The following is a 55921-nucleotide window of genomic DNA, read 5'->3' on the forward strand; positions in this document are numbered from 1 at the left end:
CCCGGTGGACTTCCAGCGCCCGGCCGATCCGTTGCGGGTCGGTGGCGTGGATGCGGGCAGCGGCCTCGGGGTCGACCTTGGCGAGCTCGGCGTGCATCGCCGGCCAGCCGACTCGCCCGGCCTCTTCGCGGACGGCCTCGCGCACGGCCGGCTCGGTCGGAGGCAGGCGCGAAAGACCGCGCAGCAACGCCTGGAAATACATCATCGTCCCACCAACGAGCAGCGGCACCCGACCGGCCGAGCGCGCCGCGCCGATCGCCTCGAGCACGTCGCGAGAAAATCGCTCGACGCTGTAGGCCTCGGCCGGGTCGCAGATGTCGACCAGCGCATGCGGGTAACGGGCCAGGAGCTCGGGCGACGGCTTGGCCGAACCGATGTCCATGCCGCGGTAGATCATCACCGAGTCGACCGAGATGATCGACACCGGCAGCCGGTCGGCCAGCCGCATGGCGAGCGCCGTCTTGCCGGATGCCGTCGGGCCGGCGATGGCGACGATCGGCAGTCGCTGCGAGGCGGCGTCCGTCATCACTGCCCCCGCATGAACCAGCGGTCGAGCTCGTCGATCGACAGCGTCCGCCAGGTGGGGCGGCCGTGGTTGCACTGGTCCGAACGCTCGGTGCGCTCCATGTCCCGCAACAGCGCGTTCATCTCGGCGATCGTCAGACGGCGGTTGGCGCGCACCGAGCCATGACAGGCCATGGTCGACAGGATCTCGTCGATACGCTCGTCGACGATGGCCCGCGGCACGGTGTCCTCGGCCATCGGCACCCGGCGCAGCTCGGCGAGCATCTCGCGCACCAGCGTCTCGATATCCGCCTCGCGCAGCATGGCCGGGACCTCGCGCACCCGCACCCGTTCCGGCCCGACCCGGTCGACCATCACGCCGGCCGCACTGAACGCCTCCTGCCAGGTTTCGAAGGCCTCGGCCTCGGCCGGCGACACGGCGAAGTCGACCGGGAGCAGCAGCGGCGCACCGGACAGCCCCTGCTGACGGTAGGCGCTCTTGAGGCGTTCGTAGGTGACCCGCTCGGCGGCGGCATGCGCATCGACGATCACCAACCCGTCGCGATTGCGCGCCAGGATGTATATCTCGCCCAGGTGCTCGACGGCGTAACCCAGCGGCGGGATCTCATCGTCGGCCGGCAGGGGCTCGGCCACGCTCGGCGCGCCTTCCTGACCCTGCTGGCCGTGGGCGAGCAATGAGAGGTAGCCCTGCGACGCCCGGCCCGAGGAAGCGGCCGGCGCGCTCGGGGCACTGAGGGTCGGCCCCGACGACGAACCGGCGCCCGCGGACGAAGCGAAGCCGGAACTCTGGACCGGCATCGCCACACCCTCCGGCGCGATGCCGCCCGGGGCGGCCAGCGCCCGGTGCACCGTCTGGAACAGGAAATCGTGCACGCTGCGCGCGTCACGGAAACGCACCTCGGCCTTGGTCGGGTGGACGTTGACGTCCACCGCCGCCGGGTCGAGCGTGAGCGAGAGCACGTAGGCGGGATGCCGGCCGTGATGCAGCACGTCGCTGTAGGCACGTCGCACGGCATGGGCAATCAGGCGGTCGCGGACCACCCGGCCGTTGACGAAGAACAGCTGCTGGTCGGTGGAAGCCCGGGCGTACTGCGGACTGGCCACCCAGCCGGTCAGGGCGAAGCCCGACGCGGCCGAGTCGATCTCGCGGGCCTGATCGAGAAAGCCGCGCCCGAGCACCTTGGCAATCCGCGCCTCGATGGCATCGTCATCCGCCGCCGGCAGGTCGAGCACGGCCTTGTCGTTATGGCTCAGGCGGAAGGCGACGCCCGGGTTGGCCAGGGCAAGCTTGCGCAGCAGCTGGTCGACATGGCCGAACTCGGTGCGCTCGGTCCGCAGGAACTTGCGGCGTGCGGGGACATTGAAGAACAGGTCGCGCACGTCGACCAACGTGCCCGGCTTCGCCGGCGTGGGACGCGGCTCGTCGAACACGCCCGGCGCCAGTTCCCAGCCGTGGTCGATGTCGGTAGTGCGGGAAACGAGACGCAGCCGGGAGATGGACTGGATGCTCGCCAGCGCCTCGCCGCGGAAGCCGAAACTGGCAACGGCCTCGAGATCGTCGAGATCGCGGATCTTGGAGGTTGCGTGCGGGGCGATCGCCAGCGGCATCTCCTCGGGCGTCATGCCGTGACCGTTGTCCCGCACCGAGAGCTGCTTGACCCCGCCGGCGACCACCTGCACCTCGATGTGATCGGCACCGGCGTCCAGTGCGTTCTCCACCAGCTCCTTGATCACGCTCGCCGGCCGCTCCACCACCTCGCCGGCGGCGATCTGGTTGACCAGGGATTGGGGCAGTTGGCGGATTGCGGGCATGGGACTCCGACGGGGAAAACCGTCATTGTCTCCCGCCCGCCACTACCGAGACAAGCGGGACATCGGTCAGCGACCGATCGGATCAGAGCATCGCGTAGCGGGTACCTTGCGGTGCGTGCGCCGTGTAGTAGCTGTTCACGCCCTCGAGGATCGATTCGGCGATCTTGCGCTGGTACCAGGCGCTGCGCAGGCGCTTTTCTTCCTGCGGATTGCTGATAAAGGCGCTCTCGACGAGGATCGAGGGAATGTCCGGCGACTTGAGCACGGCGAAGCCGGCCTGCTGCACCGTTTCCTTGTGCAGCTCGGCGACGCCGTCGATGTTGCGAAGCACCCGGTCACCGAAGTCGAGGCTGGACTCGAGCGTCTTGGTCTGCGCCAGGTCGAGCAGCACCGAGGCGACGTCCTTGTCGTGATCCGCCAGCGACGCGCCGCCGACGAAGTCCGCGCTGTTTTCCTTGGCCGCCAGCCAGCGTGCCGCCTCGGAACTGGCGCCATTCTGGCTCAGGCAGTAGACCGACGCGCCCTTGGCCGAGGCGAGGCGGAAGGCATCCGCATGCACCGAGATGAACAGGTCCGCCTCGTGCCGCCGGGCGATCTCCGTGCGCTGACGCAGGGGAATGAAGCGATCGTCGTCACGCGTCATCACCGGCGTGAGACCGGGCGTCGCGGCGATCAGGTCACGCAATTGCAGACCGATGTTGAGGACGATGTCCTTCTCGCGGGTACCGCGGCGACCGATCGCGCCGGGGTCCTTGCCGCCGTGACCGGGATCGATGGCCACCACCAGGTCACGGAACGCCCCGGAACCCGACTGGGCCGCGGACTCCTGGCGCGGCACGTCGGGCCGCTCGGCGATCACGGTTTCCTCGCCGGCGCCATGCGGCAGGTCGACCACGAGCCGATAGTCACCGCCGTCGGTCGGCGGCAGGATGATGATCTGGGGACGGGCCCGCTTCTTGAGGTCGAACACCAGTCGCAAGTCATGACCATTGCGCACGCCGACCCGCAAGCCCTTGACCACCGGCGAATCCGGGGCCGATGGCAGCGAGGCGTTGGTCAGGCGCGCGGAACGCACGTCGATCACGGCCCGAGCCGGGTTGTCGAGCAGCAGGGTGTCGAAGTCGACCGGCGAGGAGATGGCGAACACGTAGCGAGTGAAACGCTCGTGGCGCCCGGCCTCGACACGGGAAACCGCTACCGAACGGGCGGCCAGCGCCGATCCGGCAAATGGCAGACCGAAGGCGGCGACACCACTGCCGATCGCCGAGCGCAGGAAGCGGCGGCGCTCGGCGTCCAGCAAGGCAATCGCTTCACGGGCAGACTGGGTTGGCTTGTTCATGTTCCACCTCTGGCAACACAGCCCCAAGATCGTGTTTCATCACACGGCCACTACAGTGTGCGCCAAAAGGGAGTTTTTTCAACAAATGCAAGAGGATAGCGCGCTTTCCTAAACCCGATACACGAACTGATTTCACCAAATATGGCGCCACCAAAGGCAGGAAAGCACTAGATGATGTGGTTTGCGCGGTGTTGAAAAAACACCACACCCCGCGCAGAAATCGCCTCAAAGACCGCCCAGGCGCGCCAGCCAGGCCTCGCCAAGCGGCGATTCGGCCCGCAGGATGACATCGCGGCGCTCGGGGCGCTCGATCCCGCCGGCCAGTGACAGCTCGAGATCGGCGGAAAACTCACCCCGGGCCTGCTCGAGCCACTCGATCAGCAGCAGCGCCTCGTCGAGCTCGTCGCGCAGACCGAGGTAGTCGAGCTCCTCCGGGTCGGCCAGGCGGTAGAGGTCCAGATGCAGTAGTCGCCCCGGACCATCGGCTGCGGCCTCGACGTCGTAGGGTTCGATCAGGGTATAGGTGGGACTGCGGATGGTGCCGGTGACACCGAGCGAGCGCAGGAAGGCGCGGGCGAAGGTCGACTTGCCCGCACCGAGTTCGCCGCGCAGCGACAGGATACCGGCGGGCGGCGCCGCGGCCGCCAGACGGGCGGCCAGCGACTCGACCGCCGCCTGGTCGAGATCACTGCCCTCGAGACACCGGTCAGTCATCGCCACCCTCCCGCGACGAAGGCTCGGCGAGTCGCCAACCGCCCGATACGGTGCCTCCGTTGACGACGGCACGGATGGAATCGCACAGCTCGGCGGCGGCCATGCCCCATTCACCATGACGGTCGGCCTCGATCTCGCCGGCTTCGGCATGCACGCAGACGGCCGCCTCCATCGCCGTGAAGCGTGACAGTCCCATGCCGAGAAAGGCGCCCAGCACGCCGGCCAGCACGTCACCACTGCCGGCGGTCGCCAGAGCGGCGGTACCACGCTGGCATACGGCCAGACGCTCACCGTCGGTCAGCACGCTACCGGCTCCCTTGAGCACCACCGCGCAGCCGAATCGCTCGGCAAGCGTGCGTGCCGAATCCAGGCGGTCGGTGTTGATCTCGGCCGTGGCGCACTCGAGCATCGCCGCCGCCTCGCCCGGGTGCGGGGTGACAACCGCATCCCGCTCCTCGAGAGACTGCGGCCCCAGCAGCCGCAGGGCATCAGCGTCCACCACCAGCGGCAGCGGGCAGTCGCGCAGCGCGCGCCAGGCCTCGACGGCCCAGCCATCACACCCCAGGCCGGGGCCGACCACCACGCTGGTCGCCTCGCCCGCCAGCCGCAGCAGATCGCGGGCGTTCTCGATGCCGTGGACGATCAGTTCGGGGCGACCGACATTGAGAGTCGCGGCGTGTGCCGGATGGGTGGCCACGATCACCTTGCCGGCCCCGGCACGCAGCGCGGCCTCTGCCGACAGCCGGGCCGCCCCCGGCATGCCGCGATTGCCGGCGACCACCAGCACCGTACCGAAACTCCCCTTGTGGCTGTCCCGGGAGCGCGCGCCAAGATGCAGCCCACCGGGCAGCAGTGCCACCCCGCCCGATTGATGCACCAGGGGATGGCCCAGCTCGGCGAGCACCCGCTCCCCGCAGGCCGCCAGCGCCGGGCCGGTGACAAGCCCCCGCTTGATGCCGAGGAAGGTCACGGTCACGTCCGCGGACAGTGTCAGCGGATCGCGGGCACCGGTATCGGCATTCACGCCCGAAGGCAGATCCACCGCCAGCACGCCCGGGCCTTCGGCCATGCCGTCAAGCGCCTGCCCCACCCGCTCGAGAAACTCGGCCGCATTGCCGCCGATCGGTCGCGACAGGCCGATACCGAACAGGGCATCGACGACGACATCCGCCGAGGCCAGCGCACCGGTCACGACTCCGGCATCGCTGGCTACCTCGACCGATGGCATGACGTCGCGCAGCGCCGCCCAGGCATGCGCCGCACTGCCGTGGAACTCGGGCTGCTGCCAACCGAGCAGGGTCACCTCGAGCCCGGCGCGATGCGCCAGCCGGGCGATCACCAGACCATCACCACCGTTCTGTCCCGGCCCGACCAGCACCGCCAAGCGCCTGGCCTCGGGCCAGCGACGACGCAGCTCGTCGAAGGCCGCCTCGCCGGCGCGCTCCATCAGGCCGTAGGCATCCACCCCGCCGGCGAACAGCTCGCTTTCGTGGGCCTGGACCGCCTCGACCGACCAAGCCCGCGTCAGGCCGGGCGCGACCGGCGTGCGGATCAGCTGTGGCGCGCGGGCCGGCATCGACTCAGCCCAGGATGTCCGGACGCGGCAGGAAACCGAGCGCGTCGAAGGCGCGCTGCAGCGTCGGCCGGGCGCGGGCCGCGGCGCGCTCGGCGCCCTGGGCGAGGATCGCGTCCAGGCCCGCCTCGTCGGCGCGGATCTCGCGGTAGCGCGCCGTGATCGGCTCGAGATGCGCGATCACCGCCTCGCCGGTCTCGACCTTGAGCTTGCCGTAGCCCTCGCCCGACAGGCGGCTCTCGATCGACTCGATCGACTCGTCGCCGAAGATCGACAGCAACGTCATCAGGTTGGAGACGCCCGGCTTGTTCTCCGGGTCGAAGCGGATATCCATGTCCGAGTCGGTCACCGCCTTCTTGAACTTCTTGAGGATTTTCTTCGGCTCGTCGAGCAGGGCCACGTAGCTGGCCTCGCTGGGATCGGACTTCGACATCTTCGCGGTCGGGTCCTGCAGCGACATCACGCGGGCGCCCGCCTTGGGGATGAACGGCTCGGGCACCGTGAAGATGTCGCCGTAGAGCTTGTTGAAGCGCATGGCGAGATCGCGGGTCAGCTCGAGGTGCTGCTTCTGGTCGGCGCCGACCGGCACGTGGGTGGCCTGGTAGAGCAGGATGTCGGCGGCCATCAGCACGGGGTAGTCGAACAGGCCGGCGTTGATGTTGGCCTGATGGCGCTGCGACTTGTCCTTGAACTGGGTCATGCGCTCGAGCTCGCCCATGTAGGTGTAGCAGTTGAGCACCCAGCCGAGCTCGGCGTGCGCCGGGACGTGCGACTGGACGAACAGCGTGCTCTTGTCCGGGTCTAGCCCGCAGGCGAGATACAGGGCCAGGAAGTCGTAGCAGCGCGAGCGGAACTCGGCCGGATCCTGACGCACGGTGATGGCGTGCAGGTCGACCAGCATGAACAGCGCGTCATGCGTGTCCTGCATGTTGACCCAATTGCGGATCGCGCCGACGTAGTGGCTGATCAGCAGTTGCCCGGAAGGCTGGATGCCGGAGAGCACCACCGGCGGCTTGTCGTTCTTGGACATAAGGTGATTTCTTGTAAGGGGTGATTCGGCGTATTCGACGCCGGCCGGGGCGCTGCCGCCACCCGGCCGGGCAAGGCGGGTCATCATAGCAAAGGCCGCGTGCCGGTCGTCATGGCCCGGCCCTGCTATACAAAAAGGGACCCCGACCGAAAGGCAACCGCTGGATCGTCACTCATGAAAGCCATCCTCTTCGACATGGACGGCGTGCTCTACGTCGGCGACCGACTCATCGAGGGCGCCATCGAGACCCTCGACTGGGCGCGCCGCGAGGGCATCCCGTTCCGGTTCGTCACCAACACCACCTCGAAGCCGCGCGATGCGCTGGTGGAGAAACTCGCCGGGATGGGCATCGAGGCGACAGCCGACGAGATCCTCACCCCGCCGGTGGCCGCCCGCCAGTGGCTTTCGGCACACGAAGGCGAACCGGCAGCCCTGTTCGTCCCCGATGCCACGGCCGCCGAGTTCGCCGAGCTGGCCGCGGCCGACTCGGTCGACGACTCCATCGGCGCCCTGGTCATGGGCGATCTCGGCGAGGGCTGGGACTTCGCCACCTACAACCGCGCCTTCCGTTGGCTCAAGGCCAACCCCGAGGCAGCGCTGGTGGCATTGGGCATGACGCGCTTCTGGCAGGCCGAGGACGGCCCGAGACTGGACGTCGGGCCATTCGTCCGTGGGCTGGAATACGCCCTCGACCGCGACGCGGTGGTGTTGGGCAAGCCCAGTAGGGACTTTTTCCACTCCGCGCTGGAAACCCTCGGCGTGGATGCGGCCGAGACAGTCATGATCGGTGACGACATCGTCGGTGACATCGGCGGTGCCCAGCAGGCCGGGCTGGTCGGGCTACAGGTGCGCAGCGGCAAGTTTCACCCCAACGATCTCAAACGGGGCATAACGCCCGACGGCGTGCTCGACGGGATTGCACAATTGCCGACATGGTGGCAACGACACGCTGACGACCAATCCAGCTAGCACCGGCTGCCCGGCATGCACGCCGAACAGGATGGGGCAGCGCCAATCATGCCGTGCCCACCGCGCGACGCACGGCCTCGATACACGGCCCGGGACGCTCGCACTGAACTGCCCGCAAACCCTCGCCGCGCGCCCGCTCCACGTGACTCTCGCTGTCATCGACGAACAGCGTGGCGGAGGCCGGATACCCCAGTTCGTCCAGCACGTCACGGAAGATGCTGGGATCACGCTTGCCCTTGCCGAGGTAGTAGCTGTTGAACACGCGATCGAAGTGGCGGTAAATGCCGTCGCGCCGGTCGAGCTCGTCCAGCCAGTGGGTCTGGTCGGACAGGATGGCGACGGTCAAACCGGCTAATCGCAGGTCATCGACAAGGGCCAGCATGTCGGGACGCAGGACGAAGCCGCGCATCACCTCGGCACGAAAGGCGTCAAACGTTTCCGGGAAAGGCATCTTCTCCTGCAACGCCTGCCAGAAATCGGCCTCCCCACCCTTTCCGAGCACGAACCCGGATTCGTAGACCGCGTCCATGGCGTGCTGTGAGAGCGCCTCCGGGTCCAGGCCATGGCGATGCGCCGCTGCCACCAGGGCGCGACGAAACCCTTCCTCGGCGATCACGCCGCCGAAATCGAACAACACACATCGGACTCCGGTTTTCCCCATGGCTCGGCTCGCCCTCCCATCGTTCCGCTTGACGCGGCCTCCGTGATACTCGGAGGATATCAGTCAGTTACCGCCCCATCCGGCCGCACGCGACCCTCAACCTGCGCTCCCGGGCGAGGACTCATGCCCCGAGACTGATCCACCATCTTCGCCGGTCGAGCAACGATCGACACCGGCATCCCGATGACTGCCACCGGGACGGGCCACCCGATGGGCCGCTCCGTTTGAGCGTCGGCCTTACGGACGGTGCTTGCCAAGCCGCCGAGGTTCTTTTATCCTACGCGGCCTTTGAATTGACCCGCCCGCGTGCCGGCCGCCTGGACAGGCACCGATACCTCGGTACGCGCGCAAACAAGACGAGTCGCTCAGGAGACAATCATGGCCCGAGTTTGCCAAGTAACCGGGAAGCGCCCGGCGGTCGGTAACAACGTATCGCACGCGAACAACAAGACCCGGCGTCGGTTTCTGCCCAACCTGCACAAGAAGCGGTTCTGGGTAGAGAGCGAGCAGCGGTTTGTCAGCCTGCGTGTTTCCAGCCACGGCCTGCGCACGATCGACAAGGTCGGCATCGACACGGTCATCGCCGAGATGCGTGCGCGCGGCGAGAAGGTCTAAACACCGCTCACCATAACGTCTAACAGGTAATACGATATGCGCGACAAGATCCGACTGGTATCCAGCGCCGGCACCGGCCACTTCTATACCACCGACAAGAACAAGCGGAACATGCCGGAGAAGATGCAGATCAAGAAGTACGATCCGGTAGTACGCAAGCACGTCATCTACAAGGAAGCCAAGATCAAGTAAGACACGTGCCGGCCGCTCAGGCGGCCGCCGTCTTGTCCTGATCGGCACCCGGACCCCGCGAGGATACTTCCCGCGGGGTTTCTTCGTGGCGATCTTCAGACCGAGCGGACCATGCCCGAACTCCCCGAAGTCGAAACCACCCGCCGCGGCATCGAGCCTCACCTTGCCGGGCGACGCATCGAGGCGGTGACCGTGCGCGACCCGCGCCTGCGCTGGCCGGTGCGCGAGGATCTGGCCGAGTTTCTCGTCGGCCGGCCGATCGAGTCGGTCGAGCGGCGCGCCAAGTACCTGCTGCTGGTGCTCGACCGCGGCGACCGCGTACTGATCCACCTGGGCATGTCGGGCAGCCTGCGCCTCGACGACCCGGCCAGCCCGTTGCGCAAGCACGACCACGTCGAGTGGCTGATCGACAGCGGCCGTGTGCTGCGCCTGCACGACCCGCGCCGCTTCGGCGCCGTACTGACCGATCGCGTCGATGCCCCGCACGTGCGGCTGGCCACCCTCGGCCCCGAACCGCTCGACCCGGCCTTCGACGGCGACTACCTCGCCGGCCGCCTGGCCGGACGGCGCGTGGCGATCAAGCAGGCGATCATGAACGCGGCGATCGTGGTGGGCGTCGGCAACATCTACGCCTCCGAAGCGCTGTTCCTCGCCGGCATCCATCCGAAACGGCCGGCCGGGAGCCTCGGCCGGGACGATTGCACCGCACTGGCCGCCGCGATCCGTCAGGTGCTGACCGCGGCCATCGAGCAGGGCGGCACCACCCTGCGTGACTTCCTCTCGCCCTCGGGCGACCCCGGCTACTTCCGACAGACCCTCAACGTCTACGAGCGTACCGGCAAGCCCTGTCGGCGCTGCGGCTCGCCCGTCGAGCGCACCGTGCTCGGCCAGCGCTCGACCTGGTTCTGCCCGACCTGCCAGCCGACGGACGACTAACGGCCCGCTCAGTCCGGCTCGATGGCCAGCAGTTCGCGCACGATCGCGTCGACTTCGGGCGTGTCCCAGATGATCCCGGCATTGACCGCATAGTGGATCCGACCGTCCGGGGCGACCAGGAACGAGGTCGGGAAGGCGAAGGCGCCGTAGCGCTCGGCCACCTCGCCGTCAGGATCGACGGGAATGGGGAAGGACAACTCGAACCCGTGCTCGCGGACGAACTCGCGTAGATGCTCAGGCGACTGCTTGAAGGCGATCGCGTAGATCTTCAGCCGGTCCGGGTAACGGCCGGCCAGACGCTCCATCGACGGAATCTCCTCGACACAGGCCGGGCACCAGGTGGCCCAGAAGTTCACGATCTGCACCCCGTCGAACTCCTCGTCCAGCCCCTGTGCACGACCCGCCAGGTCCGTCAGCTCGAAGTCGGGCGCGCGCTGCGGCGTCACCCGGGTCAGGCCGGTCTGCTTCTCCAGCGGCTCGCTGCGCGAGTCGTCCAGCGCGAGCGCATCAGCCGGATGCGGCGCTGCGGCCAGCAACGGGATCGACTCCAGAATCTGCCCGGGCAGCGCCTGAACGGCCGGGGCCGCCTTCGGACTCTCCAGCACCTCGGCCACGCGTTCGAGCGAATCGGTGTGCGGCTCGGCCATCTCGATGAAGTAGTAGTCCTTGACCTTGGGAACGACGCGCACGAACGTGGCGCTGCCCCCCTGGAGCAGGCGCTGCCAGAGATTGCCGAGGCGGTTCATGTACACACCCCGCTCGGGCTGGAAGATCATGACCGGCAGGTTGGTCGCATCGACGATGCCGAAGAACTCGGGCTCGGTCCCCGCCACCGGCGTGCCGCGATAGAGGTTGGGAAACAGCAGCACCGCGCCGGCCAGCGTCGAGGTGTCCTCGACACCCCCCTGCCAGAGCCGCATGCCACGCAGGATGGGCACTGCCATGCGATCACTGCCGATGATGGCGATCTCGCGTTGCCCGCCGGCCTGCTCGACGGCATGCCGGATCAACGCCTCGACCGCGGCCCCATCGCGCTCGCGGACCACGGTATCGGAGCGGGTAAGGAACAGCGAGTCGAGCACGTCGACCATCCATACGGTGGCCCCGCGACGGGCCAGGGCGTGGGCAACGCTCCTGGGGCCGGCCATGTCGCCATACTGGTTGGCGACCCACAGTAGCAGCGGCCCATCGGCAGCCGTCCCGCCCTCGGGCTCGATCACTGTCACCTCCAGCCGGTCGCCGCCCTCGCCTACCGGCACGCTCAGGTCGGCCGCCGTGGCACCCGCGCTCGCGAGCAACAGACCGACGGCCGACAGCAGGCCGCACCACCAGCGGCGACTACCCCCTTCCCTGCCGACTTTGCCCTCGTTCTCTGCATGCATCGCGTCACGCCTCGCGCTTTCGTACAATAGCCACCCGCCCGGGCCGCCACGGCCGGCCGGTCAAATTCCTTAGCATGCTAGCAGTTGAGCGCCCAATGACACACTCGGCCCCCGCCGTCTTCGAGACGCAGATCGACGACCTGGAACTGATCCATCGCGGCAAGGTACGCGACCTGTACCGCATCGACGACGAGCGCATGCTGATCGTCACCACCGACCGGGTCTCGGCCTTCGACGTGATCCTGCCCACGCCCATCCCCGACAAGGGCCGGGTGCTGACCGAGGTCTCGCGTTTCTGGTTCGAGAAGAGCCGCGATCTGGTGCCCAACCACCTCTGCGAGGACCAGGACCTCTCCCGCATTGTGGCCGACGCGGAGCAGCGCGCCCAGCTCGAGGGACGCAGCGTGATCGTGCGCAACCTCAAGGCCCTGCCGATCGAGGCGGTGGTGCGCGGTTACCTGATCGGTTCGGGCTACAAGGACTACCAGGCCACCGGCGCGGTCTGCGGCATCACCCTGCCCGCCGGCCTGCAACTGGCCGACAAGCTGCCCGAGGCGATCTACACGCCGGCGACCAAGGCCGACGTCGGTGATCACGACGAGAACATCGACTTCGCCGAGACCGAGCGGCTGATCGGCCCGGAGATGGCCGCCCAGGTGCGCGACACCGCCATGCGCCTGTATCGCATGGCCGCCGACTATGCGGCCGAGCGCGGCATCATCATCGCCGATACCAAGTTCGAGTTCGGCCTCGACGAGCAGGGCACGCTGCACCTGATCGACGAGGCGCTAACACCGGACTCCTCGCGCTTCTGGCCGGCCGACGAGTACCGCCCGGGCATGAGCCCGCCCTCGTTCGACAAGCAGTTCATCCGCGACTGGCTGGAAACGCTCGACTGGGACAAGACCGCCCCGGGACCGGCAATCCCCGACGAGATCGTCGCCCAGACCCGCGAACGCTACCTGACCGCCTACCGCCGGCTGACCGGCGAGGACCTGCCGGGCATCGCATGACGGCACCCGCCCTCGATTCACGCGGCTGGGTGGTGCTGGCCACCGACACCGGCGTCGGCAAGACGGTGGTTTCCTGCGCGCTCGCCAGACTGCTCCGCGAAAACGGCATCGTGCCGCGGGTACGAAAGCCGGTGGAAACCGGCTGCGAGGTGCGCGACGGCGAACGCCAGCCGGCCGACGGCATCGCCCTGCACGAGGCGGCCGGTGGACGCGAGCTGCTCGCGACCGTCTGCCCGATCCGCTACCTCACCCCGGTCGCCGCCCCCGAGGCCGCCTGGCGCGAGGGTGAGGAACTGCAGTTCGAGCGCGACCTTGCCCCGATCCTCGACCAGTCGCTCGCCGGCCTGGCCGAGGACGAACGCGTGATCATCGAGAGTGCCGGCGGGCTGCTCTCGCCGCTGGCCGAGGACGCGCTCAACACCCGCCTGGCGGAACACACCGGCCTGCCGGCGCTGTTGGTCACACCCGACCGGCTCGGCACCCTGTCGAGCACGCTGTCGGCGGTCGAATCCCTGCAACGCCGTGGTATCAGCGTGGCCGCAATCATCCTCAACCGCCGGCCGCAGGACCCCAGCGACGCCGATACGCCGGACAACCACCGCTCGCTTACCGAGTGGCTGCCGCGGCTGGTCGACGAACCGCCACCGGTCCTCCGCTTCGAAACCGATCCACGGCACCTCACGCCGCTCCTCGACCAGAACGGTTGAGCGATCCAAAGAAAAGGCCGCGTCTGCAGACGCGGCCTTTTCGTTTCGGACGAGACCATTATCCGGCTCAGCGCACCACCAGCAGCGGCACGTTGGCCTTCATGATCATCTTGGTGGTGGTACTGCCCAGGACGAGATAACGGATCGGGCTGTGGCCGTAGGCGCCCATCGCAAGCAGGTCGATGCCCTTCTCGTCGATGTAGTCGGAAACCGCCTGGTCGACCTTGCCCTGACGAATCGCCACCTGCGTGTCGAAGCCGGCCTTCTGCAGACGCGTGTTGGCCACCTGAAGCTTGTCCCAATGGGCCTGCTTTTCCTCGCCGACCATCAGGATGTGCACCGGCAGACCCTGCAGCAGCGGCGTACGCGCTGCCATCTCGACCAGCTTGTAGGCCGTTGGGCTGCCGTCGTAGGCGATCAGGAAGCTCTCGGGGCGCTTGAACTCGAGCGGGGTGACCAGTGTCGGCTTGTGGATCATCGACAGAATGCCGGCCAGGTGGCTACCCACATGCATGGCCACGGCATCGCCTTCCTTGCCCTGCTTGCCGAGCACCAGCATCTCCATGCTTTCCTCGAGGTCGAGGATCACCTGGGTGATGTCGCCGTTGCGCAGCAGTTCGTCGGGCGATTCGAAGCCGCGATCACGCGCCCGGGAGAGCACATCGGCCAGCAGTGCCCGGCCGCGCTCGCGCTCGAGGCGACCGCGCTTTTCCTCGAGCTCGACCATTTCCTGGAGCAGCTTCTCGCGGCCGCCGAGGGTCATGTTGCCGGAGAGGTCGGTCTTGCTCGGGGCGTGCGGGTTGCTGATCGCGTGGAGAAAGGTCAGCGGAGCGGACAGCGCACCGGCTGCCCAGACGGCATAGTCAGTGACCGCCTCGGACGAGCGCGAGCCGTCGACGCAGGCCAGTACCGGTTCCTTCTTCTCGGTCATGTTCTCGTTTCCCATGTCATTGGCCCATCAGCTTTTCGGCGGCGTCCGGCTTGTCGTGGACCCCGTGCTTGTCGACGATCGTGGCGGTGGCCTGGTTCATGCCGATCACCTCGACCTCGATACCCTCGCGGCGGAAGTCGACCACGACCTTGTCCAGCGCCCGCACGGCAGTGATGTCCCAGAAGTGCGCGCGGGTCAGGTCGATAGTCACCTTATCCACGTCGTCCTTGAAATCAAACGTGTCGAGGAACTTCTCGCTGGAGGCGAAGAATACCTGACCGACCACGGCATAGATGCGGTGGCGCGGGTTGTCCGGATCCTCGGACAGCGTCGAGGAGACATGCATGTACTGGCCGACCTTGTTGGCGAAGAACATCGCCGCCAGCAGCACGCCGGTCAACACGCCGTAGGCCAGGTTGTGCGTGGCGATGGTCACGATCACCGTCATCACCATCACGATGTTGGTGCTCAGCGGCAGCTGCTTGAGATCCCGGATCGACCCCCAGCTGAACGTGCCGATCGAGACCATGATCATCACCGCCACCAGTGCGGCCATCGGAATGAGCGTCAGCACCGGGGCGAGGAATACCACCAGGATCAGCAGGAACACACCGGCAACCAGCGAGGACAGACGCGTCCGACCACCCGACTTGATGTTGATCACCGACTGGCCAATCATCGCGCAGCCAGCCATGCCGCCCATCGAGCCGGAGACGATGTTGGCAATGCCTTGGCCCTTGCACTCGCGCGCCTTGTTGGTGCGGGTGTCGGTCAGGCCGTCGATGACGTTCTGCGTCATCAGCGATTCGAGCAGGCCGACCACGGCGATCGCCACCGAGTACGGCAGGATGATCATCAGCGTCTCGAGGTTGAGCGGAATGTCCGGCAGGAAGAACACCGGCAGGGTATCCGGCATTTCGCCCATGTCGCCGACGGTGCGTACGTCGAGGTTCATGAACCAGGCAACCAGCGTGAGCACCACGATGGTCACCAGCGGCGACGGAACCACGTTGGTGAGTTTCGGCAGACCGTAGATGATCGCGAGACCCGCCGCGGTCAGCGCGTAGACGTGCCAGGTGACGTTGGTCAGCTCGGGCAACTGCGCCATGAAGATCAGGATGGCCAGCGCGTTGACGAAGCCGGTCATCACCGAATTCGAGATGAATCGCATCAACCGGTCGAGGCGCACGTAACCGGCGGCGATCTGCAATACGCCGGCGAGTATCGAGGCGGCAAGCAGGTACTCGAGACCATGGTCCTTGACCAGGGTGATCATCAGCAGTGCCGTCGAGGCGGTCGCCGCCGAGATCATGCCCGGCCGACCGCCGGTGAAGGCGATCACCACCGCGATGGCGAACGAGGCGTACAGACCGACTTTGGGGTCGACCCCGGCGATGATCGAGAAGGCAATTGCCTCCGGGATCAGGGCCAGGGCCACCACCAGCCCGGAGAGCACGTCCCCGCGCATGTTGGAAAACCATTCCTGCTTGATGCGATACCAGTTCATCGTGTGTCTCTGTCGGGAGATTGCTTGTTGCCGGGGATCGGAATGCAGGCGTCACGCGCCTCGATCTTGGCCGCAGCGCCACGCGCACGAACCCCGCCGCCGGGCACGGCGCGCGACGACGCTCCGTGAGCGAACGCATTTGGGTGACGGATACGGCCGACCGCGTCGGGTAATGGCCCGCGAGGTGACCAGAACGCGAACGCGGCCCGGCAAACCGGGCCGCGACTCTACCAGATCAGCATGTTGCCTTCACCCGCCGGTCGACGGGCGCTCATCAGAATCGGCGCACCAACGACCAGTTGATCGCATAGGCGTCGTAGCGGCCGGTCGTCTGTGAGCGGTCGCTGTACGACAGGCTCAGGCGGCTGTACCAGTCACGGTAGATGCCGTTGACCAGTTCCAGGGAAACATCGGTGCCGAACTTGTAGTCCGGGAGCGATTCGTCCGTGTGCCAGCCGGGACTGACACTGAGGCTCAGGCCGTCGTCATCGGAAAACTTCCAGTAGCCCACCGCGGTGAGGGCAAAGCGACGATAGTTCTCCGGGTCGTAGTAACCGTTGGCCAGATCCTCGTCGTAGTCCTGCCAGTGGGCCGAAACGCCGAGATCCAGATTGAACCGTTCGGTTCGGAGCATCGCCCGGTAGGGATTGACGTAGAGCTCGTTGCGGCGGTTTCCGTCACTCAAGCGGCCATGAGCCAGCTCGGCATTGACGAAGTGTCGCAGCGTCGGCTGCCAATGAATGCGGGCGCGATGATCGCGCATCGTGATGCCAAGCGAGGCGGACCGCGGCGAGATATCCCAGACGCGACGGGTGGCCAACAGGTTCACCCAGAGATTGTCGAGCGGCCGCAGATCGGCATACAGGCCGTAGAGGCTGTGATCGCCCCCACCGCCGTCAATGCTTGCCGCACCGACCTCACCACCGATCTCGAGCAGCGGGTTGAAACGGTGGCGCGCACCGACCCAGCCCTGCTCGATGTCGATCGACGTGTCGCCCTCGACGCCGACATAGGGACTGCCGGCCTTGGCACGCAGGTCGCGATGTTCGAGCCGGCCGTAGAGATAGGTTTCGGGAGTCAGCGACCAGCGACCCTTGACCGCGAAGCGGCGCAGACTGATGTCGTCGGCGTCGTCGCGCCAACCGGCCTCGATACCGACGTTCGAGCGCAGGAAGGCATGCGTGGCTCGGATCGCATCCAGCGTGTCCTTCGATTCCGGTCGCAGGCGCTTCAATGGCTCGAGCGAGGCGATCGCCTCGCTGTGACGTTTCTCGCCACGCAGGATCAGCATGCGGGTGTAAAGGTGTTCGTAGTTGTCCCGCTCCGCCGCGAGCAACTCGTCGTTGAGCGGCCGGGCCTGACTGGGCCGATGCGCCCAGGCGAGCAGCCGCGCACTGCGGGCTGCCCACTCCTCATCCTCGCCATGGACTTCGCGATAATGGGCCAGCGCGTCGGCACCACCAGCATAGTCGCCGCGCCATGTCTGAATGGTGGCGTAGTCCAGCAGTGCCTCGGCATCATCGGGATGCGCCTCAAGATAGTCCCGATACAGGGCGACGGACTCGTCGAGTTCGCCAGCCCCACCCAGTGCCCGGGCATAGGCCTTGAGGTCGCCCGACTCGCCGGTGATCTGGTGAATGCGCTCGCGCATGGACACCACGAGCAGACTGTCGCCCGCCCAGTTGGCCTGCTGGGCACAGGTGCGCAGCACCGAGACATCATCCGGTCGAATTTCTGCGGCAGCCTGACAATGGACTAGCGCACGATTCGGCTTGCCGGCCTCGGCCCAGGCAGCGCTGGCCGCCAGGTGCAGATCGGCATCGTTCGGCTCGGTCTCGACCGCCCGGTCAAGCGCCTCCGCAGCGGCAACCGGCTGACCGTCACTCGCCAGCACGTCAGCCAGGCGCCGCCACAGATCCGTGCGTTCGGGGTCGGCCTCGAGAGCCTCCCGATAGACCCTTGCGGCGGTCTTCCAGTCCTGCTGCATTTCCGCGGCCACGGCCGCTTCGGGAACCGCCTGGGCAAAGGCCGGCGGGACGAAGGCAGTCGCGGCCATCAGTGCCAGGGCACTGGCCGACATGCCGCGAAGGGGAAAACGTGTCATTTGCGCCATTTTCTGTTCCCCGTAATCCAGAGATCCGTGGCAAAGCGTCCGATGGTCACCAGGTCGTACAGCAGACTCGCGTAGCGGATCGGAGTCATCAGGATGCCCTGCACCAAGGCCTTGAAGCGCCGCCCCTCGGACACGGCGGTGAGAATACCCACCGAGATCAGCATCTCCGCGATCAGGGTAACGACCAAGGGTTCCCACAACTGCAGGATGATCATGACCAACAGGGCCGTCGGGAAGGCGATCTTCTCGAAGGCTGCCATGAACGGGATCCAGCCGGCTGGGCGACCCTCCCGCTGGGTATGGCCAACACCGAACGGCTGCCGGTAGGCTTCCCGAACCTTGCGCCGGGCGGTCACTTCCTTGATCGCCGGATCGTGCTTTTCCCGGTAGCGGTGCCGCATCCGTCGCAGCACCTTGAAGGGGCTGCCGAGCAAACCGTCGAAGTAGTAGCAGCTCTGCAGGAACGACGAGGACCACATGTAGATCTGCCGCGGCAGGTTGCGCATTTCGGGTTCCATCGAATGCGCGGTGACATCCTGCAGCTGGATGTTGCGGTAGCCCTCGTTCATCAGGGCGAAACCGATGAAGATGTCCTCGGAATTGGTCAGGTCGTCACCCATCACCGGCTCGTACTTGTCGAACAGGTCCTTGATGTACTTACGGCGATAGGCGACCGCGCAGCCCACCGGGTTGGTGATACTGCCGAAGAACTTCATCTGGCCGACGTAGACGAACCGCTGCAGGAAGGTGTAGAGCTGCTGCCGGTACACGGCCGTGAGGTTGCGGTTGAGTCGATGCCACCAGTTGCCCTGCGGTTGGTGGAGATCGGCCTCCTCGTGCGACTTCAGAAAGGCATCGATTGCCGGCTCGCTGATTCGCCGACGGCGATCCTTCTCGCGGGTCGGCATGATCACGCCGCAGGCGCTGGCAATGCCGGCACCCTGGTAGAGCTCCTCGACCGTGCGGGCAATGTAATGGTCCGAGTCGAGATAGGTGTCGCCGTCGAGGATGAACTCGACATCGGCGTCGTACTCACGCGACTGGCGCTTGATCGTTGGTGTCTTGCCGATGGGGTGATCCCGCTGGATCACCGTCAACGGCATGTCATGCTGCTCGGCGAAGGCCCGCGCGTACTCGATGGTCCGGTCGCTGCTGCCGTCGTCGACGAGGATGATGTTGCGTGGCTGCTTGGTCTGCCGCCGCACCGACTCGAGCGCCAGCACCACGTTGGCCTGTTCGTTGAGCGCCGGAATGACGACGTCGACGACCGCGTCATGCCAGTCCTCGGCGGGGTTGGGGTCTGTCTTGTCCGGTCCGTGCATCAGCCCGATGATGCTGAGCACGGCGCTCGGACTCAGGACGAAATAGGGGGTGGTTGCCATGCGCCCTCCTCAGGAGGCTCCTTCTCTTTGCCGGGCCCGGGCGATCAGGTCGTCCAGGGTGGCATCCAGTGTCCAGTGTGGACGATGTTCGATCAGCTGATGCAGCCGCGTCAGGTCCGGACAGCGGTGCGGAATGTCCACATACTCCTGACCGTAGGCGATCTCGTAGGGAATGCGCTCGACGCGCGACGCAGAACCGACCCGCTCGATCACCCGCAGGGCCAGGTCATTCATGGATAGCTCGTTGCCGCTACCGACATTGACGATCACCCCGGCCGTGGTGGCCCGGTCGGCCAGCTGGTCGAGCATCACGACCGTGTCGCGCACATCGGTAAAGGCGCGACTCTGCGTACCGTCGCCAAACACGGTCAACGGCTCGCCATCCACCGCCTGACGCACGAAGCGCGGCACCACCATGCCGTAGCGCCCGGTCTGACGCGGACCAACCGTATTGAACAACCGCACCACCGTCACGGGGATGTCCTTGGTGCGCGCATAGGACAGGGCGAAGGCCTCGTCGGCCAGCTTGCTGATGGCGTAATTCCAGCGTGGCGGGGCTTCCGGCTGGATGATCAGATCCATGTCCTCGCGCAGGTAGGCATCGGTACGCGGACCGTAGACCTCGGAGCTCGAGGCGAGCAGCACCTGGGGGCGCCAGCCGCAATGATCGACGGCGCGCAGCAGGCGCTCACAGCCGGCGATATTGGTCGCCATCACGCTGATGGGTCGTTCGAGCACCCGGAAGACCCCCACCACGGCGGCCAGGTGGTAGACGCGATCCGCCCAGCCGACGGACTCGTTGAGCCCGGGCCAGGTGACGATGTCGGCCTCGGAGAAGCGGAAGTCCGGGCGGTCGAGATGGGGAGCGAGGTTGTCCAGCGAACCGGTGCTGAGATTGTCGACGACATGCACCTTGTCACCCCGAGCGAGGTGAAGATCGACCAGATGGGAGCCAATGAAACCGGCACCGCCAGTGATCAGGACATGCATGTCGGGCCTCCTTTCGGCCTGCAATGGCCGCGGTGGCAGGGCGGCACCCCTTGCCGCCCTCGTCGACTGCAGTATAGACGAGCAAGTGGTTAACCGTATGTTGCTGATGCACCACAACGGAAAACGCCAAGCCGGAACCGATACGCCCTGCTACGGTCAGCTCAGATATCCGCCCAAGCGAGGAGGCCTTCCCGCATGACCGAACCGAGCGTCAATCGTTCTGCCCTGGCGGTATGGATGCCAGCCAGCCTGCTGGTCGCGGCCCTGCTGCTCTGGCTGGGCGCCGACCTGCACCCGCCGGGCGCGGCCACTGCCCGCACCCTGCCGGCCTCGCCGTTGACGGGCGCGATGGGGTTTGCCTTCCTGCTCGCCTTCGCCGCCTTCGCCTACGGTGTCTCGATCAGCACACCCCACCGGCGCAACGAGCAGGCTGGCCTGTGGGCATCCCTGCTCCTGCCGCTGGCGGTGGTGCTGTTGCTGCAGGCGGAATGGTCGGTTGTCGCGCTGCTTGCGGCCCTCGGCTGGCTGGTCGTCCTGATCTGGACGGCCTGGCAACTGGCACGACGCCAGCCACTGGCCGGCCTGATGATCCTGCCGGTGATCGGCAGCGCGATCGCCAGCTTCCTGCTCTCGCTGACCCTCTGGGTGCTGCCCTGAAAACGCCCTGAACCGGGAAGAGCAAGAAAACCGCCGGCGAAATGGCGGCCAGGAGACCGACCGGTCAGCCCTCGCGCCAGTGCAGGTCCAGCCAGCAGCGCGGCAAAGGCTCGCCCGACGGGAACTCCAGTTCGGCCTTCTCGAAGCTTTCCTCGTCCTGCATTTCCTCACCGGCATGCTGTCGCCCCATCACGCTCGGCAGAGCCGGGTCGGCGAGAGTCTCCACGTCGATGATCTCGATCATGTCGTCGTTGTCCTTGCGCTTGAGAAACATGCGCAGACCTCCTTCTTGTCACGGTACCGCCAACAAAACCGGCGTTAGCAAGCCAACCCCGCTGTCGCCCCGATCAAAGCCGCTCCGGCAGGGCCGCACGGATGTCTGCGGCCGACCGCCCGGAGAGATCCTTGGGCTGATCGGCCACCAGGGCCTCCTGAAGCGTCTTGCCCATGGACTCGCGCATCAGGCCGAGAAAGTCGGGCGCTGCCAACAGGTAGAACCGATCCATCTTGCCTGCCTGGCGGGCCTGGTCGAGCTCGCCGACCACCTCGCGCGCGAACCGCTTGGCCTCGACATCACGAACACTGTTCGGTGGCTCGTAGGCGTGCATGGCATCACCCTTGCGATCAGCCGTCGCACCGGGACGGTCCGTCTCCAGGTCGGCATCCGCAAGGCGTGCCGCCGGGTTGGACAGCGAGGCGACTTCCTCGAGCTCGCCCTTGGGGGCCGGCTGACTGGAAGGAAACGCCTCGCTGCCGCGATAGGCCCCGCTGTTGTCACGAACGGCAAGAAAACGTGCGCGTGCCGCGTCGGCTACGACTACCCAAGTCTTCATGAATCGGACCTCCTTGCGATGTCACGTTAGCCCTGCGCTGAGTGTATACGCTCGATTCACTGCCTGCCGGGCGCAGGAACGGAGCTGTCCGCACCGATGCGCAGGCATAAAAAAGCCCCGCCGAACGGCGGGGCTCTGACGATCCTGCCTGTCGCTGGAAGCGATCAGTAGATCTTGGCCGGGTTGACCGAGCTGGCGCCCTCGTCGGCGTACATGCCGTACTCCTTCATCGAGCCGTCGTACAACTGCACGTCGTCGTTACCGACGATCTCGCTGGCCACGAACCACAGGCCGGAAGCGAGGTTGCCCGAGTTGCAGTAGGTGATCATCTCGCCGTCGGCATCGATGCCCTTGAACTGCATGATCGAACGGTAGCTGGCCTCGGGGAGGAAGTTGGCCGCGGCACCGTCGGCGCGCACCAGTGCCTCGGTGGGCACGTTGAAGGCGCCCTCGAGATGACCAGGCACGGTCTTCGACTTGCTGAACACGCCCAGGTACTGGTTGACCGGGCGGGCGTCGAGCAGCTGCACGTCGCCATCATCAACGGCGGAACGGACCTCGGCGTAGGTCGCGAGGATCTCGTCACGCTCGTCGGTTGCCTTCCAGTCGCCCGCCTCGATCTTGCCCGGCTTGCCTGTCTCGGCATCGAAGCCGGCCGCGAGCCAGCTGGCGAGGCCACCGTCGAGGATGGCCATGTCGTCATGGCCGTAGTACTTCATCTGCCAGTACAGGCGGGTGGCCTTGGTGAAGTCGGAGCCGGACAGGCCCAGCGGAACGATGACGACGGTGTCGTCCGCATCGACGCCCAGCGACTGGACGAACTTCTCGAAGTCCGCCTTCTCCGGAATCAGCTTGCCGACCTTCTTGCCGTTCTCCATGCGCTCGACACGCACGCTGCCCCAGTCGACGAACTTCGCGCCCGGGACGTGGCCGGCAACCACCGAAACCACCTGCTTGCCCTTGACGGTTTCGTACTTCGGCGCCATGGCGAACGCCTTTTCCGATCCGGTGATCTGGAGAACGGTGACCTCGTCGAGGTTATCGTTCAGCCACTGCGGGTCGACGACCGGTCCGGGCGCATCCAGTGCCCAGGCCCCTTGCGCGACGGCCAGAGCCGCCGCCCCGGCGGGGACTACGAGAAACCGCTTGAAATTCATATGACTCAACTCCTTCTTCGTGCATCAGAAAGCGGCGCGCATCCGGCGCCGGAGAATCCACCCTAGCCGGGCGGGGAAACCAATTCGTCCTGCAATGCCTCGATCCGCCGCGACCAGCTCGCCAGCACGGTCTGCATGTCCAGGGCGCACTCACTCAACACGTGGCGCTCCCGGTCCTCGAGAACAGCCGGATCAGGCCATGACCCGTTCGCCGCCTCCAGCGCCCGGTCTCGAGCGATCAGCAGGTCGCGCACCTGAGGCATGACCAGCGCCACCAAGGCGGTGAGCCAACGACCGACCAGCCAGGAGGGACGCGCCCGGTTGATCTCGAAGCCGTGCGGCAGACGGGCCAGCAACTCGCCGGCGGGGCGCATGGACTCGCCCGTCACCCAGCCATTGGTCGTGAACAGCCGTCGCGGCTGCCCCTGGGCATCCATGGAGATGCCAACAACATGGGAAAACCCCGGCTCGTCCGGCTCACCGACGAACAGATGGAAGTGCCCGTGCTCCTCCAGTGACCACTCCGACGGATCGTGGGCGTGGTAATAGAACCGGGCGCCGCTGACCGGGTCACGCGCATCGTCCTCCGGGAAATGCGCCCAATACTCAAAACCATTGTCGGCATGGTCGCGGAACAGCTCGGTCAGGACGGTCTGTCGATCCGCCTGCAAGGCCGACTGGATCGATTGCCACTCATCCAGAGCGGCCAGGCCGACCTCAATCCATTCCTGCTCAGCGGCGCTGTCGCGCACGTCGGTCACTCCGTTGCGACCCTTAACCAAAATCCATCTGCATGGCGCGCCTTACTGACCGCCCGGCGCGCAGGGGTTGCTGCCACGTGCCGACGGGGCACAGGGGTTGCCACCGCGCGCCGCTGGAGCACAGGGATTGCCACCGCGTGCCGCCGGAGCACAGGGATTGCCGCCACGTGCCGACGGAGCGCAGGGATTGCCACCGCGTGCCGACGGGGCGCAGGGATTGCCACCGCGTGCCGACGGAGCACAGGGGTTGCCACCGCGTGCCGACGGAGCACAGGGGTTGCCGCCGCGCGCCGACGGGGCACAGGGGTTGCCGCCACGTGCCGACGGGGCACAGGGGTTGCCGCCACGTGCCGACGGGGCGCAGGGGTTGCCGCCGCGCGTCTGGGCTGCCGCGGTCATCGGCATCAGGGTGGAAGCAGCCAGCGAGGCGCTGACAGTAAACGCCATCGCAGGCAGCGAGCTCTTCAGCGCGCGACGCGCACGGGCCTTTTGGGTGATCTTCTTCGATTCCATCGGATATCGACTCCTCGTGGGGAAAATGGCGAGCGGTCACCCGCTCGCGCAATCAGACGGTTGGCAACGGCTTACGCCGTGTCATGTTGCCGCGAGGCACTGGCCTCACGTCCCAGGTCACGACCGAGCTCATCGGACTCGCCGGGGTCGTGCCCCTCGGTGATGTCCTCGGCCGAATAGACACCGTGACTGCGGCGCTCCAGGGCGCGCCCGGCGGCAAAACCGGCAATCGCCATCACGATCATCGCGGCAACGATCCACCAGGGCGAAACACCCAGCAACTCGGGCACCGTGCGCGCGGAGGCCTGGGCACTGGTCACGATCGTCTGGATCACGCTGCTGTCGTAAACCCCGGCAAAGGCCCAGATGCCGATCACCATGCCGAGCATGAACACCAGGCCATCGATGCGGCCGCTGCCGAACCCGACCACCGAGGTGCCGGGGCAGTAGCCGCCGATCGCGAAACCGGCGCCGATCAGGACCCCGCCCAGGACGGTGCCCCAGAGATACATCTCGGCCACGTAGAAACCCTGCGAGCCGAAGGTGTTGTCGACCTGCAGCAGCAGGATGCCGATCGCGGCGACGATGATCGCCGTGAACATGACCTTGAATACCGACCAGTCGGTGAGCCGGAACTGGGCGGTGAGCTTGCAGGGCGAACCGAAGCCTGCCTGTTCGAGCACGAAGCCGAACAGCAGACCGGTCGCCAGTGCGGTACCCGCGGTGCCGTAATCCATTACCAGACCCTCCGCATGAACAGGCTGACCAGAAGACCGACCGCAAAGAACGCGATCAGGAAGACGAAGCCGGCGACGCCGAGCATGGCGGTGTTCGATAGCCCCACCCCGCTGGTGCAGCCGGCCGCCAGGCGCGAACCGAAACCGGCAAGCAGACCGCCACCCAGGGCGAGCGCCAGGCGCGCACCGACACCGATACGGCCCGAGCCGCGGTCGACCTTCACCCGGAACCGACCGGAAGAGATCGAGGCGAGGATGGCGCCGACCAGGGTGCCCACGGCCGCGAGCACAATCCACGCTGCGAGCGGATTGCCCTGGGCCATGCCGCCGAGATAGCCGTTCTCACGCGTTGCCTCCGGGGCGACCTGCAGACCGATTTCGGTGGCGACACGGGCAAATGCGCCCGACGCACCCATGCCGTTGCCCACCAGAATGAAGGTGAGCAACAGGACCAGGCCGAGCACGATGCCGGCAATGAAGGGGGGCCATAGTGGCCGGACTTGGCAAGACATTCGCGGATAAACCTCCTGGAACAAACGAACAGAATCCTTTGATGGCCCGCCAATCCTGCGGGCCTTGCCTTCAACAGCTTCCCTGGCCGGGGCCGGCGACCGCCCCGGCAGCTCTCACTAGAACGCGGCGGCTTCGGCCTCGAGGTAGGCGAGCGAGGCGTATTTTCCGATGTTCTCCTCGAAGCCATTGGTCACCGGGGCGTAATGCTGCACCCGCTCGTCGGCAAGCACGTACTCCTTCACCTTCGAGGGACTGGCCATCTCCTGGACGGCCTTCTCGGCCGCCTCGTAGATGCCGAGGAACAGAATGCGGTTGTTCTCGATCAGGTCCTCGGAGGGGAAGCCGTGGGCCGGGATCCAGTAACCATCCGGCACGGCCGCCTCGAGGGCGTCGTACAACTTGAAGGTGCCGAGGAAGCTTCCGTCATCCATGAAGGCAATGCGGTTGTTCATCGCCACGTCGCCGACATGCACGATCTTCTTCTCGACCAGCTCGAGGCAGATGTCGGACGGGGTGTGCGCGGTGCCGTAGAAGTGCACGCGCACGGTCAGGTCACCAAAGTCGAACTCGTCGCCGTGGCCGACATCGTGATTCGGCGCGGTGACCACGGTGCCGGCAATCGCGTTGCCTGTGGAACGCTCCATCAGGCTCTTCCAGAACGTGCCCTGGTTGGTGCGAATCGCGGAGGTGGTCTTCGGGTGCGCGTAGATCGGCACATCGGGGTTTTCACGGACGAAGGCGTGATTACCCAGCCAGTGGTCGCCGTGGTAGTGGGTATTGAAGACCGCGGCGATCGGCTTGTCGGTGAACTTGCGGATCTGACGCAACGCCATTTCGCCGATCTGCAGCGAGGCGCCGCTATCGAGGATCACCACGCCCTTCTCGGTGATGACGAAGGTGATGTTGCTCATCATCCCCTGGTTCGCCTCGGAGGGAAAACCCCAGGGGGAAACGATCACGTAGACGTTGTCGGCAATCCAGGTGGCCGGGATGTCGGGCATCGGCGGCCCTTCAAGCACCATCGCCTCCTCGGCGAAGACACGGGACGACCAGGCCAGGGGCGCCACGGCGATACCCGCGGTTGCGCCCAGGTTACGCAGGAAACGACGACGCGTTGCCAGGAACTGCTTCTCGAATTCCATAGCGATCTCCTCCAATGCGCCCCGCTCTGCCCCGTTATCTGTGCTTTTTTTCTTGGCGGGCATCCAGTCAGCGTCCGTACTCGCCGGACTGGCGGGTCGCGTGTATTAGTTATCTCTAAATAATGATCGCCGCAACGCGAAATTTCAATGTCACGGCGATCGACTTTACTGATTCCGAGTCAAGTTTGCTTTTGCCCTCGAGCTCGACCAACTGCGCTATGATGCCTGACACCAGCCGGATTGCAGCCACACCATGTCCTGTGCCAACCACGACCAGTGCATCGACGATGCCCTCGCCCGCGCCGAGGCGATCTGCGCGCGAGCCGGCGCCCGGCTGACGCCGATCCGCCGGGATGTGCTGCGTGAGGTCTGGTCGAACCACGAGGCCACCAAGGCCTACGACCTGATCGAGCGCCTCTCCCGCCACGGCGAACAGGTCAAACCGCCGACGGTCTATCGCGCACTCGACTTCCTGCTCGAGCACGGCCTGATCCACCGCATCGAGAGCCTAAATGCCTTCGTCGGCTGCGAACACCCGCAGGAGGCACACCAGGCCATCCTGATGATCTGCGACCGCTGCGGCGACATTCAGGAGGATGACAACGCGGCGGTCCAGGCAGCCCTGCGCAAGCTCACGGGCGCTGCGGGCTTCACGCCGCGGTCGGCGGTCATTGAACTGCGCGGCCTCTGTCGCCGCTGCCGCGAGACCCACTGACGGCCACTCGCCCGTAACCGTCTTCCGACAACCAGCCAATAGCGTCGTTCCGCCATGAAGCATCCCAAGGACCCGCAAGCCATCGCCGCCCTGCGGCACGACCAGGTCATCCAGTGCGAACTGCTGGGCCAGCCCCTGACCCTGCATTCGACCTGGGGGCTGTTCTCGCCACGCGAGATCGACGCCGGCACCCGGCTGCTGCTCGCTCACACCGATATCCCGCCTGCCGGCAGCACTATCGTCGACCTGGGCTGCGGCTACGGCCCGATCGGTGCCGCCATGGCCAAGGCATGCCCGGAAAGTCGGGTGATTTTGCTGGACAAGGATTTCGTCGCAGTCGACTACGCCCAGGGCAATCTGGGACGCAACCGGCTGGAGAACGCCGAGGCACGGCTATCCAACGGGCTGTCGGCCGTCGATGGCGAGGGATTCGACCGGCTCTACTCGAACGTGCCGGCCAAGGTGGGCAAGGAGATGTGGCAGATCATGCTGTTCGACACCTGGCAGGGGCTAAAGCCCGGCGGCGAGGTGTGGTTCGTGTCGATCAACGGCCTGCGCGAGTACTTCAAGCGCACCATGAAGGAACAGTTCGGCAACTACGACAAGGTCAAGCAGGGCAAGACCTACACCGTCCATCGCGCCGTGAAGGAATAAACACCGGCCGACTCAAGAGCGCCTCGAGAAACGACCCGGGCGCCTCGTGGCGAGGGCTTCAGACGACGCGCTTGCGGATGCGATAGATGGCGTGCTCGCCGAACCAGTTGGGCATCGCGCGCAGCAGCGGCGAGCTTTGACGGTTCTGGTCGACCACCGCCCGGTCGAGGATCTCGATGCCGAGACCTTCGCAGAGTGCCTCGAAGTCGCGCAGTGTGCACAGATGGATGTTGGGCGTGTTGTACCAGGGATTCGGCAGCGCCTTGGTGGTCGGCATCATGCCCTGCACGCCCAGCTGCCAGCGATTGCGCCAGTAGCCCATGTTGGGGAAGGTGACGATGCCCTCCTCGGCGACCTCGAGCATCTCGCCGAGCAGCCGCTCCGGGTGGCGGATCGCCTGGATGGTCTGGCTGACCACCACGAAGTCGAACGAGTGCCGGCCGAACCAGTCGCGGATGCCGTCATCGAGATCGGCCTGCACGATATTCAGGTCGGCGGCCACACCGCGAGCGACCCGCTCGTCGTCCACTTCCATTCCCACGCCGTGCACGCCACGCCTGGCGATCAGGTGGCGCAACAACGCACCGTCGCCGCAGCCCAGGTCGAGCACCCGGGCGTTCTCGCGGATCCAGCCGGTGACGATTTCCCAGTCCGGACGATTCATGCGCGACTCTCCTCGGCACCAGCCTCCTCGGTCAGGCTGCGGGCAATATTGTCGAAGTAGCCGCGCAGCACCTGGTGGTAATAGGGAATCGGCATCAGGAAGGCATCGTGCCCCTGATGCGCCTCGACCTCGGCATAGGAGACCGACTTGCCCGAGGCCAGCAGCGCGCGGACGATCTCGCGCGAGCGGGCCGGGGAGAAGCGCCAGTCGGAGGTGAACGAGACCACCAGGAAACGGGCCGTGGCCGGCGCGAGCGCCGTGGCCAGATCGTCATCGGCCTCGGCGGCCGGGTCGAAGTAGTCCAGCGCCTTGGTCATCAGCAAGTAGGTGTTGGCATCGAAACGATCGACGAAACTGGTGCCCTGGTAGCGCAGGTAGGACTCCACCTGGAACTCGACGTCGAAGCCGTACTGCACCTTGCCCGAGCGCAGTTCGCGGCCGAACTTGGCCCGCATGGCGTCATCCGAAAGGTAGGTGATGTGACCCAGCATGCGCGCGAGCATCAGGCCGCGTCGCGGGATCACGCCGTGTTCGGCATACCGCCCTTCGTGGAAGTCCGGGTCGGTGATGATCGCCTGGCGGGCGACCTCGTTGAAGGCGATGTTCTGCGCCGAAAGCTTGGGCGCCGCCGCGATCACGACCGCATGGGCGACCGCCTCCGGGTAGCTGATCGCCCACTGCATCACCTGCATGCCGCCGAGGCTGCCGCCGGTGACGGCCGCCCACCGCGAGATGCCCAGCTTGCGCATCAGGGCGTGCTGGCTGTTGACCCAGTCACGCACGGTAAGGATCGGAAAATCCGGGCCGTACGGGCGGCCCGTCTCCGGATTCTCCGACAGCGGGCCGGTCGACCCCTTGCAGCCACCGAGGTTGTTGACGCAGACGACGAAGAAGCGATCGGTGTCGATCGGCTTGCCGGGCCCGATGGCGGTGTCCCACCAGCCCGGCTTGCGGTCCTCGGGACGGTGCCGGCCGGCGGCGTGGTGATCCCCGGAAAGCGCATGGCAGATCAGCACCGCATTGTCGGCGCGCTCGTTGAGCTCGCCGTAGGTTTCGTAGACCAGCTCGTAGCGCTCGATGCGACGACCGCAATCGAGCAGCAACGGCGTGTCGATCTGCGCGGACTTGGGCTCGACCAGGCCCACCGAACCGGGCTGATGCGTCGGGTTGTTCGTCGGGGCGGAATCGCTCATGAGTCTCCTCGTTGGCTCAGCCCATCAGCAGGTTGCCGACGATCATCTGCGCCACCTGGATGATCAGCAGCACGGCCAGCGGCGAGAGGTCGATACCGCCGATCGGCGGCAGCACGCGGCGGACGGGCGCGACCACCGGGTCGGTCAGGTCGTCGAGAAAGGCCACGCCCGGCGACCGGTCATTGCCGAGCCAAGAGGCCACCGCGCGCAGCAGCACCGTCCAGAAGAACAGGTTGGTGACCGTGAGGAAGGCGAAATAGAGGGTGCCGAGGAACAGGCCGGTGCCGCTCATGCCCACACCCTGCATCGCGGTGATGGCCAGCACCATCAGCGCGACCATTACCAGCGCGAACACCAGCGACGCCAGATCGTGACGGCCGACCGGCCGGATCACCATGCGAATCGGGTTGAGCACGGGATCGGTGATCTTGACCACCGCCTGGGTGACCGGGTTGTAGAAGTTCGCCTGGAACAGCTGCAGGAAATAGCGAGCGAAGGCGACGAAGATCACCAGCTCGAACAGCACCCGCACCAGAAAGACGCTCGGATCCCCGAAGCTACCGCTCATTTGCACTTATCTCGACATGTGGATTGGGTTCGACAACGGCTCAGCCGTTGGCGCCGTCATCGATCTTGGCTGCCAGCTCGCGGCTGCGATCGCGCGAGGCGCGGATGGCACGCGCAAAGGCCTCGCGCACGCCGGACTCCTCCAGCTGGGCGATCGCCCGCTCGGTGGTGCCGCCAGGAGAACTCACCCGACGACGCAGCTCGGCCGGCGGCTCGTCGGCCGCCAGGGCCAGCTTGGCGGCCCCGTAGACCGTCTCCAGTGTCAGCAGACGGGCCACGTCCGGCGCCATGCCCAGCTCTTCGGCTGCCGCCTGCATGGATTCCATCAGGTAGAAGGCGTAGGCCGGGCCGCTGCCGGACAGCGCGGTGACCTCGTCGATCTGCGACTCGTCCTCGAGCCACTGGACCACGCCCACGGCGCGCATCAGCGACTCGGCATCACTCTGCTGCTCCCGGCTCACCGCCTCGGCGGCGAACAGACCGGTCGCCCCGCAGCCGACCATCGACGGCGTATTCGGCATGGCTCGCACCACCGCAGCATGCCCGCCGAGCCAGCGCTGCAGGGCGGCTACCGGAATGCCGGCGGCAATCGAGACCACCAGCTGACCGGCCGCCAGAGACGGGGCCAGGTCCTCGGCCACCGACTGCATCACCTGCGGCTTGACCGCCAGCACGACCAGCTGCGCCCCGTCGATGGCAGCGTGATTGTCGCCGGTCACCTCGACCCCCAGCTGCTGGGCCAGCGACTGGCGACGCTCGTCGTTGGGGTCGGCGACCACGATCGACGGTCGGGCGCCCTCGGGCGCATCCTTGACCATGCCGCCGATCAGCGCGGCGGCCATGTTGCCGCCACCGATAAAGGCTATCCGCGAGGCATTCATTGTCTCACCTGCCAGCTTTGCGTTTGACGAAGACCTAGGAAAATAACACGAATGGCGACCGAATGCGGCCTGAGACCCTCAGTCACGGGGGCCGAACAGGGCCGTTCCGACCCGCACGATGGTCGCCCCCGCCGCGATGGCGGGCTCGAAATCGCCGCTCATGCCCATCGACAGTTCCGGCAGCGGTTCCGGCAGGCTGGCGTTGAGTTCCGCCAGCTGGGCGAACGCCTCGGTGTTGCCGGGACGCGGAATGCACATCAACCCCTGCAGCCGCAGGGTCGGCTGCTCGGCGCAGGCCGCCGCGATGGCCGCGACCTCGTCCGGCACCGCACCCGACTTGCTCGCCTCGTCGTCGATGTTGACCTGGATCAGCACGTTGAGCGGCCCCAGCGCCGGGTCGCGCTGCTCGCCCAGGCGTCGCACCAGCTTGACCCGGTCGACGCTGTGCACCCAGTCGAAATGCGCGGCGATCGCGCGGGTCTTGTTCGACTGGATCGGGCCGATGAAATGCCAGGTCAGCGGCAGATCACCCAGTGCCTCCTGCTTCTCCAGCGCCTCCTGGAGATAGTTCTCGCCAAAATCGCGCTGGCCCATTTCGGCCAGCGCCCGGATCGCCTCGACGGGCTGGCGCTTGCTGACCGCCACCAGCCTCACCGGGCGCGATTGATCGCCACGCTGTCCCCGTTCGGCGACCGCATTGTCGATCCGTTCGCGGATGGTTCGGTACGCGCTTTCTCGATTTCCCATCTTGCACCTTGTGCGTGTTCGTTTTACCTTGTCCTCAACGAAGGCCGAGCCGCGTCACTGCGGGCCCCCCGGCCTTTGACAGGCACCACCAATGGACTTGAGACGGGGCCTTCTCCCCGAAAAAGGACGATCGCATGGCCGAAACCCGAGATATCGACTCCCTGCTGATGTTCACCGTCAAGAACGGGGCATCGGACCTGCACCTGTCTGCCGGCGAACAGCCCCGCGTGCGCATCGACGGCGACATCCGCAAGGTGAACGTCCCGGTCATGGACCACAAGGACGTGCACAGCATGGTGTACGACATCATGAACGACCGGCAACGCAAGGAGTACGAGGACAACCTCGAGGTCGACTTCTCGTTCGAACTGCGCGGCCATGCCCGTTTCCGTGTCAACGCCTTCAACCAGAATCGCGGCGCCAGTGCGGTCTTCCGCACCATCCCGAGCAAGGTGCTGACCCTGGAGCAGCTCGACGCGCCCAAGGTGTTCCAGGATCTGTGCGACTACCCCAACGGCATCGTGCTGGTCACCGGCCCAACCGGTTCGGGTAAGTCGACCACGCTCGCGGCGATGATCGACTACATCAACGACCACCGCAACGACCACATCCTGACGGTCGAGGATCCGATCGAATTCGTCCACGAGTCGAAGAAGTGCCTGCTCAACCAGCGCGAGGTGCATCGCGACACGCACAGCTTCAACGCGGCACTGCGTTCGGCCCTGCGCGAGGATCCCGACGTGGTCCTCGTCGGCGAGCTGCGTGACCTGGAGACCATCCGCCTGGCGCTGACTGCGGCCGAGACCGGCCACCTGGTGTTCGGCACGCTGCACACCAGCTCCGCGGCCAAGACCATCGACCGGATCATCGACGTCTTCCCCTCCGCGGAGAAGGACATGGTCCGGGCGATGCTCTCCGAATCCCTGCGCGCGGTCATCTCGCAGACCCTGCTGAAGAAGATCAGCGGCGGGCGCGTCGCGGCGCACGAGATCATGCTCGGCACGCCGGCCATCCGCAACCTGATCCGGGAGAACAAGGTGGCGCAGATGTACTCGGCCATCCAGACCGGCCAGGCCCAGGGCATGCAGACGCTCGACCAGAACCTCAAGACCCTGGTCACCCGCGGCGTGATTTCCAAGGAGCTCGCCCGCGGCCGCGCCGCCAACAAGAACGACTTCATGTAACCCACGTCCCCCGGCCCGGATGGCCGGGCGGGCGGCACCAGCCGGGACAGCTCGATGGATCGCCAGCAAGCAGCCAACTACGTACAGGCCCTCCTCAAGCGGGCCGTCGACCGCAACGCCTCCGACCTGTTCGTCACCGTCGGCGCACCGCCGTCGGCCAAGGTCGACGGCAAGGTCGTCCACCTGACCGACCAGAAGCTCTCGGTCGAGAACACCCAGATGCTCGTGCGCTCGATCATGACCGACAAGCAGGTGGCGCACTTCGAGGAGAGCCACGAAGCCAACTTCGCCATCTCGCTGCCCGGGGTGGCGCGCTTCCGCGTCAACGCCTTCATGCAGCGCGGCAGCGAGGGGATGGTCCTGCGGATGATCCGCTCGGACATCCCGGACTTCGGCGAGCTCAAGCTGCCGGACGTGCTCGGCGACATCGCCATGACCGCCCGCGGCCTGGTGATCTTCGTGGGCGCGACCAGTTCGGGCAAGTCGACCTCGCTCGCCGCGATGCTCGACTACCGCAACGAGAATTCGCGCGGTCACATCGTCACCATCGAAGACCCGATCGAGTTCGTGCACAAGCACAAGGGCTGCCTGGTGACCCAGCGCGAGGTGGGCATGGACACCGACTCCTTCGGCGCGGCCCTGAAGAACACCCTGCGCCAGGCGCCGGACGTGATCCTGATCGGCGAGATTCGCGACCGCGAGACCATGGATCACGCCATCGCCTTCGCCGAGACCGGCCACCTATGCCTGTCGACGCTGCACGCGAACAACACCAACCAGGCACTCGACCGGATCATCAACTTCTTCCCGGAAGATCGCCGCCAGCAGTTGCTGATGGACCTGTCGCTCAACCTCAAGTCGGTGGTCTCGCAGCGACTGCTGCGCAAGACCGACGGCGAAGGGCGCGTCCCGGCGGTCGAGGTGCTGCTCAACACCCCGCTGATCGGCGACCTGATCTTCAAGGGCGAGGTCTCGGAGATCAAGGAGGTCATGAAGCGCTCGCGCGAGCTGGGCATGCAGACCTTCGACCAGGCCCTGTTCGACCTGTACGACTCCTACCAGGTCGACTACGACGAGGCGATCAGCAAGGCCGACTCGGTCAACGACCTGCGCCTGCGCATCAAGCTCGAGAGCAAGCGCGGACTGCCCAAGAGCCGCGATGACGACGCCGGAGACGAACTCAAGGTCGAGTCCGACTGAGCCCACCTGACCAGGACGCTGCAACATGAGCCAACTGAGCCTCGAACCCTACCTGAAGCTGCTCGCCGACAAGGAGGGTTCCGACCTGTACTTCTCCAGCGGGACGACCCCCGCGGTCAAGATCCAGGGCGAGATGCGCTTCATCGGCAAGGACCGCCTGCGCAGCGGCCAGGTCGAGGAACTGGCGCGCTCGGTGCTGAACCAGCACCAGATCGACGACTTCCTCGAGACCCTCGAACTCAACGTCGCCCTGTCGCGGCCGGGCATCGGCCGCTTCCGCATGAACGTGTTCATGCAGCGCGGCGAGTGGTCGCTGGTGATTCGCTTCATCCAGGCGGAAATCCCGCGGGCAGCCGATCTCAACCTGCCGATGGTGGTCGAGGACCTGATCACGGAACGCCGCGGCCTGATCCTCGTGGTCGGCGCGACCGGCTCGGGCAAGTCGACCACGCTCGCCTCCATGATCGACTACCGCGCCGAGGCGCGGCCAGGGCACATCCTGACGGTCGAGGACCCGATGGAGTACGCCTTCCGTCACCGCAACTCGGTGGTCAACCAGCGCGAGGTCGGCGTCGACACCCGGTCCTACGCCGCGGCGCTCAAGGAGGCCCTGCGCGAGGCCCCGGACGTCATCATGATCGGCGAGGTGCGTGACCGGGCGACGATGGAGCACGCGCTCGCCTACGCCGACACCGGTCACCTGTGCATCAGCACGCTGCACGCGACCAACGCCAACCAGGCACTCGACCGGATCATCCGCTTCTTCCCGTCCGAATCGCGCGACCAGCTGCTGATGGACCTGTCGCTCAACCTCAAGGCGATCATCTCGCAGCGACTGATCATCGGCAGCGGCGGCAAGCGCTTGCCGGCCGTCGAGATCCTGATCAACACCCCGCTGGTCTCGGACCTGATCAAGCGCGGCGAGATCGACGCGATCAAGGAATCGATGGAGAAGAACACCTCGAGCGGCGCGATGACCTTCGACATGTCGATCCTGGAACTGCACAAGAAGGGCCTGATCACGCGCGAGGAAGCGCTGGCAAACGCCGACAGCCGCAGCAACATGGAGTGGCTGATCAGCTTCGGCGGCGGACAGGACGAACTCAAGGCCGCGGCGGCCGATTCCAGCGGCATCAAGAGCGATGCCTCGGACAGCGACGAGCTGCCGCCGCTGGAGTGACCGCGGCCGCCGGATCGCGGCTTGCGTTTGCACGGGCAGGCCACGATAATCACCGGCACCTTGCGGGTGTAGCTCAATGGTAGAGCAGAAGCTTCCCAAGCTTAAGACGAGGGTTCGATTCCCTTCACCCGCTCCAGTTTCCCCGGACGCCACCTCGGGCCGCTTGACGCCTGAGCACGGCAAGCACGCCCCCGCCCGCTACTGATTCGTCGCCGGCCGCGGGGCCGCAGCCCGCAGCCGTCCGGATCAGCCGCCAGGTGGCATTGCACCTCCCGTGACCTCGACCCGCTTCGACATCATCGTCATCGGCGCCGGCATCGCCGGGCTGACCAGCGCACTCGCCCTGCGACAAGCAGGTGCGTCGGTGGCGGTCCTGGATCGCGGCCAGCCGGGCACCGAGGCCTCCTGGGCCGGCGGCGGGATCCTCTGCCCACTCTATGCCTGGCGCTACCCGGCAGCGGTGCTCGCCATCGCCGCCGAAGGCATGCGCGGCTACCCCGCCCTGCTCGACTCGCTCGACTCGCGTATCGACCCGGAGCGGCTGGTCACCGGCATGCGCATCCTCGACCCCATCGCCCCCGGCGAGACACGCGACGCCATTGCCGCGACCTTGTCGCAGGCCGGCATCCGGCACGAATGGCAAACGGCTGAGAATCAGGATGCATTGTGGCTGCCCGAGGTGGCCAATGTCCGCAACCCGCGACTACTCGACGCGCTGTTGGACACGGTACGGGCGCGCGGCATCGAGCTGTTCGCACAGCGGGCCGGGCAGGAAGTGCTCACGCGAGCGGGGCGGGTCACGGGAGTCAGGACACCCACGGGCGAATTGTCGGCCGACCGCGTGGTGGTGGCCGCCGGCGCCTGGAGCGAGGCACTGGTTCCGGGCATGCGTGAGGAAAGCCTCTTCCCGGTACGCGGACAGATGCTGCGGCTGGAGCCGCGGGCGGAGAACGGCCTCGATCACATCCTGATGGACGAGGGCGTGTACCTGATTCCGCGCGCGGACGGCTCCGTGGTGATCGGTTCGACCGTCGAGCACGCGGGTTTCGACAAGACGGTCGACGACACCGCCCAGGCGCTGCTGCATGCCAAGGCCTGCCGGCTCTGGCCATCGCTGGCAGGCGCCCGCATCACGCATCGCTGGGCAGGACTGCGCCCGGGGTCCGTCGACGAACTGCCGGTGCTGGGCGAACACCCGGGTATCGAAGGGCTGTGGGTCAACACCGGCGGCTTCCGCAATGGCCTGGCGATGGCGCCGGCGACTGCCGACTTGCTGACCGCCCTGATGACGGGTCAGCCGAGCACGCTGGACCCCACGCCCTACCGAGTCGAGCGCCTGCTCGACAGCTGATCGGCACGCGGCTACTGCGCACGCCGCCTCAGCCGACGCTCCTCGTCTTTAGAGCGCGTCCTCGTTCTCCTCGCTGGTGCGGATGCGCACGGCGCGCTCGATCGGAGCAACGAAGATCTTGCCGTCACCGATCTTGCCGGAATAGGCGGCCTTGACGATGGCATCGATGACCGCGTCTTCCTGGTCGTCGCTGATCACCACCTCGAGCTTCACCTTCGGCAGGAAGTCGACCACGTACTCGGCACCGCGGTACAGCTCGGTATGTCCCTTCTGACGGCCGAAACCCTTGACCTCCGTGGCGGTCAGGCCGTTGATGCCAAGGTCCATCAGGGCGGTGCGGACATCGTCCAGCCGAAACGGCTTGATAATCGCTTCGATCTTCTTCACGTCTCTACTCTCCATGGTGAATATGCAGGGCCCAAACCAGGCGGGCTGCTCACAGTGTAATGCACCAGCCGACCGCTGCCGTCAGGCCAGATCGATCGGATCGACATCGATCGACCAGCGTAGACCCTGACCCGGACGACGACTACCGACCGATTCGTCCACCTGCCACAGCGCCTGGTGCAAGGTACTGCGCACCCGGGCGAGCAACAGCAACTGGAAGCGGTACCGGCCGGCACGGCGGGCCAGCGGCGCGGAGACCGGCCCCCAGACCGCCAGCTCCTCGCCCGCCCCCGCCCGCAACTCCTCGGCCACCCGGGCGAGAAACGCCCGCGCCACACCGGCCTCGCGCGCATCGGCGCGCACCAGCGCGGCGAAGCGCGTCGGCGGCAGCTCGGCCTGTTCGCGTTCGGCCAGCTCGGCGGCCATCACCGCCTCGTAGTCCTCGCTCAGCAAGCGACGCAGGACGGGGTGCTCGGGATCGTGGGTCTGCACCAGCACCTCGCCCGGCCGCTCGGCGCGACCGGCACGACCGGCGACCTGCAGCAGCGACTGGGCGAAACGCTCCGGCCCGCGAAAATCCGCGGCGAACAGGGCCTGGTCGGCATTGACCACCCCGACCAGGGTCACGTCGGGGAAGTCATGCCCCTTGACCAGCATCTGCGTTCCCACCACCAGTCGCGCATCGCCCCGGGCGATGCGCGCGAGGCTCTCGGCCATCACGCCCTTGCCGGCCGTCGCATCCCGGTCCAGACGCACGATGCCGAAGCCGGGAAACCGCGCGGCGAGCACATCCTCGAGCTGCTCGGTCCCCATGCCGCGCACCGACAACGGCGCCTGACAGGAGGGACAGTCGGCGGGCACGCCCTGCTCGAAGCCGCAGTGATGACAGCGCAGGCGCCTCGCCTCGCGGTGCCAGGTGAGAAAGGCATCGCAGTGGGGGCAACCAGCCACCCAGCCGCAGGCATGACAGACCAGGCTCGAGGCGTAGCCGCGCCGATTGAGATAGAGCATGACCTGACCGCCGGCGAGCAAGTGGCGTTCGATCGCACGCATGAGTGCCGGCGATAGCCCCGCCTCCATCGGCTGGCCGCGAATATCGAGGCTGTTGATTGCCGGCATGCGTGCGCCGGTGGCGCGTTCGGTCAGGTGCAGGTGGTGGTAGCGGCCTTCCCAGGCATGCCGCAGCGTCTCCAGCGACGGGGTGGCCGAACCGAGCAGGATGGGGACATCCAGCTGCCGCGCCCGCCACACCAGCACATCGCGGGCGTGATAGAGAAAGCCTTCCTGCTGCTTGAGCGCCGCATCATGCTCCTCGTCGACCACGACCAGCCCGGCCCGCGGCAGCGGCACGAAGGCCGCCGAGCGCGTACCGATAACCAGCTGGGCGCTGCCGGCGGCCACCGCCCGCCAGGCGGAGAGCCGCTCGCCATCCGCCAACCCCGAGTGGAGTACGGCGGGCCCGACGTCGAGGCGGCGGGCGAAGCGGTCGATCAACTGCGGGGTCAACGAGATCTCCGGCACCACCACCAGCACCTGCTCCCCGCGCGCCAGTACGCGCTCGATCAGGGCCAGGTACACCTCGGTCTTGCCGCTGCCGGTGACCCCCTGCAGCAGCCAGGCACCGAAGCGGGCCATGCCGGCAGTCACCGCATCCACCGCCGCCTGCTGCTCGGCGTTCAGGACGGGTGCCGCCGTCGCCGATGCACCGGCTGCGGCGGGCCAGTCAGCCGGCGCTGTCATCGATGTCACCTCGGCCCAGCCGCGCTCGACCAACCGCCGCCGCACGGCAGCCGGTCCCAGCGAGGTCGCCGGCCTCGGTGTCCCGACATCGGCCAATGCCGCGAGGGCCTCCTGCTGGCGCTCGCCGCGCGCGGCACCTTCCTCGTACGCCTGACGCCCCGCCCGGGTAAGCGCGAGGGCCTCGACCTGCAGATCCCGCTCGCCCCGCAACGCCTTGGGCAATGCGGCGAACACCACCTCGCCCAGCGGGTGATGGTAGTAGGCGGCTGCCCAGCGCAGGCAGGCCAGCGTTTTGGCATCCAGCAGCGGCTCCCGGTCGAGCACCGCCGTGATCGGGCGGGTTTCCTGCCCTTCCGGCTCGGCGGGCTCGATCACCACCGCCACCCGCTCGGACTTGCCGAACGGCACCCGCACTCGCGCCCCCGGACTGGGCGACGCTTGTCCGGCATCGAGGTGATAGGTGAAACCGCCGAAGAAGGGGCCCGGCACGACCACCGTCCAGCAGGCCGGAGTCGCCGGGTGATCAGGGTTGGCGGTATGATCGTGATCCATGTCCGGCAGGATACCGCAGCACCTGCCCGGGGTGGCCGAAGGGCCCGATGAGCGAGGGGATTGTTCTTGACTACGTTTGCCGGTATGGCATAATCCCGCGCCTTGAACTGATGTTTCCATCAAGCTCACCAGATTTATAGCCGAATTCGAGGAGTTAACCCGTGGCCAATACCGCTCAAGCCAAAAAGCGCGTTCGCCAGGCCGAGAAAGCCCGCCAGCACAACATGGCGATGCGCTCGCAGGTACGCACTGCCTACAAGGCCGTCATCAAGGCCGTGAAGGACGGTGATGCGGACAAGGCGCAGCAAGCTTACCGCGAAGCCCAGCCGATCCTGGACCGGATGGTCACCAAGCGCATTCTCAAGCGCAACACCGCTGCGCGTCGCAAGTCGACCCTGGTCAACCGCATCAAGTCCATCTGATCGCGCGCGCCGGCCATCGGCGCCCGATAATCGGATGAAAGCAAAAGGCCCCGCTCTCGAGCGGGGCCTTTTTTCATTGCCTCGACAGGAAAGGGCCGACTCAGTCGGCCACACCGTACTCCTTCCGGTAAGCGGCCATCGCCTCGGCCGAGCCGGCCAGACTGGCATCGTTGGCGCAGAACTCGATCAGGCCGTCGAGGTTGGCGATCGCCACCACGTCCAGGTCGTGATCACGCTTGAGCTCGCCGATCGCCGAGAGCTCCCCCTGCCCCCGCTCCTGGCGGTCCATCATCACGGCCACGCCCACGGCCGTCGCGCCGTTGGCCCGGATCAGATCCAGCGACTCGCGGATAGCCGTACCGGCAGTGATCACGTCGTCGATGATCAGCACGCGGCCGGACAGCGGCGCACCGACCAGGTTGCCGCCCTCGCCGTGATCCTTGGCCTCCTTGCGGTTGAAACACCACGGCACCGGCTCGCCCGTGCGCTCGGCCAGGGCGATCGCGGTGGCTGCCGCCAGCGGAATGCCCTTGTAGGCCGGGCCGAACAGCACGTCGAACTCGACCCCGGCATCCAGAATCGCATCGGCATAGAAGCTGCCCAGCGCGGCCAGTGCCTGACCGTCGGCGAACGAACCGGCATTGAAGAAATAGGGGCTGACACGCCCGGACTTGAGCGTGAACTCGCCGAAACGGAGCGCCTCATGCTCGACGGCGAACTGGACGAAAGCCTGACGGAAATCCTGCACGGCTCGATCTTCCTCGTGATGCGAAATAATGGATTGCGAACGGACGCCGGAAGCGTGTAGCGCCCCTAGTACTTGGCCAGCCAGATCAACCCGGCCAGCACCAGCAGCGACACGCCCCAGAAGGCGAACGACCAGCGCACCGACCGGCGGGCGCGGGTCTTCTCCGGCCAATGCCGCGGCGTGATGCCCTTGAGCACGAACACCAGCTTGGCCGAGAGGTTGATCGCCGCGATATTGATGGCGAGCATCAGCCCGGCGGCAATGGCATTGTCCCATTGCGCCCAGCCGACGAACAGCCCAAGCGCCGTGGCCGGTGGCATCAGCGCCACGGCGACCATCACCCCGACCAACCCCGCGGCGGCCCCGGACGTCAGCGACAGCACGGCCGCCGCACCCGAGGCCAGCGCCAGGATCATCGCGGGGTAGCTGACGTTGGTGCGGTCGAGCAGCTGACTGTTGCTGACCGGATCGAGCAACAATCCCATCAGCAACGCCAGCCCGATCGACAGGCTGAGTCCCGCACCGTTCGCGGCAACCGCCCGACGGGACAGGTCGGTATCCCCCAGCGTGGTGCCCAGCGCCAGTGCCAGGTTGGGCCCCAGCAACGGGGCGATCACCATCGCGCCGATCACCACCGCGGCACTGTCCTCGAACATCCCCATGGCCGCCACCACCGCGGACAGGCCACAGAGCAGCAGGTAGGTCGAGGTGATGCTGCCGCCACCGGCCACTTCCGCATAGAGTTCCTCGCGCGACCGGGCCGCGGTGCGCTGGCGCGCCTCCTCCTCGCCCTCTTCGTCCTGCGCTGCCGGCAGCGTTGCCTGAACGCCGCGGATCATGATGCGCGCATGCTCGCAGCGATCGAGGATGCCCTGCAGGTCGTCGAGCACCTCCTGCTGGCCCTCGGGACGGACCACCAGCTCCGTGGAGAAGCGCTCGTCCTCGAACGAGGAGGTGCGCCACCAGTCGACGACGTCATGCGAGTCGGCGATGCGACCGATGGCCGCCTTCTCGCTGGCCGGCGCGACGATTTCGATGATCTTGAGGGCCAAACGGGATTCCTTGCGTCGTTGAGCCGCCAAACCTTAACCGAAAAAGGCCACCGGCGTCGCCACCGGTGGCCCTGAAAGCCTCATCGACCAGGGAACGACCGTGGGCAATCAGCCCTTGCCGAGGGTCAGCTCGCCGTCGCGCACGTCGATGGCGACCGTCTCGCCGGGCAGGTACTCGCCCTTGAGGATCGCCTGGGCCAGCGGGTTTTCCAGGCGCTGCTGGATGGCCCGCTTGAGCGGCCGGGCGCCGAAGACCGGGTCGAAGCCGGCCTCGCCCAGGGCATCGAGCGCCGCGTCGCTGAGCGACAGGTCGATCTCGCGGTCGGCCAGGCGCTTCCTGAGATACTCGATCTGGATGTCGACGATCCGCCGGATCTCGCTGCGGTCGAGCGGGTGGAAGACCACCACGTCGTCGACGCGGTTGATGAACTCCGGCCGGAAGTGCTGGCCGACGATCTCGAGCACCTCGGTCTTGATCTGCTCGTACTCGGCATCCTGACCGGCCAGTTCCTGGATCCGCTGCGAACCCAGGTTGGAGGTCATCACGATCACAGTGTTGCGGAAGTCGACCGTCCGGCCCTGGCCGTCGGTCAGGCGGCCATCGTCGAGCACCTGCAGCAGGATGTTGAAGACGTCCGGGTGCGCCTTCTCCACCTCGTCGAGCAGGATCACCGAGTAGGGCTTGCGACGCACCGCCTCGGTCAGATAGCCGCCCTCCTCGTAGCCGACGTAACCCGGGGGCGCCCCGACCAGTCGTGCCACGGAGTGCTTCTCCATGAACTCGGACATGTCGATGCGCACCATTGCCTCCTCGGTGTCGAAGAGGAAGGTCGCCAGTGCCTTGGTCAGCTCGGTCTTGCCCACGCCGGTGGGGCCGAGGAACATGAACGAGCCGTTGGGCCGGTTGGGATCGGACAGCCCGGCCCGCGAGCGACGGATGGCATCGGACACCGCCTCGACGGCCTCGGATTGACCGATGACCCGCTTGCCGAGCGCCTCTTCCATCCGCAGCAGCTTGTCCTTCTCGCCCTCGAGCATCTTCGAGACCGGGATACCGGTCCAGCGCGAGACCACCTCGGCAATCTCCTCGGTGCCGACCGTGCTGCGGAACAGCTTGGGCTTCTCGGTCTCCGTCTGCTCTTCCTGCGTCTGCGCTTCGGCCAGCTCGCGCTCGAGTTCCGGGATCCGACCGTACTGCAGCTCGGACATGCGGGTGAGGTCGCTCGCCCGGCGCGCGGTCTCCAGCTCGGTACGAGCGCGGTCGAGCGCCTCCTTGATGTGCGTCGTGCCGGCGACCGCCGCCTTCTCGGACTTCCAGATCTCCTCGAGGTCCGAATACTCGCGCTCGAGCTCCCCGATCTCCTCCTCGAGGTTGGCCAGACGCTTCTTCGAGGCCTCGTCGGACTCCTTCTTCAGCGCCTCGCGCTCGATCTTGAGCTGAATCAGGCGACGCTCGAGGCGGTCCATCGATTCGGGCTTGGAGTCGATCTCCATGCGGATGCGGCTGGCCGCCTCGTCGATCAGGTCGATCGCCTTGTCGGGCAGCTGCCGGTCGGTGATGTAACGCTGCGAGAGCTGGGCGGCCGCGACGATCGCCGGGTCACCGATCTCGATGCCGTGGTGGACCTCGTAGCGTTCCTTGAGACCACGCAGGATCGCGATGGTGTCCTCGGTGGTCGGCTCGTCGACCAGCACCTTCTGGAAGCGGCGCTCGAGTGCGGCGTCTTTCTCGATGTACTGGCGATACTCGTCGAGCGTGGTCGCGCCGATGCAGCGCAGCTCGCCACGCGCCAGGGCCGGCTTGAGCATGTTGCCGGCGTCCATCGCCCCATCGGCCTTGCCAGCGCCGACCATGGTGTGGATCTCGTCGATGAACAGGATCACGCGCCCTTCCGCCTTGGCGATGTCGTTGAGCACGCCCTTGAGACGTTCCTCGAAATCGCCGCGGAACTTGGCACCGGCGAGCAGCGCGCCCATGTCGAGTGCCAGCACGCGCTTGTCCTTGAGGCCCTCGGGCACCTCGCCGTTGACGATGCGCTGGGCCAGCCCCTCGACGATGGCGGTCTTGCCCACGCCGGGCTCGCCGATCAGGACCGGGTTGTTCTTGGTACGCCGCTGCAGGACCTGCACGGCGCGACGGATTTCCTCGTCACGACCGATGACCGGGTCGAGCTTGCCCTGCTCGGCGCGCTCGGTCAGATCCTGGGTGTACTTCTCCAGCGCCTGGCGAGCGTCCTCGGCGTTGGGGTCGTCGACCGACTGCCCGCCACGGAGCTTCTCGATCGCCTGCTCGATGGCCCCCTTGGCCGCACCGGCACGACGCAGGGTCTCGCCCAGCTCGCCCTTGTCCTCGATCACCGCCAGCACGAACAGCTCGCTGGAGATGTACTGGTCGGAGCGCTGCTGCGCCAGCTTGTCGGTGACGTTGAGCAGACGCGACAGGTCGTTGGAAATGTGAACCTCGCCGGCCTCGCCGCCGGAGACCGAGGGCAGCCGGTCGAGCATCTCGCCCAGCTGCGAGCGCAGCAGGTTGACGTTGATATCGGACTGCGTCAGCAGGTGACGCACGGTGCCGCCTTCCTGATCGAGCAGCGCCACCATCAGGTGAACCGGCTCGATGAACTGGTGATCCTGGCCCACGGCCAGTGACTGGGCATCGGCCAGAGCTGTCTGGAACTTGGCGGTCAGTTTGTCCATCCGCATTGAAAGCACCTCGTATGCCGTCGGAATTCGTTTAACTGCCTAGGAATGTAGGCACGGCACCGGTGGATTCAAGGGGCGGCCGGCCGCCAAAGACGAGCGGAGCCGCTGCGGGCCTAGCCGACGGCCATCGACTCCTCACTCTCCGGCTCGTCGAACTCGCGGACAAAGGCGTCGACCTCGCTGACCCGAACACCATCCCACTCGATCACCCCCAACCGGCCACGGGCATCCTCGACCAGGGCACTGCAGCCCTCCACCCAGTCGCCACTGTTGGCATAGGTGATCCCGTCGGCCTGACGCAGGTTGGCGTGATGGATGTGGCCGCAGACGATCACGTCCACACCCCGCCGCCGCGCATGCGCCAGGGCCGCCTCCTCGAAACGAGTCACGTGGGCCATCGCGCCGGGAATGCGCGTCTTGACGGCACGCAGCAGCGCGCCATGCCACTCCCGGCCACCGAGCCGACGACCCAGGCGACGGCCGAGACGATCGAGACGCAACAGGCACTCGTAGCCAATATCACCCAGCCAGCGTGCCGGCAGCGAGGGGGCGATATCGGCATCGAATTCGTCGCCGTGCAGCACCAGCGCCTCGCGCCCATCCGCCAGGGACAGACGCAGTTCGCGATGCAGCGAGACCCCGGCAAACGCCTGGCCCACCATGGCGCGAAAGCAGTCGTCGTGATTGCCGGGCACGTAGACCACCCGCGTACCGGCCTCGACCAGCCGACCGAGCTGCCGGAACAAATCGCTCTTGGCCGGCGACCAGCGCCAACGACGGCGCTGCATCTGCCACACGTCGAGCAGATCGCCGTTGAGAATCAGGGTCTCGCAGCGGATCGCGCCGAGAAAACCGAGCAACCGTTCGGGGCGGGCATCGGGCGTCCCGAGATGGACGTCCGAGACGATAACCGTTCGATAGTGACGAGACGGGCTGACGTAATCCATCCGGGCACCTCTCCGAGCACGGTGGGAACAGGAGGACTCTCTTATCCCCCAGCCCGGTGACCGACGCATGTCAGCGGGATCACGATTTGATAACAGGCACCCGTCTGCCCGGATCATGCCGACCGCTGCCTGACGCTCAGCGCGGTCACGGTCGCCAGGATCAGGAACATGCCCAGCCATTGCCCGAGCGCAAGAGCCTGCCCCAGCACGAGCAGGGCGAACAGAGAGGCAGTGACCGGCTCGACCGCGGCGACCAGCGAGACGGATACCGGGGCGGCGGTTCGCAGACCGATCACGTAAAGGAAGAACGACAGACCGGCACCGAACAGCCCCAGCAGCAGGAACAGCGGCACGTCGTCGGACAGCGGCGCGGCGGCGACCTGGTCGTGATCGACCAGCGGCGCCAGGACCAGGAGAAAGACCGCGAAGGCCACGCCCAGCACCACCACGGACGGCGCACGGCGGGTCGCATTCTGGAAACCGAACAGGAAGACCGCATAGGCGACACCGGAGAGCAGCCCGGCCACCACGCCGAACAGGGACAGCTCGTCGATCGGCCTGCCGCCGAGAAGCTGGGTCAGGAGGGCCACGCCAAGGATCACCGCGGCGATCGCGATCACCAGGGCCGGCGTCAGCCGCGCCGCACCGATCGCAAGCAGCACCAGGTAGACGTAAATCGGCTCCATGTACATCAACGTCACGGCCACCGCGACGTTGGCGTGGGAGATGCTGAGGAAGTAGAAGACGAAATTGCCCGCCACGCCGAGGCCGGCCAGCGCAGACCAGCCGAGGGTGGTGCGATCGGGGAGACGGATGCGGTTCGAGCGGGCCAGCCACCAGACGGCGAAGCAGGCAAAACCGATCGCGCCGCGGTAGAAGGAGACCACCAGCGGGTCCCAGCCCCGCTCCATGAGCATGGCAGCAATGCCGCCGGACACGCCCCAGAGAAAGGCGGCGAGGATGACCAGCACGATGCCCATAGGCACACCTCCCCGTGACGCGATGGACGTCGCCACTGGCAGACGCACGAACCGCAAGTGGAGAGGCTCGCACTCCAGGGAAGATAGCAGGGGCAGGCCCGGAACGCGTTCCGGGTCAGCAGGTTATCGCTCGCGCAGGTCCGCGTGACGGCTGACCAGCCGGTCGAGGAACAGGATGCCGTCGAGGTGATCGATCTCGTGCTGGGCAATGCGGGCCTCGAAGCCCTTCATCTTGAAGGTCACGGTGCGGCCCTCGACGTCCTGGGCAGTGAGCTCGATGGTCTCGGCACGAATCACCTTGCCGGTGTAGTCGGGAATCGACAGGCAGCCTTCGCGACCGACGGCAAAGCCCTTCCAGTTGGTGATCGCGGGATTGATCAGCACCAGCGGGCCGTGGTTGTCCACCGGGCGCTTGGCACGCGTCGCATCGACCAGGCAGAGACGCTGCATGCGCCCGACCTGCGGCGCGGCGATACCGACCGCCGACGGCCCCTGGTCCGCGGTGTACTGCAGGTGTTCGGCGAATTCGCGCAGCTCCGGGTCGAACTGCTCGACCGGTTCGCACTCGGTCTTCAGGCGCTCGTCCGGGTAGGTGAGAATCGGCAGCGGCTCCACACTCACCCCCGCATCGTCTGCAGCGGGGTAACCCGCACGGTCAGCCCCTGATCGGCAAGTTGCGCCACGCACTGCTCGATCGGCTCGATGCCATCGGTGGTCTCGCCGTCGATCTGCATGATGTAGATCGGCTTGTCGGCCGAGCCGCCCACGTCGGAGCGCAGGTCGAGGATGTTCATGCCTGCCTCGAGCAGCGCGGCGGTGACGTCGGCGACGATGCCGCTGCGATCGGCACTGTGGACGATCACGGAGACATCCGGCTCGCGGTGCTGGTGCAGGGCCGCGTCGATCTCGTCGACGTGCAGCTTCAGCCCGAAGTCGGCCCGGGTCGATTCGAGCAGGCCGGCGACCTCGTCGGTCGTGCCGGCACCACGCACCATCATCATGATGGCGAACTGGTTGCCGAGGCGCATCATGGCCGTCTCGCCCAGTTCGGCGCCCACACCGAACAGCACGCGGGTGACCTGGGCGACGATGCCGGGCCGATCCGCCCCGACCAGGGTCAGCAGAAGCCAGGGTTTTGTCATCTCGGAAATCCTCTCGTCAGTCTTTCTCGCGCCAGACCAGGGTGGCCATGCGGCCGGTCTCGCCCTGGTCTCGGCGATAGGAATAGAACAGGTCGTCCTGGGCGAAGGTGTCGCGCTCCCCGCCAAAGACCCGCGTGATCCCCTGGCGGCGCAGGCGCGCCCGGGCCAGGGCGAACAGATCCGCGTGATACTTGCCCGGGTCGGCGGCGGTGCGGAAGGCCGAGGCGTCCGCCGGATGCTCGCGCATGAACGCCTCGCGCACCTCCTCGCCGACCTCAAAGTGGGCCGGGCCGATCGCCGGGCCCAGCCAGGCCATCAGCTCGTCGCCGGCCACCGAAAAGCGGTCGACCGTCCGTTCGATCACGCCGGACGCAAGCCCCCGCCAACCGGCATGGGCGACGGCCACCTCGCGGCCGTCGTGACTGGCCAGCGTGACCGACAGGCAGTCGGCCGTCAGTACCGCCAGCACTTCGCCCGGCTGGTCGGTATAGGCCGCGTCGCCCTCCGGCGAATCAGTCGGCACGTCGGGGCCCACCACGGTGGTGCCATGAACCTGATTCAGCCAGCGGGGCGCTTCCGGCAGGTCGAGCATGGCCGCCAGCTCGTCGCGGTTGGCTGCGACGGCCTGCGGATCATCACCGACGTGCCGGGCCAGGTTGAAGCCATCGTATGGCGGGCGGCTGTGTCCACCCAGCCGCGTGGTCACGCCGGCACGCACCCCGCCCGGCGCCGGCCAGGTGGCCTCGATGAAACGACTGCCTTCGGGGGTGTCAGTCGGGATCCGGGACATAGATAACCTCGGCCTCTCCTTCGTCATGGCCGTCGCGGTAGTCACGCAACAGCTCGATCAGTTCGTCCATATCGTCGGGCATCGGCGCCTCGAGCGAGAGCGTCTCGCCGCTCTCGGGGTGACGCAGCGTCAGGCGCCGGGCGTGCAGCGCCTGACGGCCGAAATGCCGCAACACGTCGACCAGCATGTCCTCGGCACCCGGCGGCAGCCGCGGCCGGCCGCCGTAGACCGGGTCGCCGACGATCGGATGGCGGATATGCGCCATGTGCACGCGGATCTGGTGGGTGCGGCCGGTCTCGAGGCGCACGCGCAGCCAGGTGTGCTCGCCGAACTGCTCCACCACCCGGTAGTGACTCACCGCCGGCCGCCCCTGCGGCACGATCGCCTGGCGCTGCCGGTCGCGGGGGTGCCGCCCGATGGGCTCGTCCACGGTGCCGCCGGCAATCACGTGGCCGACCACCACCGCATCATATTCACGCCCGATGCGCCGCTCGGCAAGATCGGCCACCAGCGCCTGGTAGGCCGCCTGCGTCTTGCCGACCACCAGCAGTCCGCTGGTCTGCTTGTCCAGCCGGTGGACCACACCGGCACGCGGCAACAACGCGAGGTCCGGATTGTGGTGGAGCAGCGCGTTGACCAGCGTACCATCGGGATTGCCCGCCCCGGGATGCACCACCAGGTCGACCGGCTTGTTGACCACCAGCAGGTGCTCGTCCTCGTAAACGATGTCGAGCGGGATGTCCTGCGGCTGGTCCTCGCTCTGCTGCTCGAGTTCGGCCGACAGCGACAGAGTCTCGCCACCGAGCACGGTATCGCGCGGACGCGCCTTCTTGCCGTCCAGCGTCAGTTCACCCGCCTTGATCCAGCCCTGCAGCCGATTGCGGGAAAAGTCGGGCCACAGCTGAGCCGCCACCTGGTCGAGTCGCATGCCGGCGAACTCGGTGGGAATCGGCAAGGTACGCTCTACTTCCATCAATATCGTTATATCCGCCATCGAATGGCGACGAAAGCGCATTGTGATGCGGTTCGTCGAGACATGAAAAAGACGGGTGAGGACCCGTCCGGCAACTGGTTGGTTTTTGTTAAGTGATCTGCGAAGATTAGCCGTTAACGCCCGCCCCATCAACGCGCCGCACGGCGCGGCCTGCCGGGGCAGGCGGTCACTCACCAACGGCAAGCGGCCCCACATCCAGATCATGATCGAGCATCGCGACCGTCCCCGCCCGGCAACCCGCCGTTCCCTTACCCGGCAACTCGCACGAGCGGCACTGATCGCCGGCATGGTCACCTTCGCTAGCGGCTGCTCCTGGTTCTCCAAGGGGGACGACGACCGGGTCGACCTGTCCGACCCGACCGCCTCGGCCGCCCAGCTCTACCAGGAAGCGAACGACGCGATGCAGCGGGCCGACTACGAGACGGCGATCAAGAAGTTCGAGACCCTCGAAGGTCGCTATCCCTTCGGTGCCTACACCGAGCAGGCCCAGCTGGAAGTCGCCTACGCCTACTACAAGTACGACGAACCCGACTCCGCGATCGCCGCGGCGGAGCGCTACATCCAGCTCCACCCTCGAGGTGACCATGTGGCCTACGCCCTGTATCTCAAGGGCCTGGCCAACATGAGCCGCGGCGACTCGCTGATCAACAAGATCGCCCCGCCGGACCTATCCAAGCGCGACCAGTCCGTACTCAAGGAGGCATACCGCGCCTTCTCCCGACTGGTCCAGCAGTACCCCGAAAGCCAGTATGTCGATGACGCCAGCCGTCGCCTGATCGACGTGCGCAATGCGCTGGCCCGCCACGAGGTACAGGTCGCCCAGTACTACATGCGCCGCCAAGCCTGGCTCGCCGCCGCCAACCGTGCCCAGGCCGCCCTGGACAAGTACAACGGCTCGACCTCGACCATTCCGGCACTCGAACTGCTGATCGAGGCCTACGGCAAGCTGGGGCTGGAAAAGGAGAAGGCGGATGCCGAGCAGGTGCTCGAGGCCACCCGCGAGGCCAACGCCACGGACTCCTGACTCGGCAAATCAAGGCGGGATCGAGAAAAGAACGGGTCGACGGCACTGCTGTCGGCCCTTTCTTTTTGTGCACACCAGGCCCCCACAGCAACGGCGTCCAAGGTCCCCGGCCGGGGATCGCAACACTGCTGTTCAGGCACAGCCCCTCGCAGCGTCACGCCAACCCTGCTGCTACGCTCGAACCGTAGCGGTCGCCGCCTGACCGTCAGACAGGCAGCGAACGCTCCCTCCTTCCCAGCACCCTGATGTTGCGGACACGAACACGCCGACAGGAGGCATGACCGTGATCTTCAAGACAGTCGCACTCAGCCTGATCCTCTTCGGCTCCATCGGGCCTGCCAGCGCCGGTTACAACGAGGCGATGCAGCACTTCGAGCAGCAGAGGTACCAGCAGGCCCTGCAGGAATTCCGGGAGGCCGCCAGAAGCGACGATTCGTATGCCCAATACATGCTGGGCCGCCTGTATGAGGCCGGCAACGGCACCACCCAGGACTTTGTCCAGGCCCACCAGTGGTACAACCTGGCCGCGGCCCGCGGTCACCGCCACGCCGCGGAGGCGCGCGATGCGCTGGCCGAGCGCATGACATCCTCCCAGGTCGCCAGGGCGCAGCAGGCGGCGCGGGACTGGCAATCGAACCAGGGCACCGGGGCATCACAGCCTGACGTCCATTCCCTGTCCGATCAGGAAGTCGTGGCCGGGACTCAGCGCGAACTCAATCGGCTCGGCTACGATGCCGGCCCGACGGACGGCATCATGGGACATCAGACCCGCGATGCCATCTATGAGTACCAGGCCGACATGGGCATGGCCCAGAATGGTCGCCCTTCCGCCGACCTGCTCAAACGCTTGCGCGAAACCAAGGAGGAGGAAGTTGCCTCAGCCTCGCCCCGAGTCACGCTTCGGGACGATTTCAGCGACGGCGATTTCCGTCGCAACCCACCCTGGACGGTGCTCAGCGGTGACTTCGAGGTCGATCAGAACGGATTGCGCAGCATCGTGGAGGCCGACCGCCGGTCCCGCGACCTCAACTCCGACAACCCGGGGGACATCGGTCTGGCCGTGCTGGGCATGATCCTCGATCAGCAGACGAATACCCGGCAAGAAGCGGCACCCAGACCTGTCGAGCCGGCACAGATCTTCGTCAACGCGCCGGTCGATAATGCGTTCCAGATGGAACTGGAGCTCGCCTCCCGCCAGCGTTCTGGCAGCGTCTCGCTGGGACTCTTCCAGGGAAACCGCCCGGACGGCACCGGCTATCGCCTGGTGTACTCGGCCGACTCGCAGCCGGCACTCACCCTGGTCAGGCTGATCTCCGGAAACGCCGAGGTCGTCGCCCGCCACGACGGCAGGCTCGACCTGGAAGACGGGCGGTTCCATCGCATCGCCTGGAGCCGCGACGAGAACGGACGCATGCAGGTCCACGTGGACAACCGGCACCTGCTGAGCGCGCGGGACACCGGGCTACGCGACCCCTTCCAGGGCTTCGTGATGACAAATCACGGCGGCGACTACACCCTGGGCCGGGTCAGGCTCGAGGAGTAAGCGCCGTCAGCAGGCCTGCGGTCAAGACCCACCTTGAGCCACACGCGGCACCAGGCGACACCCCGCCTGCCGGGTAGCGCGCTGCCGCGATGACCAACGTCGCCCTATGGTGACGGCGGCGCGACCCAGGCAAGCCTCTGCAGGAAACGGCAGACAAAACAAAAGCCCCGCACGATGGCGGGGCTTTTCGTTGCGACCGGCCGAAGCCGGTGGCGAGGTTCGGATCAGCGCTTGGAGAACTGGACCGAACGACGTGCCTTGCGCAGACCGATCTTCTTACGCTCGACCTGACGCGCGTCACGCGTGACGAAGCCGGCTTCGCGCAGCTTCGGACGATGAGCTTCGTCGTAGTCCATCAGCGCGCGGGTCAGACCGTGGCGAACGGCGCCGGCCTGGCCGGACGGGCCGCCGCCGGCGACCGTGGCGACCACGTCGAACTTATCGCCCAGCTCGAGCAGCTCGAGCGGCTGGCGAACGACCATCTGGGCGGTCTCACGACCGAAGAAGTCTTCGAGCTTCTTGCCGTTGACGGTGATGTTGCCGGTGCCCGGACGCAGGAATACCCGTGCGGAGGATGTCTTGCGACGACCGGTTCCGTAATTCTGAGTCATTGCCATGGGTAATCTCTCTTAGATCTCGAGCGGCTGGGGCTGCTGCGCCTGATGATTGTGCTCAGCGTCTGCGTAGACCTTGAGCTTGGTGTACATCTGGCGGCCGAGAGCGTTCTTCGGCAGCATGCCCTTCACGGCCAGCTCGATGACGCGCTCCGGGGAACGCTCCATCAGCTTCTCGAAGGTGAAGTGCTTCATGTTGCCGATGAACCCGGTGTGGAAGTGGTACATCTTGTTACCGGCCTTCTTGCCGGTGACCTTGATGTCCTTCGCGTTGACGATAACGATGTAGTCACCGGTATCGACGTGCGGGGTGTACTCGGCCTTGTGCTTGCCACGCAGGCGACGGGCGACCTCGGTAGCCAGGCGACCCAGCGTCTTGCCGGATGCATCGATGACGTACCAGTCGCGTTTGACCTCGGCCGGCTTGGCGGAATAGGTTTTCATGGATCGACAGCTCCCAAACCAGAAGCGATACATTGATTTCAAGAGGGCGCGAAGTCTACCCGAAGGCAACGCACCCCGCAAGGCCGATTTCGCAACCGGCCCGAACGTGGAGAACCGCGGAGTATAAAACGGGTCGCCGCCAAATGCGAAGCCCAATCTGGACCTCGGCCGGCAATCGACCGGAATACCTTTCAGGTGGGCAAAAAAAATGCCGGCAGACGCCGGCAACAACAAGAACCACCAAAGGAGGATAAGCAATTCACGAAATCAGTATATGCTAATACCGCTAGGCACGCAACCCCCAGCGTGACACTCGGTTTCTCGGGCGCCGCAACGCCATCCGCTCGGGCTTGACCACCCCGGCACGCCGCTGCAATCTGCTCGACATGACGCCGCAGCCACCCAACGCGCCCGCCGCACGCGCATCAACCGCCCCACCCTCACTGGACGACGCCATCCAGCGCGACGCCCTCGACTGCGTGATGTGCGGCATCTGCGTTCCCCACTGCCCCACCTTCTCGCTCACCGGCAACGAGGCCGACGGCCCGCGCGGCCGGATCAGCCTGATGCTCGGCATCAGCCAGGGCGGCCTCGAGCCGGACGCCAGCGTCCGCCATCACCTCGACACCTGCCTGACCTGCCGCGCCTGCGAGACGGTCTGCCCCTCCGGGGTCCGCTATGGCCGACTGGTCGACAACGGTCGCGCCCGACTGGCGCAAACGGAAACGCCCGAGGCACGACCGCGGGCGCAAGGGAAACCCTGGCGCCTGCTGCGCGACCAGCTGCTCACCCGCCGGCGGCGACTGGGCATGGCCTTTGGCCTGTACCGCACGGCCACGCGTCTGGGGCTGGGCGGCATGGTCCGGCGTCTGGCCGGCCCGATTGGCCGGGCACTGCCCCGCCGCCCGGCCGACCCGGTGGGCACGCCTATCTCCGGCATCGAACCGACTCGCGGCAGCGTCGGCCTGTTCGTCGGCTGCACCGGTGGAGCCATGAACGCCCCGGCAGCGCGCGCAGCCGAATCCGTGATGCGGGCGATGGGCTATCGCGTGGTCACGCCCGGCGACCAGGTGTGCTGTGGCGCCATGCACGCCCACGGCGGGGAGCCGGCGGCGGCGAGCAGCCTTCGCGCGCGCAACGCGCGCGTATTTGCAGGCAAGGACGTCGACACGATCGCGGTCGTCGGCACGGCCTGCCGCTCGGAACTCGGGGCTCTGGAGACGGAACACGGCATCAAGGTGCGGGAGATCACCGAGTGGCTGCTCGAACGCCCCAGCGACGAGTGGCCCGCGCTCGGCGCGCTGGATCAGCACGTCGCCGTCCACACGCCCTGCAGCCAGCGAAACCACCTGAAGTCACCCGATGCGACCCGGCAATTGCTGGAACGGATTCCCAGACTCACGCTGACCGATATCGACGGCAACGCACGCTGCTGCGGGGCGGCCGGCCTGCAGGCCCTGCTCTACCCGGAGGAGGCCGAGCGGCTGCGCGCGCCAAAGCTCGAATCGATCGCAAGCATCCGCCCGGATGCCGTGGTCAGTGCCAACGTCGGCTGCGCCACGCACTTCGCCGCCGGCGCCGATCTCGAGGTAAGACAACCGGTGGAACTGATCGCCGAGTCGATTGCCGCGGCGAAATCCTAGCCGGCCGGCTCAGCTACTGGGGACGTCGGCGTCGGCGAGGTTCCGGCCGTAGAAGATCTCGTACATCTCCTTCTTCAGCGCCTTCTCGATGCGCGTGCAGGTCTCGGGGCCGTACTCGTCGATGCCGTGGCCGAACAGGTAGTTGTCCAGATCGAAGTCCTTCAGCAGCATCTTGGTGTGGAAGATGTTCTCCTGATAGACGTTCACGTCGATCATCTGGTAGCGCTCGCGGGTGTCCTCGGCGAGGTAGTTCTGGATCGAGTTGATCTCGTGATCGATGAAGTGCTTCTTGCCGTGCACGTCGCGGGTGAAGCCGCGCACCCGGTAGTCGAGCGTGACGATGTCCGAATCGAAGCTGTGGATCAGGTAGTTCAAGGCCCGTAGCGGCGAGATCCGCCCGCAGGTCGAGACATCGATATCGACCCGGAAGGTGGAGATGCCGTTTTCCGGGTGGCTTTCCGGATAGGTGTGCACCGTGATGTGGCTCTTGTCGAGGTGCGCCACCACCGAATCGCGCGCCGGCTCGTCGTCGCCCGGCAGCGGGCCCGGCTCCTCGTGGTAGTCGATGCCCTCGGCGATCACCGGCTCCTCGGAGATGAGGATGGTGACCGACGCGCCCTGCGGCTCGTAGTCCTGGCGGGCGACGTTGAGGATGTTCGCCCCGATCATCTCGGTGACGTCGGTCAGGATCTGGGTCAGCCGGTCGGCGTCGTAGACCTCGTCGATGTACGCGATGTACTCGTTGACCTGCGTCCGGGTCTTGGCATAGCAGATGTCGAAGATCGACATGCTCAGCGTCTTGCTGAGGTTGTTGAACCCGTGCAAGGTGACCGACGGTTCACCCATGACTACCCCCTGACAGAAACCAAAGCGCCCGACCTCAGCAGGCCGGGCGTGGGAAGGTGGTCGACCGCTCTTGAGCCGACGCTTGTTGATTGCGGCGAAGTGTAAACCGCCATCCGCGCTTTTGCCACGCCCCGCGGCGCGCTCGGGGAGCGCGCCGATGGCAACTGTGGTGACACGACCACGGCCGCGTTACTCGGGAGAACGGACCTCGAAATCGTGGGTCAGTTCCACCGAGTCGCGCAGCATCGCGGATACGGAGCAGTACTTCTCGGCCGAGAGGTTAACGGCGCGCTCGACCTTCTTCGGATCA

General features: G+C 66.5%; 58 protein-coding genes and 1 tRNA gene (2 of these 59 running past the window's edge). 18 read left to right on the forward strand and 41 right to left on the reverse strand.

Annotation, left to right across the window (positions count from 1 at the left end; all coding sequences use genetic code 11):
* From miaA to trpS, 6 genes are all read right to left on the reverse strand, one after another.
* Positions 1-526: the 5' portion of a tRNA (adenosine(37)-N6)-dimethylallyltransferase MiaA gene (miaA, locus tag AWR35_RS03670; protein WP_058574595.1), read on the reverse strand. 431 nt of this gene lie to the left of the window's left edge; the window shows 526 of its 957 coding nt (coding positions 1-526); it begins with the start codon at positions 524-526; the stop codon falls past the left edge of the window.
* Complete coding sequence (gene mutL / locus AWR35_RS03675; RefSeq protein WP_058574596.1) at positions 526-2337, reverse strand: DNA mismatch repair endonuclease MutL; 1812 nt, start codon at positions 2335-2337, stop codon at positions 526-528. The genes miaA and mutL overlap by 1 nt, the downstream gene beginning before the upstream one ends.
* Before the next feature lie 82 nt (positions 2338-2419).
* Positions 2420-3676: an N-acetylmuramoyl-L-alanine amidase gene (locus AWR35_RS03680; RefSeq protein ID WP_058574597.1), complete on the reverse strand. Its 1257-nt coding sequence runs from the start codon at positions 3674-3676 to the stop codon at positions 2420-2422.
* Between the two features lie 225 nt (positions 3677-3901).
* Positions 3902-4390, reverse strand: a complete 489-nt coding sequence (gene tsaE / locus AWR35_RS03685) for a tRNA (adenosine(37)-N6)-threonylcarbamoyltransferase complex ATPase subunit type 1 TsaE (protein ID WP_058574598.1) — start codon at positions 4388-4390, stop codon at positions 3902-3904.
* Positions 4383-5966 carry a bifunctional ADP-dependent NAD(P)H-hydrate dehydratase/NAD(P)H-hydrate epimerase gene (locus AWR35_RS03690; RefSeq protein WP_058574599.1) on the reverse strand — a complete coding sequence of 528 codons (1584 nt, stop codon included), beginning with the start codon at positions 5964-5966 and terminating at the stop codon, positions 4383-4385. Before AWR35_RS03690 ends, tsaE begins: the two co-directional genes overlap by 8 nt.
* A 4-nt stretch (positions 5967-5970) precedes the next feature.
* Positions 5971-6993, reverse strand: coding sequence for a tryptophan--tRNA ligase (gene trpS / locus AWR35_RS03695; RefSeq protein WP_058574600.1), 1023 nt, complete (start codon positions 6991-6993; stop codon positions 5971-5973).
* Positions 6994-7167: 174 nt separating this feature from the next.
* On the opposite strand from trpS, the gene AWR35_RS03700 reads away from it, so the two are divergent.
* A complete protein-coding gene (locus tag AWR35_RS03700) occupies positions 7168-7962 on the forward strand; it encodes a TIGR01458 family HAD-type hydrolase (RefSeq protein ID WP_058574601.1) in 795 nt (264 codons plus the stop codon).
* A gap of 46 nt (positions 7963-8008) precedes the next feature.
* Here the strand turns inward: AWR35_RS03700 and AWR35_RS03705 are convergent, their stop codons facing one another.
* Positions 8009-8599 carry an HAD family phosphatase gene (locus AWR35_RS03705; protein ID WP_058574602.1) on the reverse strand — a complete coding sequence of 197 codons (591 nt, stop codon included), beginning with the start codon at positions 8597-8599 and terminating at the stop codon, positions 8009-8011.
* 402 nt (positions 8600-9001) lie between these two features.
* Here AWR35_RS03705 and rpmB point away from each other — a divergent pair, with 402 nt between their 5' ends.
* The 3 genes from rpmB to mutM all read left to right on the forward strand — a co-directional run bounded on the left by rpmB (position 9002) and on the right by mutM (position 10366).
* Entirely contained in the window at positions 9002-9238 is a 237-nt protein-coding gene (gene rpmB / locus AWR35_RS03710; protein WP_058574603.1) for a 50S ribosomal protein L28, read from the forward strand.
* Between the two features lie 36 nt (positions 9239-9274).
* Entirely contained in the window at positions 9275-9430 is a 156-nt protein-coding gene (gene rpmG / locus AWR35_RS03715) for a 50S ribosomal protein L33 (RefSeq protein ID WP_058574604.1), read from the forward strand.
* Positions 9431-9541: 111 nt separating this feature from the next.
* Positions 9542-10366, forward strand: coding sequence for a bifunctional DNA-formamidopyrimidine glycosylase/DNA-(apurinic or apyrimidinic site) lyase (gene mutM / locus AWR35_RS03720; protein ID WP_058574605.1), 825 nt, complete (start codon positions 9542-9544; stop codon positions 10364-10366).
* A gap of 8 nt (positions 10367-10374) precedes the next feature.
* Here mutM and AWR35_RS03725 read toward each other — a convergent pair whose 3' ends face one another.
* A complete protein-coding gene (locus AWR35_RS03725; RefSeq protein WP_058574606.1) occupies positions 10375-11748 on the reverse strand; it encodes a TlpA disulfide reductase family protein in 1374 nt (457 codons plus the stop codon).
* 95 nt (positions 11749-11843) lie between these two features.
* Here AWR35_RS03725 and AWR35_RS03730 point away from each other — a divergent pair, with 95 nt between their 5' ends.
* Together AWR35_RS03730 and bioD are read left to right on the forward strand one after the other, a co-directional pair.
* The gene (locus AWR35_RS03730) at positions 11844-12761 is read left to right on the forward strand and encodes a phosphoribosylaminoimidazolesuccinocarboxamide synthase (RefSeq protein ID WP_058574607.1); all 918 of its coding nucleotides are present in this window, start codon (positions 11844-11846) and stop codon (positions 12759-12761) included.
* Complete coding sequence (gene bioD / locus AWR35_RS03735; protein ID WP_058574608.1) at positions 12758-13468, forward strand: dethiobiotin synthase; 711 nt, start codon at positions 12758-12760, stop codon at positions 13466-13468. The genes AWR35_RS03730 and bioD overlap by 4 nt, the downstream gene beginning before the upstream one ends.
* A gap of 67 nt (positions 13469-13535) precedes the next feature.
* On the opposite strand, the gene AWR35_RS03740 is transcribed toward bioD, so the two are convergent.
* From AWR35_RS03740 to AWR35_RS03760, 5 genes are all read right to left on the reverse strand, one after another.
* Positions 13536-14399: a universal stress protein gene (locus AWR35_RS03740; RefSeq protein WP_058574675.1), complete on the reverse strand. Its 864-nt coding sequence runs from the start codon at positions 14397-14399 to the stop codon at positions 13536-13538.
* A 16-nt stretch (positions 14400-14415) separates the two neighbouring features.
* Complete coding sequence (locus AWR35_RS03745) at positions 14416-15906, reverse strand: SulP family inorganic anion transporter (protein WP_058574609.1); 1491 nt, start codon at positions 15904-15906, stop codon at positions 14416-14418.
* Between the two features lie 274 nt (positions 15907-16180).
* Complete coding sequence (locus AWR35_RS03750) at positions 16181-18010, reverse strand: tetratricopeptide repeat protein (protein ID WP_058574610.1); 1830 nt, start codon at positions 18008-18010, stop codon at positions 16181-16183.
* Positions 18007-19401, reverse strand: coding sequence for a glycosyltransferase (locus AWR35_RS03755; protein WP_058574611.1), 1395 nt, complete (start codon positions 19399-19401; stop codon positions 18007-18009). Before AWR35_RS03755 ends, AWR35_RS03750 begins: the two co-directional genes overlap by 4 nt.
* 9 nt (positions 19402-19410) lie before the next feature.
* On the reverse strand, positions 19411-20391 hold the full coding sequence (locus AWR35_RS03760; RefSeq protein WP_058574612.1) for an NAD-dependent epimerase/dehydratase family protein: 981 nt from the start codon (positions 20389-20391) through the stop codon (positions 19411-19413).
* A gap of 195 nt (positions 20392-20586) precedes the next feature.
* Between AWR35_RS03760 and AWR35_RS03765 the strand changes: the two genes are divergently transcribed.
* A complete protein-coding gene (locus tag AWR35_RS03765) occupies positions 20587-21048 on the forward strand; it encodes a hypothetical protein (protein WP_058574613.1) in 462 nt (153 codons plus the stop codon).
* Positions 21049-21112: 64 nt separating this feature from the next.
* Here AWR35_RS03765 and AWR35_RS03770 read toward each other — a convergent pair whose 3' ends face one another.
* The 8 genes from AWR35_RS03770 to AWR35_RS03800 form a co-directional block, all read right to left on the reverse strand.
* Positions 21113-21322: a hypothetical protein gene (locus tag AWR35_RS03770; protein WP_058574614.1), complete on the reverse strand. Its 210-nt coding sequence runs from the start codon at positions 21320-21322 to the stop codon at positions 21113-21115.
* 73 nt (positions 21323-21395) lie between these two features.
* The gene (locus AWR35_RS03775) at positions 21396-21881 is read right to left on the reverse strand and encodes a host attachment protein (RefSeq protein ID WP_058574615.1); all 486 of its coding nucleotides are present in this window, start codon (positions 21879-21881) and stop codon (positions 21396-21398) included.
* 164 nt (positions 21882-22045) lie between these two features.
* On the reverse strand, positions 22046-23038 hold the full coding sequence (locus AWR35_RS03780) for a rhodanese-like domain-containing protein (protein WP_058574616.1): 993 nt from the start codon (positions 23036-23038) through the stop codon (positions 22046-22048).
* A gap of 62 nt (positions 23039-23100) precedes the next feature.
* Positions 23101-23790, reverse strand: a complete 690-nt coding sequence (locus tag AWR35_RS03785) for a hypothetical protein (RefSeq protein ID WP_156413924.1) — start codon at positions 23788-23790, stop codon at positions 23101-23103.
* 51 nt (positions 23791-23841) lie between these two features.
* Positions 23842-24312 carry a hypothetical protein gene (locus AWR35_RS10715; RefSeq protein WP_156413925.1) on the reverse strand — a complete coding sequence of 157 codons (471 nt, stop codon included), beginning with the start codon at positions 24310-24312 and terminating at the stop codon, positions 23842-23844.
* Positions 24313-24383: 71 nt separating this feature from the next.
* Positions 24384-25049, reverse strand: coding sequence for a DUF6691 family protein (locus tag AWR35_RS03790; RefSeq protein ID WP_058574618.1), 666 nt, complete (start codon positions 25047-25049; stop codon positions 24384-24386).
* Positions 25049-25561: a YeeE/YedE thiosulfate transporter family protein gene (locus AWR35_RS03795; RefSeq protein ID WP_058574619.1), complete on the reverse strand. Its 513-nt coding sequence runs from the start codon at positions 25559-25561 to the stop codon at positions 25049-25051. Before AWR35_RS03795 ends, AWR35_RS03790 begins: the two co-directional genes overlap by 1 nt.
* A gap of 117 nt (positions 25562-25678) precedes the next feature.
* Entirely contained in the window at positions 25679-26704 is a 1026-nt protein-coding gene (locus tag AWR35_RS03800) for an MBL fold metallo-hydrolase (protein WP_058574620.1), read from the reverse strand.
* Positions 26705-26957: 253 nt separating this feature from the next.
* On the opposite strand from AWR35_RS03800, the gene AWR35_RS03805 reads away from it, so the two are divergent.
* Both AWR35_RS03805 and AWR35_RS03810 read left to right on the forward strand, forming a co-directional pair.
* A complete protein-coding gene (locus AWR35_RS03805) occupies positions 26958-27419 on the forward strand; it encodes a transcriptional repressor (RefSeq protein ID WP_058574621.1) in 462 nt (153 codons plus the stop codon).
* Positions 27420-27473: 54 nt separating this feature from the next.
* On the forward strand, positions 27474-28073 hold the full coding sequence (locus AWR35_RS03810) for a methyltransferase (protein ID WP_058574622.1): 600 nt from the start codon (positions 27474-27476) through the stop codon (positions 28071-28073).
* A 58-nt stretch (positions 28074-28131) separates the two neighbouring features.
* On the opposite strand, the gene metW is transcribed toward AWR35_RS03810, so the two are convergent.
* From metW to AWR35_RS03835, 5 genes are all read right to left on the reverse strand, one after another.
* Entirely contained in the window at positions 28132-28737 is a 606-nt protein-coding gene (gene metW, locus AWR35_RS03815) for a methionine biosynthesis protein MetW (RefSeq protein WP_058574623.1), read from the reverse strand.
* A complete protein-coding gene (locus AWR35_RS03820; RefSeq protein WP_058574624.1) occupies positions 28734-29930 on the reverse strand; it encodes a homoserine O-acetyltransferase in 1197 nt (398 codons plus the stop codon). Before AWR35_RS03820 ends, metW begins: the two co-directional genes overlap by 4 nt.
* A gap of 16 nt (positions 29931-29946) precedes the next feature.
* Positions 29947-30498 (reverse strand): YggT family protein, encoded by a 552-nt coding sequence (locus AWR35_RS03825; RefSeq protein WP_058574625.1) that lies wholly within the window; start codon positions 30496-30498, stop codon positions 29947-29949.
* Positions 30499-30538: 40 nt separating this feature from the next.
* Positions 30539-31378, reverse strand: coding sequence for a pyrroline-5-carboxylate reductase (proC, locus tag AWR35_RS03830; protein ID WP_058574626.1), 840 nt, complete (start codon positions 31376-31378; stop codon positions 30539-30541).
* A 78-nt stretch (positions 31379-31456) separates the two neighbouring features.
* On the reverse strand, positions 31457-32125 hold the full coding sequence (locus AWR35_RS03835) for a YggS family pyridoxal phosphate-dependent enzyme (protein WP_058574627.1): 669 nt from the start codon (positions 32123-32125) through the stop codon (positions 31457-31459).
* A gap of 134 nt (positions 32126-32259) precedes the next feature.
* On the opposite strand from AWR35_RS03835, the gene AWR35_RS03840 reads away from it, so the two are divergent.
* The 5 genes from AWR35_RS03840 (at position 32260) to AWR35_RS03860 (ending at position 37040) form a co-directional block, all read left to right on the forward strand.
* Positions 32260-33309: a type IV pilus twitching motility protein PilT gene (locus AWR35_RS03840; RefSeq protein WP_058574628.1), complete on the forward strand. Its 1050-nt coding sequence runs from the start codon at positions 32260-32262 to the stop codon at positions 33307-33309.
* 54 nt (positions 33310-33363) lie between these two features.
* A complete protein-coding gene (locus tag AWR35_RS03845; protein WP_058574629.1) occupies positions 33364-34509 on the forward strand; it encodes a PilT/PilU family type 4a pilus ATPase in 1146 nt (381 codons plus the stop codon).
* 25 nt (positions 34510-34534) lie between these two features.
* Positions 34535-35689, forward strand: coding sequence for a PilT/PilU family type 4a pilus ATPase (locus AWR35_RS03850; RefSeq protein ID WP_058574630.1), 1155 nt, complete (start codon positions 34535-34537; stop codon positions 35687-35689).
* A gap of 62 nt (positions 35690-35751) precedes the next feature.
* Positions 35752-35825: transfer RNA gene (locus AWR35_RS03855), tRNA-Gly, on the forward strand.
* A 138-nt stretch (positions 35826-35963) separates the two neighbouring features.
* Positions 35964-37040: an FAD-dependent oxidoreductase gene (locus AWR35_RS03860; protein ID WP_058574631.1), complete on the forward strand. Its 1077-nt coding sequence runs from the start codon at positions 35964-35966 to the stop codon at positions 37038-37040.
* A gap of 48 nt (positions 37041-37088) precedes the next feature.
* Here the strand turns inward: AWR35_RS03860 and AWR35_RS03865 are convergent, their stop codons facing one another.
* Together AWR35_RS03865 and AWR35_RS03870 are read right to left on the reverse strand one after the other, a co-directional pair.
* Positions 37089-37427, reverse strand: coding sequence for a P-II family nitrogen regulator (locus AWR35_RS03865; protein WP_058574632.1), 339 nt, complete (start codon positions 37425-37427; stop codon positions 37089-37091).
* An 81-nt stretch (positions 37428-37508) separates the two neighbouring features.
* The gene (locus tag AWR35_RS03870) at positions 37509-39719 is read right to left on the reverse strand and encodes a primosomal protein N' (protein WP_082663890.1); all 2211 of its coding nucleotides are present in this window, start codon (positions 39717-39719) and stop codon (positions 37509-37511) included.
* Between the two features lie 161 nt (positions 39720-39880).
* Between AWR35_RS03870 and rpsT the strand changes: the two genes are divergently transcribed.
* Positions 39881-40141: a 30S ribosomal protein S20 gene (gene rpsT, locus AWR35_RS03875; protein WP_058574633.1), complete on the forward strand. Its 261-nt coding sequence runs from the start codon at positions 39881-39883 to the stop codon at positions 40139-40141.
* Between the two features lie 100 nt (positions 40142-40241).
* Here rpsT and pyrE read toward each other — a convergent pair whose 3' ends face one another.
* The 9 genes from pyrE to rluD all read right to left on the reverse strand — a co-directional run bounded on the left by pyrE (position 40242) and on the right by rluD (position 49476).
* Positions 40242-40889 (reverse strand): orotate phosphoribosyltransferase, encoded by a 648-nt coding sequence (gene pyrE, locus AWR35_RS03880; protein ID WP_058574634.1) that lies wholly within the window; start codon positions 40887-40889, stop codon positions 40242-40244.
* A gap of 65 nt (positions 40890-40954) precedes the next feature.
* Positions 40955-41941, reverse strand: a complete 987-nt coding sequence (locus tag AWR35_RS03885) for a TIGR00341 family protein (RefSeq protein WP_058574635.1) — start codon at positions 41939-41941, stop codon at positions 40955-40957.
* 108 nt (positions 41942-42049) lie between these two features.
* The gene (clpB, locus tag AWR35_RS03890) at positions 42050-44638 is read right to left on the reverse strand and encodes an ATP-dependent chaperone ClpB (RefSeq protein WP_058574636.1); all 2589 of its coding nucleotides are present in this window, start codon (positions 44636-44638) and stop codon (positions 42050-42052) included.
* A 119-nt stretch (positions 44639-44757) separates the two neighbouring features.
* The gene (locus AWR35_RS03895; protein WP_066185054.1) at positions 44758-45591 is read right to left on the reverse strand and encodes a UDP-2,3-diacylglucosamine diphosphatase; all 834 of its coding nucleotides are present in this window, start codon (positions 45589-45591) and stop codon (positions 44758-44760) included.
* Between the two features lie 113 nt (positions 45592-45704).
* Positions 45705-46577, reverse strand: a complete 873-nt coding sequence (locus tag AWR35_RS03900) for a DMT family transporter (protein WP_066185055.1) — start codon at positions 46575-46577, stop codon at positions 45705-45707.
* A gap of 117 nt (positions 46578-46694) precedes the next feature.
* Positions 46695-47186: a peptide deformylase gene (gene def / locus AWR35_RS03905; RefSeq protein WP_058574639.1), complete on the reverse strand. Its 492-nt coding sequence runs from the start codon at positions 47184-47186 to the stop codon at positions 46695-46697.
* 2 nt (positions 47187-47188) lie between these two features.
* Positions 47189-47713, reverse strand: coding sequence for an ACT domain-containing protein (locus AWR35_RS03910; RefSeq protein WP_058574640.1), 525 nt, complete (start codon positions 47711-47713; stop codon positions 47189-47191).
* Between the two features lie 16 nt (positions 47714-47729).
* Entirely contained in the window at positions 47730-48503 is a 774-nt protein-coding gene (gene pgeF / locus AWR35_RS03915; protein ID WP_058574641.1) for a peptidoglycan editing factor PgeF, read from the reverse strand.
* A complete protein-coding gene (rluD, locus tag AWR35_RS03920; protein WP_058574642.1) occupies positions 48484-49476 on the reverse strand; it encodes a 23S rRNA pseudouridine(1911/1915/1917) synthase RluD in 993 nt (330 codons plus the stop codon). Before rluD ends, pgeF begins: the two co-directional genes overlap by 20 nt.
* Positions 49477-49699: 223 nt before the next feature.
* Here rluD and AWR35_RS03925 point away from each other — a divergent pair, with 223 nt between their 5' ends.
* Positions 49700-50521 carry an outer membrane protein assembly factor BamD gene (locus AWR35_RS03925; protein WP_082663893.1) on the forward strand — a complete coding sequence of 274 codons (822 nt, stop codon included), beginning with the start codon at positions 49700-49702 and terminating at the stop codon, positions 50519-50521.
* Positions 50522-50804: 283 nt separating this feature from the next.
* Positions 50805-52064: a peptidoglycan-binding domain-containing protein gene (locus AWR35_RS03930; protein WP_197408122.1), complete on the forward strand. Its 1260-nt coding sequence runs from the start codon at positions 50805-50807 to the stop codon at positions 52062-52064.
* A 224-nt stretch (positions 52065-52288) separates the two neighbouring features.
* On the opposite strand, the gene rpsI is transcribed toward AWR35_RS03930, so the two are convergent.
* Both rpsI and rplM read right to left on the reverse strand, forming a co-directional pair.
* The gene (rpsI, locus tag AWR35_RS03935; RefSeq protein ID WP_058574645.1) at positions 52289-52681 is read right to left on the reverse strand and encodes a 30S ribosomal protein S9; all 393 of its coding nucleotides are present in this window, start codon (positions 52679-52681) and stop codon (positions 52289-52291) included.
* A 12-nt stretch (positions 52682-52693) separates the two neighbouring features.
* A complete protein-coding gene (gene rplM / locus AWR35_RS03940) occupies positions 52694-53122 on the reverse strand; it encodes a 50S ribosomal protein L13 (protein ID WP_058574646.1) in 429 nt (142 codons plus the stop codon).
* 350 nt (positions 53123-53472) lie between these two features.
* Between rplM and AWR35_RS03945 the strand changes: the two genes are divergently transcribed.
* Entirely contained in the window at positions 53473-54765 is a 1293-nt protein-coding gene (locus AWR35_RS03945; protein WP_082663894.1) for a (Fe-S)-binding protein, read from the forward strand.
* A gap of 9 nt (positions 54766-54774) precedes the next feature.
* Here AWR35_RS03945 and speD read toward each other — a convergent pair whose 3' ends face one another.
* The gene (speD, locus tag AWR35_RS03950; RefSeq protein ID WP_058574648.1) at positions 54775-55611 is read right to left on the reverse strand and encodes an adenosylmethionine decarboxylase; all 837 of its coding nucleotides are present in this window, start codon (positions 55609-55611) and stop codon (positions 54775-54777) included.
* Between the two features lie 189 nt (positions 55612-55800).
* Positions 55801-55921, reverse strand: the 3' portion of a protein-coding gene (locus tag AWR35_RS03955) for an OsmC family protein (protein WP_058574649.1). Its footprint extends 302 nt past the window's final position; only the last 121 of its 423 coding nucleotides appear in the window; its start codon lies off the right edge, out of view; the stop codon is at positions 55801-55803.

Source organism: Guyparkeria sp. WRN-7 (genome assembly GCF_001641825.1).
In the GTDB taxonomy this organism is placed as follows: domain Bacteria; phylum Pseudomonadota; class Gammaproteobacteria; order Halothiobacillales; family Halothiobacillaceae; genus Guyparkeria.

Coding starts and splice junctions, on each gene's coding strand:
- AWR35_RS03810 (WP_058574622.1), top strand. CDS start 27,474: ATGAAGCATCCCAAGGACCCGCAAGCCATCGCCGCCCTGCGGCACGAC.
- rpsI (WP_058574645.1), bottom strand. CDS start 52,681: ATGGCAATGACTCAGAATTACGGAACCGGTCGTCGCAAGACATCCTCC.
- AWR35_RS03895 (WP_066185054.1), bottom strand. CDS start 45,591: ATGGATTACGTCAGCCCGTCTCGTCACTATCGAACGGTTATCGTCTCG.
- trpS (WP_058574600.1), bottom strand. CDS start 6,993: ATGTCCAAGAACGACAAGCCGCCGGTGGTGCTCTCCGGCATCCAGCCT.
- AWR35_RS03805 (WP_058574621.1), top strand. CDS start 26,958: ATGTCCTGTGCCAACCACGACCAGTGCATCGACGATGCCCTCGCCCGC.
- mutL (WP_058574596.1), bottom strand. CDS start 2,337: ATGCCCGCAATCCGCCAACTGCCCCAATCCCTGGTCAACCAGATCGCC.
- metW (WP_058574623.1), bottom strand. CDS start 28,737: ATGAATCGTCCGGACTGGGAAATCGTCACCGGCTGGATCCGCGAGAAC.
- AWR35_RS03800 (WP_058574620.1), bottom strand. CDS start 26,704: ATGGAATTCGAGAAGCAGTTCCTGGCAACGCGTCGTCGTTTCCTGCGT.
- AWR35_RS03825 (WP_058574625.1), bottom strand. CDS start 30,498: ATGAGCGGTAGCTTCGGGGATCCGAGCGTCTTTCTGGTGCGGGTGCTG.
- AWR35_RS03870 (WP_082663890.1), bottom strand. CDS start 39,719: ATGGATCACGATCATACCGCCAACCCTGATCACCCGGCGACTCCGGCC.
- bioD (WP_058574608.1), top strand. CDS start 12,758: ATGACGGCACCCGCCCTCGATTCACGCGGCTGGGTGGTGCTGGCCACC.
- rpmB (WP_058574603.1), top strand. CDS start 9,002: ATGGCCCGAGTTTGCCAAGTAACCGGGAAGCGCCCGGCGGTCGGTAAC.
- AWR35_RS03765 (WP_058574613.1), top strand. CDS start 20,587: ATGACCGAACCGAGCGTCAATCGTTCTGCCCTGGCGGTATGGATGCCA.
- AWR35_RS03725 (WP_058574606.1), bottom strand. CDS start 11,748: ATGCATGCAGAGAACGAGGGCAAAGTCGGCAGGGAAGGGGGTAGTCGC.
- AWR35_RS03680 (WP_058574597.1), bottom strand. CDS start 3,676: ATGAACAAGCCAACCCAGTCTGCCCGTGAAGCGATTGCCTTGCTGGAC.
- tsaE (WP_058574598.1), bottom strand. CDS start 4,390: ATGACTGACCGGTGTCTCGAGGGCAGTGATCTCGACCAGGCGGCGGTC.
- AWR35_RS03840 (WP_058574628.1), top strand. CDS start 32,260: ATGGCCGAAACCCGAGATATCGACTCCCTGCTGATGTTCACCGTCAAG.
- AWR35_RS03750 (WP_058574610.1), bottom strand. CDS start 18,010: ATGACACGTTTTCCCCTTCGCGGCATGTCGGCCAGTGCCCTGGCACTG.
- speD (WP_058574648.1), bottom strand. CDS start 55,611: ATGGGTGAACCGTCGGTCACCTTGCACGGGTTCAACAACCTCAGCAAG.
- AWR35_RS03755 (WP_058574611.1), bottom strand. CDS start 19,401: ATGGCAACCACCCCCTATTTCGTCCTGAGTCCGAGCGCCGTGCTCAGC.
- AWR35_RS03820 (WP_058574624.1), bottom strand. CDS start 29,930: ATGAGCGATTCCGCCCCGACGAACAACCCGACGCATCAGCCCGGTTCG.
- AWR35_RS10715 (WP_156413925.1), bottom strand. CDS start 24,312: ATGGAATCGAAGAAGATCACCCAAAAGGCCCGTGCGCGTCGCGCGCTG.
- rplM (WP_058574646.1), bottom strand. CDS start 53,122: ATGAAAACCTATTCCGCCAAGCCGGCCGAGGTCAAACGCGACTGGTAC.
- rluD (WP_058574642.1), bottom strand. CDS start 49,476: ATGGAAGTAGAGCGTACCTTGCCGATTCCCACCGAGTTCGCCGGCATG.
- rpmG (WP_058574604.1), top strand. CDS start 9,275: ATGCGCGACAAGATCCGACTGGTATCCAGCGCCGGCACCGGCCACTTC.
- AWR35_RS03835 (WP_058574627.1), bottom strand. CDS start 32,125: ATGGGAAATCGAGAAAGCGCGTACCGAACCATCCGCGAACGGATCGAC.
- AWR35_RS03780 (WP_058574616.1), bottom strand. CDS start 23,038: ATGAATTTCAAGCGGTTTCTCGTAGTCCCCGCCGGGGCGGCGGCTCTG.
- AWR35_RS03700 (WP_058574601.1), top strand. CDS start 7,168: ATGAAAGCCATCCTCTTCGACATGGACGGCGTGCTCTACGTCGGCGAC.
- AWR35_RS03850 (WP_058574630.1), top strand. CDS start 34,535: ATGAGCCAACTGAGCCTCGAACCCTACCTGAAGCTGCTCGCCGACAAG.
- AWR35_RS03760 (WP_058574612.1), bottom strand. CDS start 20,391: ATGCATGTCCTGATCACTGGCGGTGCCGGTTTCATTGGCTCCCATCTG.
- AWR35_RS03745 (WP_058574609.1), bottom strand. CDS start 15,906: ATGAACTGGTATCGCATCAAGCAGGAATGGTTTTCCAACATGCGCGGG.
- AWR35_RS03910 (WP_058574640.1), bottom strand. CDS start 47,713: ATGACAAAACCCTGGCTTCTGCTGACCCTGGTCGGGGCGGATCGGCCC.
- clpB (WP_058574636.1), bottom strand. CDS start 44,638: ATGGACAAACTGACCGCCAAGTTCCAGACAGCTCTGGCCGATGCCCAG.
- pgeF (WP_058574641.1), bottom strand. CDS start 48,503: ATGTCCCGGATCCCGACTGACACCCCCGAAGGCAGTCGTTTCATCGAG.
- AWR35_RS03730 (WP_058574607.1), top strand. CDS start 11,844: ATGACACACTCGGCCCCCGCCGTCTTCGAGACGCAGATCGACGACCTG.
- AWR35_RS03795 (WP_058574619.1), bottom strand. CDS start 25,561: ATGTCTTGCCAAGTCCGGCCACTATGGCCCCCCTTCATTGCCGGCATC.
- AWR35_RS03770 (WP_058574614.1), bottom strand. CDS start 21,322: ATGTTTCTCAAGCGCAAGGACAACGACGACATGATCGAGATCATCGAC.
- AWR35_RS03740 (WP_058574675.1), bottom strand. CDS start 14,399: ATGACCGAGAAGAAGGAACCGGTACTGGCCTGCGTCGACGGCTCGCGC.
- AWR35_RS03790 (WP_058574618.1), bottom strand. CDS start 25,049: ATGGATTACGGCACCGCGGGTACCGCACTGGCGACCGGTCTGCTGTTC.
- proC (WP_058574626.1), bottom strand. CDS start 31,378: ATGAATGCCTCGCGGATAGCCTTTATCGGTGGCGGCAACATGGCCGCC.
- AWR35_RS03775 (WP_058574615.1), bottom strand. CDS start 21,881: ATGAAGACTTGGGTAGTCGTAGCCGACGCGGCACGCGCACGTTTTCTT.
- AWR35_RS03925 (WP_082663893.1), top strand. CDS start 49,700: ATGATCGAGCATCGCGACCGTCCCCGCCCGGCAACCCGCCGTTCCCTT.
- AWR35_RS03690 (WP_058574599.1), bottom strand. CDS start 5,966: ATGCCGGCCCGCGCGCCACAGCTGATCCGCACGCCGGTCGCGCCCGGC.
- mutM (WP_058574605.1), top strand. CDS start 9,542: ATGCCCGAACTCCCCGAAGTCGAAACCACCCGCCGCGGCATCGAGCCT.
- AWR35_RS03845 (WP_058574629.1), top strand. CDS start 33,364: ATGGATCGCCAGCAAGCAGCCAACTACGTACAGGCCCTCCTCAAGCGG.